The following is a 53153-nucleotide window of genomic DNA, read 5'->3' on the forward strand; positions in this document are numbered from 1 at the left end:
TAACGTAATTCATTCAAAGAAATTAGAATCATTCAGTTCAATAATTTTTATCATGTCTAAATAGGTGCAACCTCTTTTTTTCTTAATCCATAACCTTTCTAATAATAAAAATTTCTTTTCTAAAACATATTTATTACAAACAATACCTTTAACAACCTTGGCATATATTTTTTAGTTACTAGATAACTCACCCAAGAGTTTGTCCTATTTTCACATATACTAATATTAGAAATCTAACCTTTATTGGGAGTGAAATACATGTCAACACCGTTAACAGGACGAGTCATCTTTAAGGGAGATCCTGGCTATCAACAAGCGATTAAGAACTGGAACCCTTATGTTGATGTCTGTCCTCTTGTCTTTGTTTTTGCACAAAATTCTTACGATGTCAGTAATGCTATTAAATGGGCTCAGGAAAATAAAGTACCTTTACGTGTCAGAAGCGGACGCCATGCTTTAGATAAGAACCTTTCAGTAGTAAATGGCGGAATTGTTATTGATGTAAGTAACATGAATAGAGTTTGCCTTGATAAAAAAAGTGAGATTGCAACGGTTCAAACAGGAATTCACGTGGGTCCACTTGTAAAGATGCTAGCTCGAGAAGGCTTTATGGCTCCGTTTGGAGATAGCCCCACTGTTGGAATTGGAGGAATTACGATGGGAGGAGGATTTGGAGTAGTCTCACGATCAATTGGCCTTATAAGCGATAACCTTCTTGCCCTGGAAACAGTAGATGCCAAAGGCCATATTCTTCAAGCAGACCAATCTTGCAATAAGGACTTATTTTGGGCTTCTAGAGGTGGTGGCGGTGGGAACTTTGGATATAATACCGAATACACGTTTAAAGTTCACCGTGCCCCTAAAACTGCAACCGTCTTCAATATTATTTGGCCATGGGATCAATTAGAAACAGTATTTAAAACTTGGCAAGAATGGGCACCATTTGTAGACGAACGATTAGGGTGCATACTTGAGATTTACAGCAAAGTAAATGGTTTGTGTCATGCAGAAGGGATTTTCTTAGGTTCAAAAAAAGAACTGACTAAATTGTTAAAGCCTTTACTAAATGCTGGAACCCCAACACAAACAGTTATAGAAACATTGTCCTATCCAGATGCTATAGATTTCTTAGACCCTGACGAACCAATCCCTGGCAGATCCGATCAGAGTGTTAAATTTTCATCGGCTTGGGGACTTGATCTGTGGTCCGAAGAGCCTATTTCATTTATGAAAAAGTTTTTAGAAGAAGCTACTGGTACAGAAGCCAATTTCTTTTTTATAAATTGGGGTGGTGCTCTAAGCAGAGTACCAAGTAATGAAACAGCCTTCTTTTGGCGCCGTCCATTGTTTTATACAGAATGGACATCTAGTTGGGAAAATAAATCTCAAGAAGCTTCCAATCTTGCATCAGTTGAAAAAGTACGTCAGCTAATGAAACCATATGTAAAAGGGTCCTATGTTAATGTTCCAGACCAAAATATTGAAAAGTTCGGAAAAGCATATTATGGGTCAAACTTCGCAAGACTTCGAGAAATAAAGGCTAAATATGATCCTGAAAATTTATTTCATTTCCCTCAAAGCATCCCACCATCTTGTTAATTACTCAAAATTCAATCAAGCCTCAACCTATACAACTGAATATTTAATATAGAAAGAACTATTGACGGAAAAAAGCAGCAATAGTTCTTTCTATATTTAAACCCTATATAGTATAGAAATCTCTTCAATACAATGGCCTGTATATCACACATAAAAATCTTTCACCTTAAAAAATTTATCCAAATCTATGAAAAAGAGCTTTACTATTACATATAACCCCTAAACCCCCTTGGCTTTTATAACAGGCTGTTTTAGAAGTCGTAGTTTCCTTAGGAAGGAAATGTTCGTCCAATTAGATTTTTTAACAATAAAAACACCCCTTGTACATTTAAATGTACTTACTCTCGTATCACAACAGCCACTAGACCTAATATGAAAGGCTCTTTTTACCAAATATAGGCTTTTTCATATTGCAGCTTGTCTACCTATGAATACACTATTAATGAGTAAAAGTGAATTTACTCACGTCTTCTCCCTAACTTATCAGAAAAGAGGTGATCGAAATAGAAAGGAATAATTCTCATCATAATAAAAAATCTAATTGCAGCTCAAAAAACAAAAAGAAAAAAAGAGAAAAAAACTGCACCTATATTAGCATTTATATTTATAACCATGCAGAAACTGGAGGACAGATTAGTGGTAACCACAGTCAAAATGCTAATCAGGGCGGTCAGGTTGCTAAACATGGGGGACAAAATGCGAACCAAGACGGTGTAATTGTTAAAGAATGTGGAAGAAGAAATAAAAATGCTAAAGTAAAAAAAGTTCAGTTTTGAAGAGAAGTGAAGAAAAAACCATTCTAATAATATCTCGCAAAATCCCTCTAAAATATAAGGGGTATAGAAAAGGTGATTAAAATACAAACATATTATATGAAGTATAATTTTAAAAATGGTATGTATTATGTAGACAAGTCCTTCCCACAAAAAAAGAAGAAAAGAAGTGTAAGTATTAATCCCCCAGCAGAAACAGCCAGTAAGAACCCTAATTCTAAAATAGCTACTCATGCTTATAACGTAGGAATGGGATTTACAAACACTGAGATAATTTCTTCAAGGATAATTGTAATAGATGGCGGTATGAAGTTTTAGCTAGTGCGGAAATTCCATTATATGTAAGGACTTGAAAGAGATTTCATATAACAATTCCCTCTTAAAGTCCTTATTTTCAATCACAAAAAAAGATTAAATGAAAATGATTAAATAGTACAAGCCTTTGCTTAAAACTTACATATAATAAATTAAATATAGATTCATATGATCTGTATTTAATTTGGTATAGCAAGGGGGGACACCGCGTATGATTCCAGAGGTTTTGAGAATTCTTGATCCTGGCACACCGATTGCAAGTGTACTTTTAAGCGGTACTCAAATTAATAACGTTATTTTTTCAAGCTTCGATGAGGCAAGATCTTTAGCTTATTTCGCTACTTCAGCAGGAGTGATTGTTTTAGACGCTGAAGAAATCCAAGGTCTGCAAACAGCTTAATTATTTAAATTAGGACAAGCATTTAGTAGGGAAGCTTGAAAGTATGCTTCCCTACTGTCTAAATATATATTAGATACAACTTTAAGAGATATAACTATTCATTTAGAACAAAAACGAAGATTGTAGGCCTAAAGGTTCTAACACAAACTTAATTACATAATATGTAAGTTTCTATACACCTTATATTTACCAATGCCTTTCCAAAGCCCATAATAAAGAATTTGCTTTGTATAGGTAGTAAAACCACTTAAATGTTTGTCCAAAATTTGCTGAAGAATATCTTGATTAATGGCTTGATAATCGTGAACAGCAATATTTTTGAAACCTACCATAGCTTTCATTCTATAAACAATCTCGCTTGTAATAATAGATTGAGACTCCTACATGTCAAAAGCTTCTCAGCTCGTTTTTGGAAGACCCAAACGTTCTTCAGCTACAATGTGCATCGCTAAATCAATAAAAGCTTGGCAAGCGCGTTGTATATTTAAAATAATAGAGTCCTGTTTCGTATAATCCAGTAAGTTTTGGGAATTTTGCTGGTATACGTGTAGGACATATTGCATGTTTCAATCACATTTATTTTATTTAAAATGATATCATTTTAAATAAATACTCCCAGTCTCATCTACTTTCTGCAGTACACCTTTGCACACACCTTTAAAGCCTTCATTTGCTCATTCATACGCAGCGTGTCATCATCTGAATAACTAACAATGCCTGTCGTATAATTTTGGCTAATGGCTTTTCTCATACACAAGATGACGTAGAACAACCTGTAAATCAGGGCATTAAAGAAGGCAAAATTGCAGATTTAGAACACGTTTCTGGACCTTTAGATGACGATGATCTCGAAGAATTTAGCGATTTTTAAAGACTAAGCCACTAGATATACTAGTGGCTTTCTTTCTAATTACAAATTTGGTGCTTTAAAGCGAGACATAACACTCATTATCTAAAGATAAATTAGTAATATGACAGATAGGATAACTTTTCACTTTTAATAACTCTCTTAAAATACACAATTATTTGTTTAAATAAAGACTCTGTCCAAACCCTTTTAATAAATCGTGAATACTCTATAAAGAGTGCGATTTCCAGGAGGGAACAAATGCTTCATTTATTAGCTACTACTTTATCAGTTTCTGTTGTTATCCTGTTGTTTTATGCAGTGAAATATATTATTAAGATTTTAAAACAACAATCAGTCAAAAACCTAAAAACCATTCCAATAAAAAAGGCATCACCACTATTTAAGCGCCGTATCAACGCTAGTACTAAGGAATTTACAGCTGATGATTTTCAGAACTCAAGCCAAATCATTGTAAAGTTCAAAAAGAATGTGTGCTTTGAAAACCAAGTAAATATTCATCGTAAGAATAAATGTACACTGATATATCACAACAAAGATCTTGATTTCCAGGTCTTACATTCTAAAAAAAATATTAATGACTTAATTAAACGCTATAGTGAATTAACTGAAGTAGAATACGCAGAACCAGATTATACATTTAAAGCTTCATATACCCCGAATGACCCCTTTTTTCCTTATCAATATGGTCCTCAGAAGGTACAAGCCCCAGATGCTTGGGATGTTACTACTAGTAATGGAAATATAAAAATTGCTATTGTAGACACGGGAATTCAGTTAAATCACCCTGAACTATCTATTAAGCTTTGGCCTGGCTATAATTTTGTAGATGGAAATCTAGTTCCTAACGACGGTAATGGACACGGAACTCACGTAGCAGGCATAGCTGCAGCCCTTACAGAGAATGGTTTAGGCATTGCAGGAATGGCTCCGTCAGCATCAATAATACCCGTTCGTGCTCTTGACAACAGTGGAAATGGTCTATTGAGTAATATTGCAAATGCAATTACCTATTCAACAAATGCAGGAGCAAAAGTTATTAATTTGAGCCTAGGTTCAACTCAAAGTTCAATCACTTTAGAGAATGCCGTGAATTACGCTTGGAGCCAAGGAGTAGTAGTTATAGCTGCAGCCGGAAACGAAGCTTCTAGTACCCCAACATACCCAGCTGCTTATCAAAATGTAATCGCTGTGGCCTCTACAGATAGCAATGATCAAAAATCTGATTTTTCCAATTTTGGCACTTGGGTAGATGTTGCTGCTCCAGGTTCAACAATTTTGTCTACTTATATAGGCAGCTATTACGCATATCTAAGCGGTACTTCTATGGCTGCCCCTCATGTTTCAGGACTTGCAGCCTTGCTAGCAGCTCAGGGAAAAACCAATCTCCAAATTAGAAATACTATTCAATCCACGTGCGATGTAGTACCAGGTACAGAATTATACTGGACTTATGGAAGAATTAATGCAAATCGAGCAGTTCGCTAGCATTAAACTTTAAAGAATTCATCTATTGCGGGTGTTAACAATTTTATTTAACACAGGTCTATAAAGGGTATAAAAAGCGCTGAAACCCCGATTATCAGTGCTTTTTATATTATAAGAGCAACTTACTGAATAACTATGTACATGTATGTCTTCTAAGTAAATCTACCAATCAAATATGTGTATATAAAAATTTAAATAATAGGAGAATTAATGTGAATTTACAGGATGTTAAAGGGCAATATGATTTAATCATTAGCTTAGGTAGTGCTTGTAATCCTGCACTACAACTGAATCGATTAAATTTGAGAAGTTTTACCTCAAGTCCACTTGACTGGAGCTATTCTCCGTATCTTTCAGATGTAAATAGACTACTTCAGAATAAGTTTAATGGATTTATGCAGATTGAGAATATGAGTTTAGTAGATGACAGCGGAGATTATGTATATTTTAATGATAAAATGCTTAGATTTCCTCATCAAAATCTATATAAATCAACTAAATCTTATATTATACAGGACACTTATTACAATATCTTCTCAGCTCATGATTTTGCTATAGTGCCTAATAAAGATTGGACCGATATGTATCCAAAATTCAAAAAAAACCTTGATTACAGAGTTAACAGGTTTATGAAAAAGATGATGAGCAGTAAATCAATTTTGTTTATAAGGTGGGGAGCTAAATATGAGGAAGCAACTGAATTACAAAAAATCTTATCCTCTCTTACAAAAGCGCAGATTAGAATACTTATCCTTAATCCCGTAGACGGTATACAGACTCCTACCGAAGTTGACTGGGAAATTAATAATGTATGTATGGTCAATGTACCACACGATCCAAATAATGTTTCGACTTGGGACTATGTTCTAGATGGAATATTACTACGTCACTAAATGGACGTTATGTAAAAATCTCTCCCGTTTAGCCTCAGTGTCTTTTTAACTAACACTTTCTTATAAAGATATAGTTACTTTGTCCAATCAAATGTACAAGGTTTAGCATTTACTATAATAGAATTGCTAAATACAAAGGGATGATTATATTGAATTTACAGGATATTAAAGGATCTTATGACTTAATGCTAGGGCTAGGTAGTTGGTGTGGTCCTTCCCTTAATTTAAGAAGGCATAATTGGAGAAGGTTTTCATTCCCTTTAGACTGGATGATATCTAATTCAATTGCTGATGTCACTAGGTTGTTAAGAAATAGATTTAGTGGATTTATGGACCTCCAAAATCTGCAGCGAACTGATGGGTATGCTCATTTTCTTGATGACGGAGTCGCAATTTTCCCTGAAGAAGGTGGAACAGAACCAGTTAATGCTCATTTTATTCACGACATGCATTATAACATTATTTCTGTTCATGATTTCCCTATCATTCCAAATGTAGACTGGACTGTAATGTATCCTTCTTATAAAGAAAAGCTTAATCAACGTATCACGAGATTTTTTGAAAAAATTGAGAATAGCCCCTCTGTTTTATTTATTAGATGGGGAGCAGCTACTCCAGAAGAAGCGATAGAATTAAAGACCACATTATCAGAATTAGTAAACGGTTCATTTAATATACTACTACTTCAGCCTCTAGATGAATTAAAAGGCGTAATAGATATGAACTGGACAATTGATGGAATTTGTTCAGTTCAAGTACCTCTAGACAACCCAAATGATGAAGCTGTTTGGGACTATGTACTGAGTGGATTAAGTATAACTAATTTTTGGACGTAATTCCCACAACTATTTTCATACAATTTTATGTAATAAGAATAAAATTAAGCACCAAAGACCTTGTTTCTTTTTAAAAAGGAAGCAAGGTCTTTTCTGATTTTTAACCCCCTGTATTTACTCTTTAAATATTCGTACTTGACGGCCTAAAATATAAGATTTTAGTCCCTAGAAGAGAACTTACAGAGAAAGATTTAAACATTGAACCACAAAAAAGCAGCCATCATTCTTATTAATTTAAAGAGGAGGGCTTATTATTTTAGACTTATCACTTTTTATTGGGAAGATTAATAGATTAGCCTATAGCAAGAAAAAAGGAAAAGCATATTTTAATAAATAAGGGGCCGAATGCGAATTAGGAGAGGGTAATTATGCTTATAAATAAGGTGAATAGGGTGTGTAAAGAATGAAAGTTATGACTATTTTGGGTACAAGGCCCGAAATTATACGTTTAAGCCTCATTATTAAAAAGTTAGATGAGTATGCTTCACAGCACGTTTTAGTGCATACAGGACAAAATTTCACTCCTTCATTAAGTGAGGTATTTTTTCAAGAGTTAAACATACGCAAACCAGACTATATATTGGCTAATCAGCAGCTCTCATTAGGTGAACAGTTATCGAAGATGTATAAAGAGCTCGAACAGCTATTTTTAAAAGAAAAGCCGGACAAAGTTTTAATATTAGGCGATACTAATAGTGGTTTAAGCGCAATTCTAGCAGAAAGAATGAGTATATCAGTCATTCATATGGAGGCTGGAAACCGTTGTTTTGATTTAGAAGTGCCAGAAGAAAAAAACCGCCGGATTATCGATGCAATCTCAAGCTTCAATCTACCCTATACTCCTCAAAGTAAAGAAAATTTAATTAAAGAAGGTATCCCCTCAAATCGTATTATTACTTCTGGAAATCCAATTAACGAAGTTTTAAAACATTATGAACCTGCTATAAAAAAAAGCAGCATTCTTGAGAAACTGTCCTTAAAAGAAAATGACTACTTTCTGGTTACAGCCCATCGTGCAGAAAATGTAGATCATGAAGATCGACTGTTGGAAATCATGAAAGGCATCAATATGGTAGCTGAGTTTTACCAAAAGAGAATAATATGTAGTATTCATCCTCGTACTAAATCTCGAATAGAAAATATTTCACTGCTAGAAGTCCATCCGTTAGTAGAATTTCATGAGCCTTTTGGTTTTTTCGATTTCGTAAATCTAGAAAAAAATGCTTTTTGTGTCTTAACAGACAGCGGAACAGTTCAAGAAGAATGCTGTTTGTTTTATGTTCCTACGGTAACTATTCGTAAAACAACTGAAAGACCAGAAACCATTCAATGTGGAAGTAACATGCTGTCAGGAATAGATGCTAACCAAATCTTGACTTGTGTTCATGTAATGGTGAACCAATTAAAAAATTGGTATTACCCTGAAGGATATGGTGATGTAAATGTTTCAGACAAGGTAATTAAAGTTGTACTAGGAGGAATGAAAGGTGTTTAATAATAAGACAATTTTAGTAACAGGTGGCACAGGTTCTTGGGGATATGAACTTGTTAAGCAACTACTAACACATAACCCTAAAGAAATACGTATTTTTTCGAGGAATGAATCAAATCAATTTACCATGAAACAAGAATTTGATAACCATCCTAAATTGAATTTTATTATTGGAGACATTAAAGAAAGAGAAGCGCTAATTGAAGCATGCCAAGGCGTCAATTATATTTTTCACTTAGCTGCTTTAAAACATGTTCCGGTATGTGAAGATCAACCAATTGAAGCCTTAAAAACCAACGTACATGGTACTCAAAATGTAATAGACGCTGCAATAAGCTGTGATGTAGATAGAGTCGTTTATATCTCCACTGATAAAGCGTCAAATCCAGCTAATTTTTATGGTTTATCTAAAGCAATGGGAGAAAGATTAATCATTCACGCTAACACATTAAATACTAAAACTAAATTTGTTTGTATACGTGGCGGAAATGTGTTAGGAACTAACGGAAGCGTTATTCATGTATTCAAGAAACAGATTCAAGAAAAAGGAAAAATCGGTATTACTGATCCTGGGATGACTCGTTTCTTCTTGACATTAGAGGATGCAATAAAGCTAGTTTTCAAAGCCACATTTGAAAGTCTAGGTGGAGAAATTTTTGTCATGAAAATGCCCACTTGTCGGATTATTGACTTAGCAAATGTGTTAATAGAAGCTTCTGGAAAAGAAAAGGTTGAAGTTGAGATATTAGGTGTAAGACCTGGAGAGAAAATTCACGAGCTTCTGTTATCTGAATACGAAAGTGCAACAACTGTTACTTACGACGACGAGTATTATGTTATCCTACCTCCAATTCATATTGAAGGTTTAAAAGAACATTATTTAAATTATGCTCAAGTAAATCTAGAAAAATATGATTCAAGTAAACAAGTAATTAGTAAAGAAGAAATTAGAGAGATGTTGCTGAAAGGCGGGTTTATTTAAATGAAAGTACTAATTCTTGGTGGAAAAGGAATGGCAGGTCATGTAATCACTAGATATTTCATACAGCATACAAACCATGATGTTTTCTGTACATCAAGAGACCCTAAGGATAAAAATGCTATTTACTTGGACGTAACTAACTTTAAACATGTTGAGGAGACCATAGAATCTATTAAGCCAGACGTCCTTATTAACTGTATTGGAATTTTAAATGAACACGCTAGCCATAATCCAATGCATGCTTTTCAAGTAAATAGCCTACTTCCACATCAGTTAGCTAAATTTGTTGAACGGCATCAAGGAAAATTAATTCATATTAGTACAGATTGTGTGTTTTCAGGAAAAAAAGGAGATTATACAGAAAACGATGTTCCAGACGGTACCTCTGTATATGCTCAGTCTAAACAGCTAGGTGAAATTATTGACGAAAAACATTTAACAATCCGCACTTCTATAATAGGACCCGAGTTAAAGAAGGATGGCATTGGTTTATTCCTATGGTTTATGACACAAAAGGGCTCAATTAAAGGGTATAAAAAGGCACTGTGGAATGGAGTAACAACGTTAGAATTAGCTAAAGCAATTAATTTCTTCTTAGAAAATAATACTTCCGGACTCTATCATTTGCACTCACCGAAAAAAATATCAAAGTTTGCATTACTAGAATTGATTAAAGATATCTTTAAAAAAGATGATGTCAAAATTATTCCTAATGAGGATGTAATATTAGATCGTACTATTATTAGTACTCGGACAGATCTTTGTTATCCAACTCCTAGTTACCAGCAGATGTTAATGGAGCTGAAAGAGTGGATGTCAAAATAACTAGTACTCACCATATGTAAGAAAAACATGATAAGATGGGAAACACTAAAAATGATTTCTCTCATACTAGCTTATGATAAACAGATAATAAAATTCATTGTATACTTCTACAAGAATAAGAATAGACAGCTAGACTATTTCTATAAAAATAGTTTAGCTGTCTATTCTTATTCTAATTTATAGTAAAATGAAAATAAAGTTACGTTAGAGATTAGACTCAGCTTTTTCAACGTGCTCAGGTATCACGTATACAGTAAGACCGTAGCGTTCTTTTATTTCCTTTGCAACTTGTTCTGCTATAATCTTATCAATAAATGCTCCTGTTATAATTCGATAACGTTGCTTTCCAGTTATATCGTATCCTTGTTGCAACTCTATTTGCTTATGATCCATACCCTTTCCCCCTTATCCGGTTAACAAATTAATTTTTTTAACATTGACTTTTATATAGGCACCTCGAAAAGCACCTTAACATTAGCAAGGAAAAGTTTTTTGCACTGCATCTATTTCAATTAATACAACTTGTCCATTAGTATTGTATAGAGGTTATATGTATAGAAAATATTAAATAAGCTTCAAGAGGCAAGTGAGTACATACACCAAGTAAGTATGATGGAGATTTTCTTCCCATTCAAACCTCCTAAGGATATCATTTGAAAAACATAACCTTTTATAAATACATTAAAGGGAGAGCTAACGTACTTATAAAAGGGAAACACCATCAAGTATCCTTTTCCAATAATGATTATTAGCGTTCCATTTATCTTGATTGGGTAATTCAATAGCACAAACTTTATTTAGCGACCATTCTTTTTCAACTAAATCATTCACATCCGTATGATTAATAATCAGAATGCTAAAGTCACTTTCAATCATAGTAGATAAAATGCTCTCAAGCTCTGCAGCTTCTTCACGATTAGCTTCCGTTCTAATAAACAGAATACGCTGGCCAGTAGATAAATTCTCTAAAAACCGTTGAATTCTTCTATCGTACTTCTCTTTAACCTCCCCGTATCCTCCTAAGTGAGAAAGTGTATTTTTATCAGTCTTAAAATCGTGGTTAAACCCTATATTATAAATTTCATCCCACACTAATAAATCCCAATCAGATACGTACTGGATTATCCTTAAATTATCCGGGTTTAAAAAGTCAGCAAACTGATTTTTCAAAAGCATGTTTACCTTTTTCAGATCCGGTGAGGATACCCAATCCAAAATCCCCGCAAAGTTTCTTAAGTTATTGTCTCTCAGTTGAAGAGATGTCAAACATAAATCGCCTAAACTAAAAATGGCGCTATATGCCCCTTTTAAATCTTCTAGTTTCATATGGGTTGCTCCTTAAAGGGTCTTATTGTACAAGGCTATACAATATTAAATGCAGGACTATCCTAAAATGTTAGGGCTAATGAGCATATAGTTAATAAAATAGACAACTAGTTAAGAAATGTAGAAAAGCTTAAATACTAAGCTTTTTTTCTAGAGAAAGTATATGTTTCCTTTAATCCCTCTAAAACAGATACTCTTGAAGACCATTCTAATAGCTTTTGTGCTTTCTCACTGTCGAGACAACTATGTTTGATATCCCCAGGTCTCCCTTCCGTATAAACAACATCAATATTAGAACCATGAATATACTCAAGGTTTTTTAATAAATCGTTCACTGAAGTTTTCTTTGTAGTACTGGCGTGAACAACCTCTTGGTTCCCTTTTTTAATTGCTGCAATATTAGCTTGAACAATATCTTTTACATATATAAAATCACGTGTCTGTTCCCCATCACCATGAATATTAAAGGAAAGCCCTTTGCTCAACCTTTCTAAAAACACTGCTACTACTCCGCCTTCTCCTTTTGGCGTTTGCCGTGGCCCATATACATTTCCGTATCGAAGAATTGTATATGGTAAATTATACAAATAATGAAATAGACGTATATACGATTCAGCAGCTAGCTTCGACAGACCGTAATAAGAAGCTGGCACAGTTGCATCTTGTTCAGTAATTAATTCTTTTTGTAGATTTCCATATACAGCTGAAGTAGAGGCAAATATAAACTTACCTACCGAAGCATCTCTACAGGCTTCCAGCAAATTTATAGTTCCTTTTATGTTCACATCTGCGTCATATTGAGGCGATTGGATAGATCGTGAAACATCTGCCTGAGCAGCTAAGTGAAAGACTATGTCAGGCTTTTCATCTAGAATGATTTGTTTGGCTTTATCACTACATATATCTTCTATATGAAAAGTAGCAAGAGGGTGTATATTATCATACTTTCCAGAAATTAAGTTATCAATTATGTGGACATTAAAGCCTTGTCTAATGAGCTCTTCTACAAGATGGGAACCAATAAATCCCGCCCCACCAGTTACTACAGCCTTCATATACTATTCTCTCCTCTTTAAAGTTTTAATAGTATATGTCACCTATAGGGCTCCTGTATAAGCTACCTACCCAATCATTTCCAAAAAAGACATTTAGCTTCCTTTTCGATATATTTACATTTCACTCTTATGTGAAAGCACCTCTTTATAAACATCTAGAACTTTTTGAACTGCATCTTTCTGATCCCAATGTTTTAAAGCCCATTCTTGTGCATTGGCTCCTAACATGCCTCTATATGCTGGATCTATTAGCAAATTATAAAGGTTTTCACATAACGATGTGGCATCACCTGCCGGGAAAATTAAACCTGTAGATCCATGCTGAACCATTTCGGGTAATCCCCCTGCGTCACTTACTATTACTGGTTTTTTAGCAATCTGAGCTTCAATAACTGATAAAGGTTGATTCTCTATAAGACTTGGCAAAACAAAAATGTTAGCAAGAGAGAGTAAAGAAGGCACATCGTTTCTATTACCTAAAAATAAAACCCTCTTACCTAAACCGAGCGCTCTACTCTGAGCCTTCAACTCAGCTTTTTGATCTCCATCTCCAACGATCCAGCAGACCCAGCCTTTCTTAATTTTTTTGAGTTCACTGAGAGCCTCTAATAGATGATGAATACCTTTAATTTCAGCTAATCTCCCTGTATAAATAATTACTTGTTGACCAACTGGTGGATGAACATTAGATGGTATTTGCATTCGCTTTAAAAAAGAATCTATATCATATCCGTAATGAAACACTTTAAGTTGATGCTCATTAACCCTAAATTCCTGAATTAAAATTTCCTTTAACCAATGATTTGCAACTATAGTACAATCAGCAGCCATAGCACCTGTATGTTCAAGTTCATTAAAATATTTAGTAGCTATATCAGCTGTAGGAGCCTTCAGAATGTCTTTGATGTAGCGATTTAACTCGTGAGCAACACAACCATGTATAGTTGCTACCACCGGCGTTTTTACACTCTTTAAGGAACGAATACACGCAGTTGCTACAACGTCTTGTGTGTGAATTAAATCATATTGGTTGATATTTAAACGAGAAACACCTCTTGTATAACCAATACGTTCTTTTTCATAAAATTTCACTACTGGATCTTTATATAGAATAGGAGTATTTTTCTCATGTTGTTCCAATTCTTCTACTAATAATAGTTCATCTTTAATTACCTCTATATTTTTATTAACAATATGAACTGATTTATTTCCAAGTCCATGTCCAAGTAAATCTACTTCATGACCCAACCCTTCAAGCTCTTGCTTTAATTGCTGCATATAATTCCAAACTCCACCTACATGGGGAACTTCCCAGAATGTAGCAAGCAGTATTTTCATTATGTTCTCTCCTCTTCCCGTAGCATTCACGTTCTAAAAGTCTCTCTATATAGGTATTCATGGAATTTGTTAATGCTATAGACCTCTGCCTGTATTTTCACTCTATGTTTTAGGATCGTGTCTTGTTGAGCATTAGATGAAATATTTAGCTTTTTAAGCATACATCTATAATAAGTTTTATTTATTAGATTATTATTCAGAGTGGGGTGTCGTGATTGGATAAGAAACCTACGTTACTAATTACCGGTGCTAGTGGATTTACTGGACTTCACGCATGTGATTATTTTTCAAGATTAGAGTTTGACGTCATAGCTATCACAAACATGAATTCATTTTCTAATAAGCAAATTAAACGCAGAACATGCAATCTATCTAATAATGAGTCGGTAAAGGAGTTAATTTCAATAACCAAGCCGGACTACCTCCTTCATTTGGCAGGTCAAAACGCTGTGGGATTATCCTGGGATAATCCCATTCAATCTCTAGAAGTAAATGCAATGGCTACAGCATACTTACTTGATGCTCTTAGAAAAGAGATGCCTTCTTGTAAAGCTGTTATTGTAGGTTCTGCTCTTCAGTTTGATCCAACGGTTCCAGCCACGTTTAATCACCCCTATGGTCTGAGTAAGACCATTCAAACCCTCATTTCGCAATTTTGGTCAAATCAATACAATATGAATGTTGTTGTCGCTAAACCATCAAATCTTATAGGTCCTGGCTTCTCTAAAGGAGTTTGTTCCATTTTCGCTAAAAAAATTATAGCTATGGAGAAAGAAGAGGGGGAAAAGTATCTGAGGGTGAGTAACTTAAATAATCGTTTTGACTTCTTAGACGTACGAGATGCTGTTAGAGCTTATGATTTTCTGCTCAGAAAAGGAGAAAATGGACGTTCATACAATGTCTCTTCTGGAAAAAGTAATTCTTTACAAGATATTATAAATATTTTCAAAAAGATAACTCCTATTAAATTTCAAGTGAAAGTGGATGATAAAAGTCCTTTAAATAATTTTGTTACTTCAAACCCTACAGCACTAACTGACTTGGGTTGGCAACCAACTACGACATTAGAATCTTCTATCCGGGACATTATTGACTTTTATCGTTAGAGATTCTTTCTGTCATTATAATTACCTATTCACCTTTATGGAAAATCAGAGTTTAGGTGCGTAGAAATAGCAATTCTCTTATAAAATCAGGTTTTTTATATGAATGAAGTTTCTGCGAAAGCATGTCACTTAAGAAGGTTTATGCATATTCTAATCAAGAGTGTGATTTCATTAATGAACTTAGAACTATCATCTCCACCTTTTATCCACCTACAAAAGTCATAATTTAGACTACGTTTCACTTATGCTATGAAAATTTTTTTCGGAGGGGAAACAATGGGTCCAAAAGTATCAATAATTATTCCTTTTTACAACTGTGCCTTTGTCGATCAAGCAATCAAAAGTGCCTTAAACCAAACTTATGAAAATGTTGAAGTAATTGTGGTAGACGATGGTTCTACATCCCACACTGCGAAGATAGAGTCCTTTAAAGATAAAATTGTTTATATAAGAAAAGAAAATGGCGGGACGGCTACTGCAATAAATACTGGTTTATTCACTGCTACAGGAGAGTATATAGCCTGGCTAAGCTCGGATGATTATTTTGTTCCTGAAAAGATTTCTAAACAACTAAACTTTATGAAGCAAAGGAACATAGATGCCAGCTTCACTAACTTTGACTATATTAATAAAGATAACCAAGTTTTAATACCTTGGTGCTGTAAACGTTTTTCTAATTTAGAAGAAGTGTATAATGCCTACTTAACGTATAATGCTATAAATGGATGTACCATTCTTATAAAAAAGAAGATCTTTGATGAAATTGGGATTTTCTCTCCGGATTTTCGTTATACTCATGATTATGAGATGTGGTTTCGTATGCTTGTCAATGGCTATGAAATCCATTATTATGATGAAGCACTCACAAAATTTCGTTCTCATGAAAAATCAGGCACCAGTAGATACCAAAATGAGATGAGAGAAGAAATGAAAACTATCGAGTTTCATTACCGCCCTCTGCTGCAAAAATATATAAGTAAATCACAATCAAATCCTTCACAAGATTAGGTGAGTTTATCCTTCTATGATTACTCCTTACACCCTCCTATTTAGTCTTTATTACAAGTATTTCCACTCGTTACTTTCATTTAATAAATGAAACGTATTATTAGGACACAAGTTTATCTTTCACTCTAAAAACTTTACATGGAAATGTGTAAAGTTTATTACATACAAATCTGTATGGAAACTTTAATAAACAAACTTTGTAAAAAAGAATTTGCAAAAATTGTTATTATATTTATCTACTATCAGCGTGCACTCGTCCGTGCCAATTAAAAATTTTGGACATATTATATAGATAGGAATTTGCAAAATAATAAAAATTTAAGCATATATCAATTTTGAGAAAAGAAGGGACATACATGAAGAATAATAAGGATTCGTTATTTGATGAAAATCTAATTGAGTTTTTAAATGAAGTAAAAACTAATTTACCTACCAATTATAAGATACCTGATCCTGGGGTTGTAAGTATAATTCTTTCTCATACTCAATGAGGTGCTTTAGGCGTTGAAAATTCTTATTCTTCTCCTCTTACTATTGAATAGAGAGAAAATAATTAAAGGATGATTATAAAATGAAGATTTTATTAGTTTCCTATTACCCACTCCCCTATACCGGAGGCGTTTGGACATTTGTATCATCACTCCAACAGTCACTGAAAGAGTCAGGTCATACAGTTCATATCCTTAGCCAGACCCCTGATTTAAATAAATATCGAATCATTGGACAAAAACCAGAAATAGATATTGCTGTTCTTTCTCCCTATATTGAAGAAAAATTGCTTACTGAGCTTCCTTCACTTCCAATGAAGAGTTGGATATACAACACTGAATTATTTCGTTATAGCTTAGAGCTTTCCGCAGCATATTACAACCTTCAGCAATATGACCTTATACATGCGCTAGATGTCACAGCAGCAAACGCTATAAATCGAGTTAAACCTTCTCATATTCCACTTGTTACTAGTGCTCTTGGAAATTTATCACGTGATATCTTTTTCACACTCAAAACCATGCACCCTCATAAAACAGACGAACAAATAGAAGCTACATTTGAATATCAATATCACCAGGTGATTGAGAAGTTAGGATATCAAGCCAGTGATTTCATTCATAGTCCAACCGAATGGATGTCTCGTAATATTGCAGATAATTTTTCTATTCCTTCAGACAAAATTGTTACCTTTCCATATGGAATTAGTAATCAACAGTTCCTTGGGGATGCCATGGAGAAGCCACTTATCGGACCCAAGCAGAGTAAAAAAATTATCCTTTATATGGGAAGGCTTGTCTATTTAAAAGGCATTCATCACCTCCTAGATGCCCTTGCTCTCTTAAAAGAAGGTAGACAGGATTGGGAATGCTGGATACTGGGGGAAGGCGAAATTAAAGGGGAATTAGAAAAACAATGCACAAACTTAGATCTAAAAGATAAAGTTAGATTTTTAGGTGCCTCGAATAATGTTCTTCATTTCCTTAGAGAAGCCGATATCTTTGTTCACCCTAGTATTCACGATACTCAGCCTTATTCTGTTATGGAAGCCCAGCTTGCAGGCCTTCCTGTTCTTATTAGCAATACAGCTGGATTACCTGAAATGATTGAAGTGGGAAGGAGCGGGCTAGTCTCTTCTGTAGGAAATATTTATGAACTGTATGAGCAATTAAAGTATTTGCTTGCAAATGATTTACTTCGAAACCAGCTAGCTTCTTGTACAAAAGAGTGGGCTCAAGATAAATGGGACCTTAACAAAATGGTTACTAATTTTTTGTCGCTTTACGAACAAGCAGAAAAACTTAACACAGAAAATCAAGAAAAATAAAATACCAGATACTAGAAAATATCTGGTATTTTATTTACTTACTGAGGTTTAGTCCAAGTGATTGAATCATTGAAATAAAATTCACACAGTATAAATCTGGGTTGAAATTTACTTTTACGTGCTCAAAAGCATCTTTACGTATCTTTTCTCTTAACTGAGAATCCGTCATTAACTCCTTTGCCTCTTTAACAGCTTCGGTAACGTCACCTAATGTATAGTATTTCCCCGTTTTATTATGAATAATTGAGCTTCTTACGCCATCGGAGTCAGTGGTTAAAACCGGACATTTACAACTCATCGCTTCAAGAAGAGAATATGGGGCTCCTTCTACCTTTGAAGTAGAGCATAAAAACCCGCCTGATTCCCCTATCATGGAAAAATAAACGGCCATTTGATCATTCGGAACGTTTGCATGAAGAAAAAGATGTTTTTCTAAATCTAACTGTTTAATTAATTTTTCAAATTGACCTCTTTCCTTAGCTTCGCTTAGAGTAGGGTCTTCAAACATATGTAATCGTATGTTTGAATTGTGATTATGGATTAATTCGCTACCGATTTTTAAGAACTCTCTCCAATTTTTGTTATCTTCGATTCGCCCAATCCATGCGACGTTAGGCTGATGACTAGTAGGTACAGCTTTATAGGAGAACCGATTAGTATCAAAACAATTGTTGAAACTAAACTTTGGAAATGAGGGGTAGAGTTCATCTAGTAATTGCACGATATGAGGAGTCTTGGGATTAAGAAATCCTGAAGCATAGTTAGTGACAAGAGGTATAGCATCTGTAAGAGCAGATTTTGCTGTACTTTTTGGGCCGTACCCTTGTATTTCAATAATCATTTTCCCTTGATATCCAAGCGATCTAAACCGAGGAAGAGCTTGAAAATCTGAGACAATGACAATGAGACTATAATCTCCTTCATCAAGTATTTTTTTAATTTCATGGTCTTCATTCGTTACAAACGTTTGGGTCCCATGGTCATTTATGCTTTTCTTTCTATTTTCATAATAAAGGCAATGAGCATTAATGTTGTACTTTTTAAGGGCTTTACACCTTTGACGATTTAACGTTTCTACTCCTCCACTTGGAACATAAAACACGAATAATACATTCATTTTCCCTCTCCACCTTTACGTGTAGAATTAATAAACTTCTATTTCATATGTAAACCGTGTTACATATGTTAATAAATGCGATGTAAATTTAAAAATTGTTATTTTCCCTAAAAACATAATCACAGATTTTTAATTCTTGAAAGGAGAAGTGAATATGTCAAAAGTATCTATTGTTGTGCCATTCTTTAATTGCTCTTATATCGATCATGCACTAGATAGTTTAACTAAACAGACCTACACCAATATTGAAATTATAGTAGTAAATGATGGATCTACTAAGCATACGGATAAAATCCTTCCCTATTTAGATAAAATCATCTATATTACAAAAGAAAATGGTGGCACAGCGAGTGCTTTAAATGTAGGAATTCAGCAAGCAACAGGTGATTATATATGTTGGCTTAGTTCTGATGATATTTATGATCATCATAAAATCGCCATACAACTAGAATCGATGAAAACTCATAATGCCTTTTTTAGTCACACAAATTACTACGCCATCAATTATAGAGGACGAATTATTAGTCCGCCTTTAGGTATTCAGACGTTAAATAAATTAGATCTTATCACTAGAATAAGCAAAGGAAATATTATTAACGGCTGCTCAATTATGATTCACAAAAGTGTGTTTGACCATGTGGGTCTTTTTGACGAGACACTTCTTTATACTCATGACTATGACTTATGGTTACGAATCATTCAAATATTCGATTTACAATACATCCCTCAGCCCCTTTTGTTATCAAGGATACATGAAAATATGGGGAGCAAAAAATATGCTTCTTTTATAAAAGAAGAAAACAAAATTGTAATTAATCGTCATAAACACGTAATGGAACAGCTAGCGTTAAAATATAAAGAACACTCTTAATTACTATTTAGTTCTTGCTACTGTATAAGAAAGGCGGATTTTTAAGTAAATTAGGTAAACCGCCGAGCACCTTAAAATCGGATAAGCATATTATAAAACATAGATAATAATGCAAAAACTTTGCTTTAAGAAAGGATGAATTCTATTGGCACTATCAAGTGAAGCAAGAGCAGCGTTGTTAAAAAACCTGCTTTCATTACCTCAAACAGTCAACACAACTACTACTTCTGCTACAGACCTTTTAAATGCTGTCAACCCTGCTACTACTGTAACTAACGCCTTAAATACTATTAATCCTACTACTGTCGTAACAGATCTTTTAAATACTGTTAATACAACTACAACTGGCCTTTTAAATACCGTTAATACGACTACAACTGATATCTTAAACACTACTACGGGTCTTGTAAGTACTACTACTACTTCTGCTAGTGATCTTTTAAGAAATCTTCTCTCCATATTAGCAGGACTACCAATTTCATCTGGTTCAGCCCCGATTAGAAACGACTTAAAAAATCGTGTTAATCAAACAGTTCAACTATCTACACCAAATGAAACCATTACAGGTGTTTTACTTGCTGTTTTATCAGACTACGTGGCAGTTGCTGAAAGTGACGGATCGTTAAACTATATCCCACTTTCTAAAGTTGAAACAGTATCATCACTTTAAGGAAGGAGTCATACTATGTTTGAAAGTACTTTAGTAGCTGAATTAACAAAGCGTATTGGTACACCAGTCGAAATCGCACTAGCAGATGGCTTTGTTGAAGGAATTATCACTGCTGTAACAAATGGCCTTATTACAATCCTTCAAACTGTGGGATATGGATATGGCGGAACTACTCTTCCTTTAACTATTGCTCTTCCATCAATTACTTCAATTAAAATTTCACCGGTTGCGTAAACTAGTCAAGGTATTTTAAGAAATCACTCCAACTGGAGTGATTTTTTTTCGTGATACTTAACGGATGTTCCCTTACGTTATAAACTGTCATATCCTTATATAACAATCGATGTGTTTTTATTAGATCATTTAATACACTTACATCCTCATACATTCGTCCTCCTTCAAAATCAATTAAAGGAAACCCGTTATTTTGTTTTAAAGTCGACGTACGATAGATGCGAGGTCCTAAGGGAAATACATAAGAAAGAAGGTCGTTTCTATTGAGAATCGCTCGTCCTTTCCTTAACCCTTTATACCTTATATTTTCTTCTCCATTCTGCTTCCATGCTCTTAAATTACCGTAGAGAACAGCTACATCTTCCTTTAAATTTTCTAAACATCTTCTTATAGTGTAAAATGCATCTGGGTCTAGCCAGTCATCGGCATCTAACTCCATGACAAATTCTGTTTCAACATATGATAGAGCCGCATTAAGAGCCCTTGCTTTCCCACCATTATCTTTACTAAGAAACCTAAAACCTGGTGTGTTTTTAAAACTTTTTATAATCTCTAGGGAATGATCGTTTGATCCATCATCAACTACTATTATTTGTTCTGGAAGACTACTTTGCAGAATACACGAGTTAATAGCTATCCCTACATAATTAGCCATATTATAATTAGCTATAATAACAGCAATTGAAGGAGCTAAGTTCTGTTTCTCTAACTTTTGCTGATACTTCTCTATAAAATTTAACTTTTGAAGATTACTACTGGTTTTATCTATGAATGTTTGATTAACCAATTTATTCGGTGAAGAAGCGATAGATAGTTCATCTACTGTTAAAAGCCAAGATGGAAGAACAGATTCTTTAAATGGAACGTGGCATCTCAAAGAGAAGGGATGTTGTTGGAGAAAAGAAGCCTTTGACAAAAACGGTCGCTGTATAACTTTATTATTAATTGTGATATCGTAAGTCATTACAACTTTCTCATCATCTAATGCTAATTGATGCTTCGTAATACTATTATCTAAATAATCATAACTATACAAGAACATGACATATTCACAAGACAGTGATTGAATGTGATGATTTAATGTTAACCCTAAATCATTATCAAGTAAGTTTATACATTTTGTCTTTGCACCTTCAAAAGTCAATCCTAATTGGTTTAAAGTCTCCGGTATGTCCAAGATAATAATTTCATCTATACGATTATTAATAAGATGCACCGAATCTATAGCTTTTTTTATCGAACTTGAGTTTACATATCCAATTAAAAACAAATGAATATCCTTCATATATACTCCTCCGCCTTTAAAAATTCTAGCCATCATGAGGCCTCATTAAGCTGTTTTCCTGACACCTAATTTATTGCTTTACATATGATCATTCTATGTGTATCTCTCAGTATGTATGGTTTAAATTCGAACACTTTTTCATTAAAAGAATCCTTAATCAGATGTTAATCTAATTAATAACAGTTTAAATAACACTATAAGGTAATTAGTTTGTCCAATCACTACAGGTCACCATTTCATATAGTAATAGTACATAGAAAGGAGGTTAAAAATACCATGACGATATTATTAGATTCTAGAACATCTCAAAATGCTAGTATAGCTAACTCTATTTCTATCCCTATTACACTTCTCTCTAATCCAGGTCTATTCGGTCAAATTGGCCTCAACGTTACAAGTGCTACAGGTGCTATTCGTACTCAATTAAGTGGTACTGTAGCTTGCCAATTACCACTCCTCCCTGTCGCAACTACTGTTACAATTACTATTGTAAGAGGTACTGCCTTTAACGACCCAGTTGTCTACTCTTCATCGGAGGCGTTGAATATTAACCTTTTAGGACCACAGCTTTTTACGTTTACTGCTTCAGATTTTAATGTACCAAAGCCAGCTTCTAATCTTTTAATTTACACAGCTTTCATCACTTGTAACATCCTAGGAACTGTGAGAGTTGGACCAGAAAGTTTTAATGGAGTTGCTTATTCGGATTAAGAATATTATTCAATTTTATTTAATAAAAAAGTCTTCGCTTTTATAAACGCGAAGGCTTTTTTACTTTCTTTTATTTACTAAAACACGCACGAATAAATTTAGCTAAATGCATTCACAGAATAAAATTCCCTGTTTATTCTGTTTTCCTATATAGGATTACAATAATTTCCCTTCCTTGTTTTTACGCTCAGAAGGTTAGTTACATATTAAAGGATGTCTAATGTAACTAAGATAGCGATTAATACTTGTAATAGTACTTGAAGATTTACAGCGATATCTGTGTCAGTAGCTGTAACATTTACATTTGTAGAGTTTTCAATAATTGTTTTTTGAGAATTTTTTTGTTTAATGCTAGCGAATTGTTTTAGTTCTTCAACGACGCTGTTTCCTTGCACATTATCACCGATTGTAATACGAACTACTACTGCAATAGCTATCTGTAAAGCTACTTGAATAGTCGCTGCAATTTGAGTATCTGTCGTTTGTACTCTAACACCTTCTGAATCTTTAACAATAATTTTCTCAAAAGATTTTTGTTCAGTAGCAGCTATTTGATCAGCTTCTTGCCATACGTCTCTACCACTGAACCGTTTATTTTCACAATGGTCTAGTGCTCTCCATTTTCTTTCACCCATTTTTCTCACCTCGTTTAATTTTTAATTAAAGAACATCGACAAGTACAATAATAGCTACTAATACTTGTAACAATACTTGAACGTTAAGAGCCACGTCTGTATCAGTCGTTGTAATTTCTACGTCTTTAGAATTCTCAATATAAATTTTTTGTTTATTTGTTTGCTCTATTTCAGATAGCTGTAATAAGTCTTGAAGCACACCATCTTTTTGAACAGTATCGCCGATGGCAATACGGATTACAATAGCGATGGCTACTTGGATAGCCACTTGAATACCGATAGCTGCTTGAGTATCTGTTGTAGTGACATTAACATCACAAGAATCTTTGATCCAAATTAATTCATCTGATTCTTGGTCAATTAAAGAAAGTTGATCTGCCTCTTGAACTACTTCTGCATTAAAACTTTCAAAACTCTCCCTACTTTCGAAACTCTCACGACTATTATAGTAATCATATTCCGTAGATTCACTTTCATAGTGATCTACTTTACAGCCATCTTTACAATGCTTCTTAGGATCATCTTTTTTATGTTTGCTTTTGCATTTTTTCTTTACATCGTAAGAATAATACTTTTTAGATGACATAACTAACACTCCTTTTTCATGGTATGTATTAATATATGAACATACCAATCAATAGGATTGGGCCAATTGACCATTGAGTGCAACCATTTTAAAAAACAACAAAAACGCCTATTTAACGGCGTTTATAAATAATATAATTTATTTTTTTTTGTTGGTAGCATTTGTTTGTTTTACAAACTCATCCACTCGTTTTGACAAATCTTCAACCATTTCTTTAAGCATTTGTTTCTTCTCTTCAGATAGGTTTCCTTTAATTTTTTCTTTATCTATGCCATGTTTAGAAAAAACATCGTTTACTAATAAGTCCATTAACTTATTTGGAACAATCTCCGGTTTTTTAGGTGAATCACTCATATTAATCGCTCCTTCTATATAAGGTCGTTATTCATAACAACATATGCAGGAATGGCCTAAAAGGAAACAATTCCCCCTTGTTTTCACATGTTGTTGAAGCGATTTTTTACTCACCAATATTTTCATTTAAATAAAAACAGTAGCATTTCTATCTTAGGTTAACTGTACTAGCCATCTCTGTCGCCTAAAAATTTAAGATAATAAAATAAATTTAACATCATATATTTGTACATAAGGTAAGTGCCTTATGTTTTCAACAATTTTCTTAACAGTATTTATGAAAAGAGTTGAGTTAAATGGGAAAAAAAGCAAAGGTTGTGCATGTTGCAGGTGATTTTTTATCTCCAAAAGGAAAATCATCTACTAATCAAATTTATACAATAAATGAGGATAACAATACGGTTTCTGTGATGGATGGATTAACTGATGATTTAATTGCCACTATAAATGTAGGACGTCAGCCAGCAAACGTAAATGGCAATCCATCTACTAATCGTATTTATGTGACTAATAAAGGTGATAATACAGTTTCCGTCATTGATGCAGGTACAAATACAGTTATTGGAATTATTCCAGTTGGGAGTCAGCCTTCAGGTGTAGGGGTTAATCCCTACACGGATAGAGTTTATATCACAAATGCTGGGGATGATACTGTTTCCGTCATTAATGGTGCAACCAATATTGTTGTTGCCACAATACCTGTAGAAACCCACCCAATTAATTTAGATGTCCATCCCTATATTAACCGTATTTATGTAGCTAATAAATTTAAAAATACAGTCTCTGTCATTGATGGATTGACGAATGCTGTAATGGCTACAGTGCAAGTCGGTGATCAGCCTACTGACCTAGGGGCTAACCTATCTAACAATCGTATTTATGTAGCTAATAAAAATGGTGATACCGTTTCCGTCATTGATGCAGGTACAAATGCTGTAATTGGAATAGTACCTGTCATAGAACAACCTTCTATGGTTGATGTTAACGCAGCCAATAATCAAATTCACGTAACGAATGAAGAAAATAGTGTAGTCTCTGTCATTGATGGTGCCACTAATATTGTCATTGCTACCCTCCCTGTCGGTGATCAGTCAACTTATACAATAACCGATACCTAATATAAGAACATAACGTGGATACTTATGTTCTATAAGAGGTGGCATAACCATGATTTTATTTTATAACCTGTAGCAACAATAATCTTATAGAAACACAATTATTGTTGCTACAATTAATGATTTCAAATATTTCTTAAGGAGTTCACTCTTTATCAAAATTTCTCCATTTTTGATAAAGAGAAGGTTGAATATCTTTAACATGAGATAAAAATTCTTTTGATAAGTTTAATCCCTTCAAATCTTTTAGTAATTTAATAGGAGTAGGTCGCTTAGAACTAAAAGCTCTTTTAAGATCAATTATTTTTAAATTTCCCTGTTCAGTTATTAGAACATGCCGTAATTCCGTATCTTGTCTACGAAAACTTAATTTCTTTAATTCATTAAAGAGGCTTATCAATTGTACAACCAAAGCCTTTTCTATATATTGATTTTTTTTCAGATGTTTTGCCAAGGAAATTCCTTTTATATATTCCATGACTATGTAATTTGGTCCATAATCGTAGAGATGAGGAATAATAAAAGACGACTGCCCCACTTTTATTGCTTCTAACTCTTTTTTATATACCTCTTCCTTAAAAAATACTTTTACACATCGATTATCAGTCAATTGATAAATAACACCATCTTTGCCTTGTCCAACTACCTTATACCTTTTAAAATTCATAAGTTCATTTTCTTTTTCTCCTATTAATTTCTGAGAAGAGTGCCCAAATGCTTTATCATTCAACAAGTCTAATTTTTTAACGCTGTTAGACGGAACAAGCTGGACATTATTATTACTCAGCAGCTGATACTTTTTCTTATTGTGCCATTTAAAGAGAGTTTCTTTCGGAAGCCTATCCCACCTATCATAATCACTACGATAATGAAAATATGATTTTCCCATTCTGTTCCTCCTTCCCCATTTGTTATTCTATTCGTTTATAAATAAATTGCTTGTATACTTATCCATCTACATATAAGTTCGCGAAAAATTTTTGTTCAAATCCAAGACAAGCACCCTCTCCTGTTACCAACGGTTACATACTATAGTAATGAAAGAGGTGAATATTGATATGAAGTATAAAGAAGATTGGACTTTGGAAGAGAAAGATCATAAAAATCCTTGTAAAAAGTGTGAGAAACATAAAAAACATGATTCTTGTAAGGATACTTGTAAAGAAATGAGAGTTATAAATTTATGGAAATTAAACTCTAAGTATTAATTTTACCTAAAAAAGAAATAAGACCTATTGGCATTTAGCAATAGGTCTTATTTCTTTTATGGCTCTACTTTTTCTTACTACTAAAATTACATAATGAAAGAAGCAACAAATATGCCTTCTATATTAATTAGTATAGCTCTAATTTTTAATTCTCCGCCAATGACGGTTTCTAATATCTGGATAAGCTCATATATTGTTTATAGTACAAGTATAGAAGAAAAAGCTACAGGAGGCACAGATATGAGCAATTGTATATTAGTAATCGGGGCTCATCCTGATGATGAACTATTAGGAACCGCAGGAACCTTAAAAAAATTTGTAGATGAAGGGTATAAAGTAATTTCGGTAATTACTGCTTTGGGCAGAAAGGAAGAAGCTCATCATATTCAGAAATTTGGTCGACTTGCTAATAAAGAAATTGGTATTGAAGAAGTAGTATTTCTTGAGCATGTCAATTTGGAACTAGAAATGATTCCTCTTCACGAATTAACGAAAGAAATCGAGCAGCTTATCAAAAAATACAAACCGGTCAAGATTTTTACACATCACTATGGAGATCTAAATAGAGATCATCAGATCACTTTTCAGGCGGTATTAACTGCAACTAGACCACTCCCATATACTTCCCCCATAGAATTAATTACATTTGAAACCGTTTCGTCGAGTGAATGGGGTGCTTTCTCTTGTGAAAAGACATTTAAACCAAATTTTTTTGTAGATGTTACGGCCACCATGGAAAGTAAACTTAATGCCCTTAAACATTATGATCTCGAAATGAGATCGTTCCCTCATCCTCGTTCTTATGAAGGTGTTAAGTACTTAGGAAGGCTAAGAGGCATGAGCATTGGCGTACCTTATGCTGAAGCTTTTGAAATTATAAGGAGGGTTTGGAAATGAACCATGAAATTGCCTTTCCCTACCCCTATCTAATCGACACGTTAGACCAATATTATGGACTTAAGTCGCGCTCTTCTAGAAAAACCATTTCAAAAGAAAATTCGAAAAGAAGAAGCTCTTCAAGAAAAAATTCGAAAAAGAAATTTTCTATTTTAATTGCTACCTTTTGGAGCTTCCCTCACGTGGGTGGACTGTCGAATTATATCTCTACTTTAAGTAAAGGTTTAAAAAGTCAAGGACATAAAGTAGACATTATTTCTCCTAATCAATTTTCAATGTCAAAAGTAAAGCAATTCCGAGAAGTTGCTACCCAAAATTTAAAACATTTTTTTACCAAACGTTATGGAAGTTACAATGACAGAATTTTAAATCATCAAAGACTTATATATGTATATGAAAAAATGCTCGAAACAATAAATTTAGAAAAATATGATATTCTTCATGCACAAGATTTGTTTACAGCAAATATCTTGGGAAGATTTAATGAATTCTATAATAAACCCTTATTTTACACGCCACATGGAATGTTCACATCTAATAGACTCAAATTTAACATCATTAAAAAGTCGTCTGTAGAAGAAGCATATTTTACGGAGCTTGAAAGTAAAGCAATAGAATATGCAAGTCATATTATTGTTTTAAGCGATTCGTTTCGTGAACCATTAATAAAGCTAGGAGCAAAAAATAGAAACATCACTACAGTTATTACGGGAATTGATTATCCAGTGAACCAAAGGGAAGGAAAAGAAAAGGATTCACAAAATCTAGTTATTACATGCGTAGCTAGGCTTGGTCCTCGAAAAGGACATAATTATCTGTTTGACGCACTGGCACGTCTAAAAAAATATACTTCCAATGTAGAGGTATTAATCGTCGGTGATGGACAAATGAGAGAGAAATTAGAAAAACAGAAAAAGGCTCTGGGTTTATCAATGGTAAACTTTTTAGGTTCTAGAGACGATGTACCTTCACTCTTAAATAAAACTGACATTTTTGTACTTCCAACAATCAATGATAGCTTACCCATTTCAATAATTGAAGCTATGCATAGTGGTACTGCTGTAATTTCCACAAATTGCGGAGGAATTCCTGAGCTGATAAAGCATAATAAAACAGGTATTATTGTCGAACCTGGGGACCCTGAACAGCTAGCACATGCATTAAAATTTCTCATTACAAATAAAGAAGTGCGAAATAAAATGAGCACAACTGCGAAAAACCATGCTAAAAACCACTTAACTGTAGACAGCATGGTAGGAAAAATAAAACATTTGTACACTGATTTTTGGGAGATGAATTAAAGTATGAACCATGAACACTCTGCAGTTATTCTTGATTTGAGCGCTAACGGGATTGGCATTATTAGAAGCTTAACAGCAAAAGGTATTAATGTTTACGCTTTTGACACAGAAAAACCATATAAAATAGGAAAATCACGCCTAGCTACTTGCAGTATATGCCCTAGTCCTGTAACTGAGGAAAAGAAACTATTAAACTTCTTAATTAACCTCTCTAAAAAAATTGGTTCAAAACCTGTCTTGTATACAGGAGCAGATGACTACGTACAATTCATTTCCAAAAACCGAGACGAATTGCTAAATTACTTCTTGTTTTTATTACCTGATGATAATTTAGTTGAGCAAGTGCTTGATAAAAACAAAACTTACGAGCTCGCCGTCAAGCATAATATTCCATGTCCAAAAACATATGTAATAGATAGTAAAGAGGAACTTGAAGAGGCTATCTTAAATGTTGAATTCCCATGTATTTTAAAACCTGTTCTCGGCCACGAGTTCAGAAAGAAAATCAACAAAAAAGCAATTGTATTTGATACTCCTGAGCAGTTAAGGAATGATTATTGTTTTTATAGAGAATGCGGACAATTAGTTATTCAAGAACTGATTCCTGGAGACAATCAATGCTTTTATAAAGTAGCTACTCTCTATAATGAAAATATGGAACTACTTGCATTATTCTCCTTACAAAAAAACCATCAGTTTCCTGCCGAATTTGGAACAGGTGCTCATATCGTCAGCAAAAGAGTTCCTGAACTTATCGATATATGTCTCCCATTTTTTGAAGAAATAAAGCTCAAAGGCATAGGCATGGCTGAATTCAAAAAGGATCCAAGAGATGGAATTTATAAATTCATTGAAATAAACCCTCGCTTTTGGCTTACCCATAGTCTCACAGGCCCCTCAGGTATTGACTTTGCCTACACCTATTATTTATACCTCACTAACCAAAATCCAGAGCCTAGATTGAATCAAATAGACGGTATTAAATGGATTTACCTTATAAGGTATTACCTTACTTTCCTTCAAAAGAAAAAAACTTCCGAAATGACATTCAAAGATTTTTATCTGGGGCTGCAAGGTCAAAAAGAGTTTGCTCTATTTGCATGGAATGATCCAATGCCATTTTTCAGAAGCGCATGGTCTCATTTAGTTAATACGTGGAAACGTAAGCGAAAGGAATGATTACTATGTATGATCTTAAGGCGCTCTATTATCAGATTAAAGATTTAAAAATAGCAGAAAAACTTTCTTATTCGATGGGTGAGAAAATTACAGTTATCCCTTCAGAAATTAAGTGTTTAAAATCAACAAAACGAAGTAGTATATATAAATTACTGCTTCAAAGAAAAAATGGTTATTATCCAATTATCTTTAAGGTCTACAATTCGACAGCCTACAAAAATGAAGTAGAGATTACTATTTACAAAAAATCTTACCCCATTTTAAAAGAGTTTTTGCCTCGCATTTATCTTGTAGAAACAGTCAAAAATGAAACCTGGGTCTTTATGGAATTTGTTAATCAAATACGTGGACAATTGACCTTCTCTCCGTCTCACTTTCAATATATTATTCCCAGTATAGCTAAACTTCATGGTCAAACTTTTGAAAATAGGTTTAAAAAGAATGAAAACGTTTGGAGAGATTGGCTACCTGTTTATACTGCTACAAAAAAGAATAGGGCCAAATCTATGAATCAAACAGTTGACCTATTGCATGCAGCAATGAAAGATGATCGTATTGGCCATATTATAAAACCTTATTATTCATCATTAATTAAGCTATACAATAAAGGACCGGATTTCTTTCCTGAATTAACTAAAAATGGATTAGCTATTACGCATGGCGATCTACACATGCAAAATATATGTAGCAAAAATGTTACTGGACATACACCATGGCCTATTCAATTCATTGATTGGGAGTCAGCCAAATACGCTCCAGTATGGTTTGACATGGTTGTATTAGTGGAACTATTGTTAGGCTTCAGAAAAGACTGGCAACCAAATGCAGAGAAAATACGTACTCAGTGTGTGGGTCTATACGTGGCTGAAATGAAAAAACACGGAATTACCTTTAAAACAAACCCTATGATTCTTTATAAAATGGCCTATCTCCAGCGAACCTTGGAAAGAGGCCTTCACACTCAACTGAGAAGGATTGCTGATAACCGTGAAGGTGAACTTTTAAGTTACCATCTTGAAAAAATTTCAACATGGGGTAAAGAGTTAGGAATATATCAATAAATGCTTTTTTTATGCTGCTTTTAGACTATTAACTTAAAAATAGTCTAAAAGCCATTTTTACCTCAATGTACAAGCAATTTTTCTGTTTGAAAATAGAATATATAGAAACACCAATTTTAAACAAAGGTAGGGAATTCATTTGACTAAATTTTATTATGATCAAAATGATGAAAGTAAGCACTGCTTAAAAGCGATGTATGACCTTCGTAAGAACAAAGATGAAAAAGATAAATGCAAAGACAAGCATGAAAAAGATCATGGCAAAGATAAATGCAAAGACAAGCACGAAAAAGATCATGGCAAAGATAAATGCAAAGACAAGCACGAAAAAGATTATGGCAAAGATAAATGCAAAGACAAGCACGAAAAAGATCATGGCAAAGGTAAATGCAAAGACAAACATGAAAAAGATTATGGCAAAGATAAATGCAAAGACAAACATGAAAAAGATTATGGCAAAGATAAATGCAAAGACAAACATGAAAAAGATTATGGCAAAGATAAAGTTGTCTTTTACGAAAAAGACTATGCTAAAAATAAATGTAAGTGCAGTAAAAGTTATTACAATTAAGTTATTTAATTCTAACCCTAATTACTTGTAACTAAATAATGAGTAAGGACTATTAGCTCTCGGGTTAATAGCCCTTTTCTTTTTTTACAGAATGTCTAAAATATAGATGCAGTAAACTACTTGAGATTTTCTAGTAATAAAAAGCCACCTTGCACAATTTGCTTTGTGCAAGGTGGCTTTTTATTACTGTTCTAGAAGCAACAACCTTTGTTCGGTTTTTTATTTTGATTACTGCAACCAATACAAAATGTTTTTTGGATAAAGACATTTAAAGTTCCAGCCGTAGTAGCAGAAGGATTCGAAACAGTTAATTTTTCAAAGTTTTCAACTTGAAAAGCTCTTGTAGAACCTGCAGGTATAGTCGCTGAGATCGGTAGTCTAGATCCTCTAACAAAAATTGATACCGTAAGACCAGTAGCTACACCAACGCCAGTAGCTGCAGCTGATAACTGAAGAAGCGTTTTGTTATGGTTTCTAGTAAAGTCTTCAAAAACAGTTACATCTATAGCATTGGCAGGAACTGCAATAGTTAACGGGATATTTCCTGTTAAATTGGTTCCAGAACCCTCAATTGTATGATTTTCAATAAAGAATTTTTCATTTTCTTTTTTCTTATTATATGAACCCTTAGATGGGTAAGCAGCTTCTACATAATATAATTCATCGTTTTTATTATGGTGACGATAGCTTTTTATAATAATCACTCCTTTTTTATTTATATACTATTTTATTCATTTGTTTATAAAACGTTTGTGTGCTTGTCCAATAATAGTCATTTTCATAAAAAAAGTGATTATTCGACTATCTAATTTCAGGTTAACAACACGTTAAAGGAATTATTTGTATGTAGAGATAAGAAAATTAGAGTAGAAATTTCGCAGAGGTTGGTTGTTTGATAAGCTAATAGAAACAGTAGTAGTGAAGTTTCAGGCGTAAACAAAGATGTAAAATTCAAGTACAATACAATGCTTTAATTGCAGAATTTCACCCCCTCACCATTTGGTGAATAGAAAATGCATTCATGCAGGATTCAATTAGAACATTCACCTTTTGTTCCCTCTCAGGTGTTTTCCTGGGATCAAAAGGTGAATCTCTACACCTATACAAATTCATATAAATTGTTTACAGAGTTAGTTTACGTTCATTAATCATTTCGTAAACTATATCTTCATTGTTTTCTAAAAGCTCTTTAGTAGTGGTACTATGGTTTTTGGCATGGCGAGAAAAATTCGCTTTGCTATACCATTGATGACATAAAGGACAAGGTAATTCGTTTTCAACTTCATAATTAATTGACGTCCACCTCGTAGAAAAAAAAGGAGATTTAGCTGTATTTTCTTTTGTATACAAAGTGTTTTCACTATGCATACGATTTTGTATTCGCTGTGTAGTTGCAGCAACTTCATTTGTACTGGCGTTGTATAGAACATCTTCTAATTCTTCTTTAATGAGCAAATATCCAGCTTCAGACATAGATAACCCTAACTCTTCACAACGTTGTCGAAATTGCTCATATATGCTTTCCGGTAACCGAATGGGCAAAACCTTACTTGGTTCTTTTGCTTTTGATTGCCGAGCGTACTTATCCAATTTCCCCAACCTTATCACCTCATTTATACAATTTGTATATACATTCAATACAAATCTTTATTGTTCCTGCTAGCGCCTTAACTACATCCTGTATACGCTATGTAGTTAAGGCGTTTTAGAGTGAAACCTATTTACTTAATAAACTTGGTGGATGAAGAGGTAAAAATTGTATCGATAATGCTCCTAAACAGTGAGCCCGGATGATGCTAGTTATCAGTAGGATTCACTCTTAGGTTATAGATTCTATAGCACTTATACTATCATTAGGCGCTCATTTACCAAGTAAATGAATACCATAAGTATTGGAAGTTCTATTTGAAGAAACAACTGAAAAACTTACAGTTATTTTAATATTTGTTAACAAACCTATATATAATCATTTCAGATAAAGAAGACACGTGTGAATGTATATGTTGGACAAAAGTCGCTAGAGTAATATTTCTTCATCTTTTCCTTATAACAGCTATAAAAGGTCAAGTTATAATTAACTACTCTAATGTATAAAGAACCTCAAGGTTACCTTTCTTCTTTTATCCTTCTTGTATGTCTACTCTCCCCTTCACTGATTTAAGGTAGATGAAATTGCAATAAAAGGAGGTATTGACACTTGATACGTAGATACGTTCTCTGTAAAAAGATCTCTTACAAAAAAAAGAAACGAAAAGCTCATTGTTACAGATCACCCCATTCTGTATATGTTTCCAATTCACAATCTATATTGGTATTTTGTTCCATCCATAACCTCTGTAATCAAAAGTACAGAGGACCTCAAGGACCTCAAGGACCTCAAGGACCTCAGGGGCCTCAGGGACCTCAGGGGCCTCAGGGACCTCAGGGGCCTCAGGGACCTCAGGGACCTCAGGGGCCTCAGGGGCCTCAGGGGCCTCAGGGGCCTCCACTCTCAGATTTAATTCCCTCCACTAATTTATTATATTTTACTTTTTCAGATGGTCAAAAACGCCTATATACCAATAATGATGGGATAGCTCAATATGGAACCACTGAAATATTGGCACCTGAAGAAGCTTCTTATATCAATTTATTTATTAATGGTATTCTACAGCCTCATATTAATTATCAAATTCAAAAAGGAAGCTTAACTTTACTCACAGAAGAAGTACCTTCAAAAGGGGTTCCTATTATTATCCAATTTGTGTTAATTAATAAGGAAGTATAAAAAAGTTTATAAATTCTAAGATAGTCATAAAAAAAAGAACTGACTTCCCCAGTTGGGAAATCAGCTAAAAAATAGAATACATTAGTTAGTTTACAACAAACTCAACCACAATAGGGGTAGCAGATGAAAGGGTGTCTCCATCAGGAATGGTAATAGAACTAGTAGTAACTGTTGAAGTATCACCTGTTTGGATTTGCCCGTTAATATAAAGATTATAATAAGCAGGAGCAGTTGGAAAAACTGTAGCAGCTGTTCCTCCATCAGTAGTAAAAGCTGTAGCAAGAATACTATAGGTAGCGCCAGTACCTGTTCCTGCTCCTGCAGTGCTACTAAACCTTAAAGAATTCATAAAGGGCTTAACGATTGGCATTTATGATCCTCCCTTCTTAATTATTGAATTATTTATCGCTCTTCTTTTTCTAGAATTTTAAAGTGCTTCTTTACGAATACACTTTGAAATCATTAAAGGAAGTATAAAACAACGCTAATTCTCTATTTATTATTCTTCTACTTTAATTTAGAAACGGCAAAAGACCTAAATGGTAAAAAGATTCTTCACCATTTAAAAATTTGGACTACCTCTATAGACTATTGACCGTGGCAAATAATAGAAATCTGACTATTAATAGATAGAGGGGATATTAACATTCTTTCTACATCCTATGCTTCGAAAGGAGAATAAGACATATGCCTATTATTAAACCTGTTTTTACAGCCACTAGTACAATTGCTGGAGATATTACAGTAGCAACAGCAACGAGTGTGGCTCCTACCCCAGCAAGATTTACAACATTTGTAACGGCCCCAATGGTTGCAGGAGGAGTCACATCGATACCTGCTGGAAGCTTTATTGATGATGTAGGAGCAACAATCACAGCTTTGCCGGATGTAACAGCTAATTCTTACGCTAATATATATATCAATGGAGTCATGCAACCTACTAATGTCTACACTTTATCTACTACAGCATTAAACATTGATGATGCTGTAACGATTGGAGCACCTGTAATTGTAGAATTTGTTACTCACTCTGCAACTTCTACCTCAACTCCAACTAGTACGTTATCTGTCACTACCGTAATTAATACGTAAACCCATATCCAATAAGAAAACATGACAAATCTATAATGTTGTCATGTTCTTTTACATATAAGACGTTAAGAATTTGAATTTCAATATAAATTATAAATAACTTTTTCGACATATAATTCTCTCAAAAAGGTGATTTTCATAAATATACTTTTTATTGTCCAAGCAATTTAAAATCCCTTTATATATATTAATAATGTAAGAAAATAAAGGAGTGATTAATATAAACTTACAAGATATCAAGGGCTCTTATCATTTGATAGCTGGTTTAGGAAGCTGGTGTGGGCCAGCACTTTATTCGGAACGTCGCAACTTGAGAAAGCATTCGTTTCCCCTCGATTGGATGCAATCTCCTTATCTCCCTGATGTAAATACATTATTAAGAAATAAGTTTCAAGGTTTTATGGAAGTAGAAAACATAGTTGAAAAAGACATACTCGCTAATTATATGGATGATAACGGATATCCTATTTTTAAACCAGGAACTTCTGAATCAATAAGAGCTCATTATGTTACAGATATTAAATATAACATTGACTCTGTCCACGACTTTCCCATGATTCCTAATCAAGACTGGTCTGCCCAATATCCACCTTATAAAATAAGATTAGATCATCGTATTCAAACATTTCTTAATCAAATCGCGCAAAGTCAACGTACGTTATTTATAAGATATGAATGGATGCCCACAAGCTACGAAGACGTAATTAACTTAAAATCAATTTTAACAGACATGACTAACGGTAACTTTAACCTTCTGTTAGTTGAGACTGTTGACGAAGAATTACATGGAGTAAAAGACATGAATTTTGGAACACCTGAAGACAAAATTTGTTGGGTTCAAGTTTCGCGAGATAATTGCACCAATACTTCTGTTTGGAATGATTTATTAAGCGGAATAACACTATTAAATTAAACGTTACTCTTTTTTCCTATAATATATAAAAGAAAAGGGACAAGTATACAAGCAAACCTCCTTAATTTTCATATTAATATAATAGAAACATATAAAGGAGGTTACACTTTGAGTTGTTCTAAAAAAAGAAAGTGCTACTGTAGTTGTCTAAATTCCAAACCTTCAAGAAAAAAAGAAAAAAATTGTAAAAAAACAAGATGTGCAGAGAAAAATTATTTTTGTTCCAATAGATATAACAATGCACTTATTGAAACTGATACAAGACAAGAGATCCTCAGTGATCAAGTTTCTGATTCAATCATTCTTGTAAAAAACTCCTGTGATGTTACTATTACTGCAACAGATACACAGACAACCATATTTCTTCAAAGCTTCATACAAATATTAACCATTTTCTTACTTTCAATAGGTCTCGATGCCAATTCAATGAGGCTGTTTTTACAAGAAGTTTCTCAGACCGCAAGGTCACTTCAATTAAATAGACAAAGAGTTATCGTTAAAAACAGTAAAGGTGTCAATGTAACAACATCCAATAACGATACAGCTGTTTTTATACAAAATTTTTTACAAGCGTTGACCTTATTACTAACTCCTTAGAAAACCATTGACCGTTTAATAACCTGTTAATAGAATTGTTGAAAATACTATGCGAACAGAGTTATGACAAGTAGTATCTTCAATATATCCTCATAAACTAACTAACAGTGTACAAGCTATTGAAAATTCTTTGCTACTACAGCCTGTACACTATTTTATTACAGAGAAAGTTATCTAAAGCCACTACATTTATAGAATGCCTATATTACAACAAAAAGCAAAACACTTTTTATAACCTCTATGTAAACGATTTTCCATAACTATAAAAGAGTTTTTCATTCATCATAAATACATATGTACGTAAAAAAGAAGCGTGTTAGCACACATTCCATATCTAGGGACAAATAAGTAACGCTTGAAAAAAGAAATGGAGTAATTCAGTAACTTATAAATTACCTATAGGTAAACGTTTTTTCTATCCGTATTTCCCATTTCTTAATGTAGCAAGTAATTGTTCTAAATTATATTTTCTCGCAATGTGAAATAAGCTTTTCCCTGGTTCTCCTTCATACTTCTGAAAAAGATCCAATATAATAGGTCGATTTTCTTGATGAAATTTATCTATTTTATAAAAACTTTGTTTAGTCAATTTTTCAGTTATTTTTATATACATTTGTTTATTCTGTTCTCTTATTAAAAATCGTTCTTTTGATTCTTGAGGAAAAACATCTAAAAAAATAATAATATCGGCTTTACTAAAACGTACATCATATGTATCAAGATATCCCCATCCCTCAATAACCCAACTTGCTGTATTTAACACCTTTTCCAACCTTTTTTTAAAATATCTCTTTCTTTGCCGAATTTGCGTTATTTTTCTCATTTTAGGTTCTCTAAACCACAAATCTAAATGATGGATAGGTATATGTAATTTTTCACTTAACTGTGTAGCTAGTGTAGTTTTACCAGAACAATAATTTCCTAATATAACAATTTTATACACAAATATCACCTCAATTCATGTATAAAATTAAATCAAGCTATTTATTACCATTTCTATACATTCAATTATGCTCGTTACGTACAAAACATCGTGAATCTTAATTCAAAAAGCTATCCAACAAATGACTTGCTGGATAGCTTTTTAACTGTTACTTATTTTCTTATAACAAATTTAATAGTAACTTGAACCGATTCTCCTTCTATACTAACTATCTGCACAACAGCTGAATCCTCTCCTATAAAGTTTACGTTAGGGATGTAAATAAACTCGCCTGTCTCCGTATTAAGTTTAAATTTACCATTCTTCGTCCCTTTGACGATTTGATATTTAAGAGGTAGGTTTTTGACTGTACAAGCATCGATTTCACCACATATTTTCTTGTTAATGGTTCCTTTTATACATTGATCAGATACCTTTATAGGACATTTACCTTTTGATTTAGTTTTGCGTGGATCTCGCAACGATTTCTTTTTAGTATTAGATTTACCAGGAACTGGTGTGGGTGCCGGCGACACTCTTCTTTCCACGATGAAAGTAAGTGCTGCTTCACTTGAAGCTCCATCCGAATTAGTAACTCTTATAATCACCGTATCGGTCCCCACAAAATTAACATTAGGGACATAAATGAACTGGCCTGTATTCTGATTAATTCTAAACTGGCCGTTTTGAGGACCTGTTATAGCTTGATAAGTTAGTGGTAAAGAATTTGGATCAATAGCAATGAGCTGACCAGTAGTAAGGGTATTAACAAATAACTTAATTACTTGCCCTACCACATTAGGAGGCTGAGGGTCTCTGCCTACTACAACTGTTACCACTACGAGTAATTCTGTTCCTAAATCATCTCGTACTAATACAGTAAAAGTGTCTGTTCCTACAAAATTAGGTGCAGGCTGGTAGACAAACCTTCCATTGGAATCAACGGTTACGCTACCACTTAAAGGAGCTGTTGCTAGTGTGTAATTTAATGGACGTTCTAGCAAATTAGTTACCTGAATATTACCAACCACTTGAACACCCTGCAAAGTAGCAAAGGTATTATTTCCTGGAGTAATTATATTATTGCTTGCAGTAGAATTAATGGTAACAATTGAAAACGCTTGTTGTCCGTCACTGTTTCTTACAGATACCACAAATTGATCCTGACCAATAAATCCTAAATTTGGTGTATAACTAAACGTTCCATCTGATCGTAGTACAAGTACTCCATTTGTTGGTGGGGTAGCCACAGCAAAGGTAAGAGGTCTTCCAAGTGCATCTGTTGCGATGATTTGGCTTTCAATAATTTGACCAGTTGGTGTGGTTAAAAGCTGATTTTCAACTGTAATTGGATCATTAACTCCCTGAATCAAAACAGTAACACTAGTTGTTGCTGACTGACCAAGATTATTTGTAACAATTACTGTGAAAGAATCTATACCAGTAAATCCTGGATTCGACGTATAGCTAAATGAACCGTCCGGATTAAAATTCACTGTTCCGTTTGCTGGTAGACTCTGAACTTGGTAGGTTAATGGATTACCCAATGCATCCACTGCCGTAACCTGACCGGTAACAGGTTGATTCGTTACTCCTTGAAGCGTAAGAGGGTTAACAACAATGCTATCTTGTTGTTCTTGAACAACTATCCGCACAATACCAATTGCAGAGTCGCCTCTGTCATTTTGAATTAATACAGTAAAACTATCTACTCCAAAAAATGCTGGACTTGGTGTATAGCTAAACGTTCCATCTGCATTTACCACAGCTGCTCCATTGGATGGAGATGCATTTAAAGAAAATCTAATTGGTCTCCCAAGATTATCAGTAGCCGATATCGTCCCTGAGACAGTTACACCTTGCTGAGTCTGTACTGTGATGTCTTGTGGTGTAATAGTACTTTGAACCGGATCAATTATAATTGAAACTGAAGCAATTGCTTGATCTCCTTGATCATTTTGAACCAGAACGTCAAATTGATCTGTTCCACTCACACCAGGAGTCGGTGTATAAACAAACGTTCCATCTGGATTTAAAATAACCGTTCCATAAGCAGGGAGATTGTTAAGGGTGTAGGTTAGTGGCCTATTTAGCTGATCTCGAACTGAAAGTTCACCATTTACACTCTGCCCTTCTACTGTTCGAACAATGGTATTACTGGCTACAATTTGATTAGCCAATTGTGTAACAGTTATTTGAACCGTAGTAGCTGCATTTAAACCCGTTTCGTTTTGAACAGACACTGTAAAAGAATCCGTTCCGACGAATCCTGGATTTGGGGTATACGTAAAAGTGCCGTCTGGGTTTAGTATTAAAATTCCATTCACTGGTCCGCCAAGTAAGGTATAAGTTAATGCTTCTCCTTGTGGGTCAATAGCTACAATACTTCCTGTTACAGGCTGCTGTTCGGTTGTTGATAGTGCTTGATTAGCTACAATTGGCGCCTGTTCTATCGGTCCCTGAGTGACAACAGAAATAGTTGCAACAGCTGTATTGCCAAGAACATCGCTTACAAGTACTTGAAATTGATCTGTTCCAAAGAATCCAGTATTTGGCGTATAGATAAATGTCCCATCTGGGTTAACTATGACAGATCCACTATTTGGATTAGACGTAAGCGTATAAAACAATTGGTTTCCACTCAAATTTGTAGCACTTACTTGCCCAGAAACTGGCGTATTGAATAAAGTCGTTATTTCACTATTTACCACTGAAATTCTGTCTCCTACTACTACTGTCACAACAGCATTAGCAATACTTTGATTTCCAGCTGAATCTATAACAACGATATCAAAGATATCTTCTCCTGTGAATCCAGGATTGGGCGTATAAACTAAAGTTCCATCTTGATTTAATACAACAGTTCCATTTGATGGCGGAATGGCTACAGCATAACTTAATGGAGAGCCTGCTGGATTCACAGTAGCAATAGACCCACTTACAGGTTGATTTGCTAAAGTAGTTAAAGTTAGCCCTTCAGCGCTAATCGGTAAATCTTGAGACTGAACTTCTACAGTAATAGTTCCAAACCCCTGGTTTCCAAGAGGATCTCTGGCAAAAACAGAGAATGAATCTGTTCCTACAAAACTTGGGTTCGGCGTGTACGTAAATGTTCCATCTGAATTAATAATGGCAGTACCATTAAGTGGTGCTAAATTTAGACCATATACTAGTGGATCTCCTTCAGGGTCAAAGGCAGGAACTTGCCCTGTTACAAACTGACCCTGTACAGTTGATAGTGATAAATCTACGACAATCGGTGGTTGGTTCACTCGAATTACACTGATAGTTACAAGAGATTGTGCACTAGCTCCACGACTATCCCTTACCTCCACTGTGAAAGAATCCAAACCAATAAAATTAGGATTTGGGGTATATAAAAAGGTACCATCTGGATTTACCACAGCTGTTCCATTAAAAGGAGTACCCGATAAACTAAAAATGAGTAAATTATCGTCTGGATCTGTGGCAAAAACTTGCCCACTAATTGCTACATTTTCTATAGTCTGAAGGATAACATCACTTGTAATTGGCGAACTGTTCACGTCGATAACTGTAACATTTACAATAGACACTGCTGTGAGACCTGTTGAATCTTCTACAATAACCGTAAATAAATCTGGACCTACATAATTAGAATTAGGTGAATATATAAAACTGCCATCTATATTTACTACGGCGCTTCCATTGACTGGAGAAGTGCCTAAACGATAAGTGAGCAAATCCCCATTCGGATCGCTTCCTACTACCTGGCCAGTTACAGATTGATTTTCAGGAGTAGTAATCGAATAATTTGGGACAGTAGGTAGTTGTTCAACTGGAATAACAACAACAAATATGTTTGTGATGATAAATTCTCCTGCTGCATTGGCTATACGCACAGTAAACGTGTCGTTTCCAGTGTAATTTTCATTTGGCGTGTACGTAAACGTTCCATCACCATTGACCACTGCCACTCCATTGGTCGGTGGATCCTGTAACGCATACGTGAGCACTCCTCCATCTGGGTCAGTTGCTACAATTTGGCTAGTAACAGGTGTTTCTTCAAGGGTAACAATCGTAATCTCGTTTGGACCTACTGGTGGATCATTTACTGGTAGAATCGTAATTGTAATTGTGGAAATGGCCGTGCCTCCCTGGCCATCACTTACCACCACACTAAAGCTATCTACTCCATTATAATTCTCATTTGGCGTATAGCTATAGCTGCCGTCTGGATTTACTACCACCGTCCCATTTGCTGGACCTGCCAGTAACCCGTACGTCAGTGGGTTTCCGTCTACATCCGTTGCTACCACTTGGCTATTCAAACTCGTATCTTCATTAATCACAAACGCGTAGTCTGGCACCACTGGTGCATCGTTCACTGGCGTGACTATTACTAGTACGTTCGTCACTATGAACGCACCCGACGGATCGCTTATTAGGACTGTGAACGTATCATTTCCAGTGTAATTTTCATTTGGTGTGTACGTGAACGTTCCATCACCATTGACCACTGCCACTCCATTTGTTGGTGGGTCCTGTAACGTGTACGTCAGTACTTCTCCATCTGGATCAGTGGCTACGATTTGGTTAGTAACAGGTGTTTCTTCAGGGGTAACAATCGTAATTTCGTTTGGACCTACTGGCGGATCATTTACTGGTAGAATTGTAACTGTAATTGTGGAAATGGCCGTGCCTCCCTGGCCATCACTTACCACCACACTAAAACTATCCACTCCGTTGTAATTTTCATTTGGCGTATAGCTATAGCTGCCGTCTGGATTTACTACCACCGTCCCATTTGCTGGACCTACTAGTAACCCGTACGTCAGTGGATTTCCGTCTACATCCGTTGCCACCACTTGGCTATTCAAACTCGTGTCTTCGTTGATCACAAACGCGTAGTCTGGCACCACTGGTGCATCGTTCACTGGCGTGACTATTACTAGTACGTTCGTCACTATAAACGCACCCGACGGGTCGCTTATTAGGACTGTGAACGTATCATTTCCAGTGTAATTTTCATTTGGCGTGTACGTGAACGTTCCATCACCATTGACCACTGCCACTCCATTTGTCGGTGGGTCCTGCAACGCATACGTCAGTACTTCTCCATCTGGGTCAAACGCTGTAATTTGATTAGATATGGATGTATCTTCATTAGTGACCAACGTCACTACCACTGGGCCTACTGGTGGATCATTTACGGGCTGAATCGTAATTGTGATGGTAGAAATGGCTGTTCCTCCTTGGCCATCGCTTACCACGACACTAAAGCTATCCACTCCATTGTAATTTTCATTTGGCGTATAGCTATAGCTGCCGTCTGGATTTACTACCACCGTCCCATTTGCTGGACCTGTCAGTAACCCGTACGTTAGTGGGTTTCCGTCCACATCCGTTGCCACCACTCGGCTATTCAAACTCGTGTCTTCGTTGATCACAAACGCGTAGTCTGGCACCACTGGTGCATCGTTCACTGGGATGACTGTTACTAATACATTCGTCACTATAAACGCACCCGACGGGTCGCTTATTAGGACTGTGAACGTATCATTTCCAGTGTAATTTTCATTTGGCGTGTACGTGAACGTTCCATCACCATTGACCACTGCCACTCCATTTGTCGGTGGGTCCTGCAACGCATACGTCAGTACTTCTCCATCTGGGTCAAACGCTGTAATTTGATTAGATATGGATGTATCTTCATTAGTGACCAACGTCACTACCACTGGGCCTACTGGTGGATCATTTACGGGCTGAATCGTAATTGTGATGGTAGAAATGGCTGTTCCTCCTTGGCCATCGCTTACCACGACACTAAAGCTATCCACTCCATTGTAATTTTCATTTGGCGTATAGCTATAGCTGCCGTCTGGATTTACTACCACCGTCCCATTTGCTGGACCTGTCAGTAACCCGTACGTTAGTGGGTTTCCGTCCACATCCGTTGCCACCACTCGGCTATTCAAACTCGTGTCTTCGTTGATCACAAACGCGTAGTCTGGCACCACTGGTGCATCGTTCACTGGGATGACTGTTACTAATACATTCGTCACTATAAACGCACCCGACGGGTCGCTTATTAGGACTGTGAACGTATCATTTCCAGTGTAATTTTCATTTGGCGTGTACGTGAACGTTCCATCACCATTGACCACTGCCACTCCATTTGTCGGTGGGTCCTGCAACGCATACGTCAGTACTTCTCCATCTGGGTCAAACGCTGTAATTTGATTAGATATGGATGTATCTTCATTAGTGACCAACGTCACTACCACTGGGCCTACTGGTGGATCATTTACGGGCTGAATCGTAATTGTGATGGTAGAAATGGCTGTTCCTCCTTGGCCATCGCTTACCACGACACTAAAGCTATCCACTCCATTGTAATTTTCATTTGGCGTATAGCTGTAGCTGCCGTCTGGATTTACTACCACCGTCCCATTTGCTGGACCTGTCAGTAACCCGTACGTTAGTGGGTTTCCGTCCACATCCGTTGCCACCACTCGGCTATTCAAACTCGTGTCTTCGTTGATCACAAACGCGTAGTCTGGCACCACTGGTGCATCGTTCACTGGCGTGACTATTACTAGTACGTTTGTCACTATGAACGCACCCGACGGGTCGCTTATTAGGACTGTGAACGTATCATTTCCAATGTAATTTTCATTTGGTGTGTACGTGAACGTTCCATCACCATTGACCACTGCCACTCCATTTGTCGGTGGATCCTGTAACGTGTACGTCAGTACTTCTCCATCTGGGTCAGTCGCTACGATTTGGCTAGTAACAGGTGTTTCTTCAGGTGTAACAATCGTAATTTCGTTTGGACCTACTGGCGGATCATTTACGGGCAGAATTGTAATTGTAATCGTAGAAATGGCCGTGCCTCCTTGGCCGTCTGACACCAATGCCGTAAACTGATCTATCCCATTAAAATCAGCATTTGGGGTATACGTGTACATCCCATCTAAGCTTACGTTTACTATTCCATTTACTGGAGCATTTTGTAGCGAATAAGTCAGTGGATTGCCATCAATATCAGTGGCAATTACCATAGAAGTTACTGATGTGTCTTCATTCGTTGTCAACTGATAATTAGGAACAATCGGAGGATCATTTATTGGAATAACTGTAACGATAACTGAAGAAGTAGCATTTCCTCCTAAATTATCAGTTATATATACTACGAACGCATCTGAACCGGTAAAGTTTGCATTCGGTGTATACGTAAATATTCCTGTATCAGAATCAATTGTTACTACTCCATTAATAGGTTGATTTTCAATAGTATAAACAAGTGGATTTCCATTTACATTAGTAGCAATTATTTGATTTATTACTGGTGTGTCTTCATCAGTAGAGATTTGCAAATCTTGTGAAGCCGTAGTTCCATTTGTTTCAAGTACGCTTACAAAAATAGTTGATAGTGCAGTGGCTCCTTCTGGGTCTGTTATTAGTATGGTAAATTGATCATTACCTATAAAATCGTTATTAGGTGTATAAATGAATGTACCATCTTGACTTATAACAGCATTACCGTTATTTGGAACTAATTGCAGAGTATAGGTTAGAGTAACGTTGTCGGGATCTGAAGCAGGTATGCTGCTTGTAACAGGAAGGTTAATGGTCGTTGTAACAGATCTATCTCCTCCTACTGGCGGATCGTTTACTGGGACAATCGTTAAGGTTACAGTAGAAAGAGAAGTTCCTCCTTTCCCGTCTGACACCAGCACACCAAAAGTATCCATTCCGGTGTAATTTAAATTTGGTGTATAAGTAAATACTCCGTTTGCCCCTAATACAACACTTCCATTTGACGGAGGCGGATTTAGTAGAGTAAATGTCAAAGGATCCCCATCAGGATCAAAAGCTGGAATTTGATTTGTAAGGGGTGTATCTTCATTAATTGTAAATGCTAAATCAGCGGTGATTGGAGGGTCATTCACTGGAATTACGTTTATTGTAACGGTCGAAACTGCCGTTCCCCCCTGACCATCTGACACCAATACCGTAAATTGATCTGTCCCATTGAAATTTAGGTTTGGTTGATAACTAAACGTTCCATCTGCGTTCACGGCAGCTATTCCATTTGTTGGACCATTTTGCAGCTGGTAACTAAGAGGATTTCCATCCACATCCGTTCCTACCACTGCTCCTACCACAGGGCTGTCTTCTTGCGTACTAAACGTGTAATTTGGCACCGTTGGTGCATCATTCACTGGCGTGACTATTACCGTCACCGTTGAAACCGCCGCGCCTCCTTGGCCATCTGACACCAACACAGTAAACTGATCCGTCCCATTAAAGTTCAGGTTCGGCTGGTAGCTAAACGTTCCATCTGCATTCACCACGGCTACTCCGTTGCCGGGTGCCGTTTGCAAACTAAACGTTAACGGGTTGCCATCAGGATCCATCGCCACTATTTGATTGATTAACGTGCTATCTTCTGCAATCGTAAAGCTCACATTAGACGTAATCGGGGGATCATTGACAGGAATGACATTGATGGTCACTGTTGAAACCGCCGTGCCTCCCTGGCCATCGGACACCAATACCGTAAATTGATCCGTCCCATTGAAATTTAGGTTTGGTTGATAACTAAACGTTCCATCTGCATTCACGGCAGCTATTCCATTTGTTGGACCATTTTGCAGCTGGTAACTAAGAGGATTTCCATCCACATCCGTTCCTACCACTGCTCCTACCACAGGGCTGTCTTCTTGCGTACTAAACGTGTAATTTGGCACCGTTGGTGCATCATTCACTGGCGTGACTATTACCGTCACCGTTGAAACCGCCGTGCCTCCTTGGCCATCTGACACCAACACGGTAAACTGATCCGTCCCATTAAAGTTCAGGTTCGGCTGGTAGCTAAACGTTCCATCTGCATTCACCACGGCTACTCCGTTGCCCGGTGCTGTTTGAAGGCTAAACGTTAACGGATTTCCATCAGGATCCACCGCCACTATTTGATTGATTAACGTGCTATCTTCTGCAATCGTAAAGCTCACATTAGACGTAATCGGGGGATCATTGACAGGAATGACATTGATGGTCACTGTTGAAACCGCCGTGCCTCCCTGGCCATCGGACACCAATACCGTAAATTGATCCGTCCCATTGAAATTTAGGTTTGGTTGATAACTAAACGTTCCATCTGCATTCACCACGGCTACTCCGTTTGTTGGACCATTTTGCAGCTGGTAACTAAGAGGATTTCTATCCACATCCGTTCCTACCACTGCTCCTACCACAGGGCTGTCTTCTTGCGTACTAAACGTGTAATTTGGCACCGTTGGTGCATCATTCACTGGCGTGACTATTACCGTCACCGTTGAAACCGCCGTGCCTCCTTGGCCATCTGACACCAACACGGTAAACTGATCCGTCCCATTAAAGTTCAGGTTCGGCTGGTAGCTAAACGTTCCATCTGCATTCACCACGGCTACTCCGTTGCCCGGTGCTGTTTGAAGGCTAAACGTTAACGGATTTCCATCAGGATCCACCGCCACTATTTGATTGATTAACGTGCTATCTTCTGCAATCGTAAAGCTCACATTAGACGTAATCGGGGGATCATTGACAGGAATGACATTGATGGTCACTGTTGAAACCGCCGTGCCTCCCTGGCCATCGGACACCAATACCGTAAATTGATCCGTCCCATTGAAATTTAGGTTTGGTTGATAACTAAACGTTCCATCTGCATTCACCACGGCTACTCCGTTTGTTGGACCATTTTGCAGCTGGTAACTAAGAGGATTTCCATCCACGTCCGTTCCTACCACTGCTCCTACTACAGGGCTATCCTCCTGCGTACTGAACGTGTAGTTTGGCACCGTCGGTGCATCATTCACTGGCGTGACTGTTACCGTCACCGTTGAAACCGCCGTGCCTCCTTGGCCATCTGACACCAATACCGTGAATTGATCCGTCCCATTAAAGTTCAGGTTCGGCTGATAACTAAACGTTCCATCTGCATTCACTACGGCTACTCCGTTTCCGGGTGCCGTTTGTAAGCTAAACGTTAACGAGTTGCCATCAGGATCCACCGCCACTATTTGATTGATTAACGTGCTATCTTCTGCAATCGTAAAGCTCACATTAGACGTAATCGGGGGATCATTGACAGGAATGACATTGATGGTCACTGTTGAAACCGCCGTGCCTCCCTGGCCATCGGACACCAATACCGTAAATTGATCCGTCCCATTGAAATTTAGGTTTGGTTGATAACTAAACGTTCCATCTGCATTCACCACGGCTACTCCGTTTGTTGGACCATTTTGCAGCTGGTAACTAAGAGGATTTCCATCCACGTCCGTTCCTACCACTGCTCCTACTACAGGGCTATCCTCCTGCGTACTGAACGTGTAGTTTGGCACCGTCGGTGCATCATTCACTGGCGTGACTGTTACCGTTACCGTTGAAACCGCCGTGCCTCCCTGGCCATCGGACACCAGTACTGTAAACTGATCTGTCCCATTAAAGTTCAGGTTCGGCTGGTAGCTAAACGTTCCATCTGCATTCACCACGGCTACTCCGTTTCCGGGTGCCGTTTGTAAGCTAAACGTTAACGGGTTGCCATCAGGATCCACCGCCACTATTTGATTGATTAACGTGCTATCTTCTGCAATCGTAAAGCTCACATTAGACGTAATCGGGGGATCATTGACAGGAATGACATTGATGGTTACCGTTGAAACCGCCGTGCCTCCTTGGCCGTCTGACACCAATACCGTAAACTGATCCGTCCCATTAAAGTTCAGGTTCGGCTGGTAGCTAAACGTTCCATCTGCATTCACGGCAGCTATTCCATTTGTTGGACCATTTTGCAGCTGATAACTAAGAGGGTTTCCATCCACGTCTGTTCCTACCACTGCTCCTACCACAGGACTGTCTTCTTGCGTACTAAATGTGTAATTTGGCACCGTCGGTGCATCGTTCACCGGCGTTACTGTCACTGTTACTGTCGAAACCGCCGTGCCTCCTTGACCATCTGAGACCAACACGGTAAACTGATCGCTTCCGTTGAAGTTTAAATTTGGGGTATACGTGTAAGCTCCACTATTAGTTACGATAACTGTTCCGTTTGTTGGTGGAGATTGTAATTGGAAGGTAAGTAAGTTACCATCTACATCTGTAGCTTGTATCTGACCAACTAAAGGGGTATCTTCATTAGTGATAACTGCATAGTTTTGAGTAACAGGATTATCGTTTACAGGCGTATTGATTATGGTAACTACAGAGGTAGCTGTTCCTCCTTGCCCATCGTCTACAATAACTGTAAATTGATCCGTTCCGTTAAAGTTTAAATTTGGGGTATAGACAAATTGGCCATTAGGATTAACAGTTACTATTCCATTAGTCGGCCTCGTACCAACACGATAAGTTAGAGGATTCCCATCAATATCACTGCCAATGACTGTTCCAATTGCTACAGTATCCTCAGGATTTGTAACAGTATAATTGGGAACTGTAGGAGGAGTGTTGATAGCTGTTACGCTATTTACAGGAGAAGCACCTGATCCTGTTAATACATTTCCTGGTGTACTTTCAAATTGATAATTAACAAAAACTTGATTACCTAGAGAAGAAATTGATGTCAGAGGGCCAACTACTCTAACCTGATATGTCAAAATCCGAGTTTGATTAATATTTAATGTACCAAGCGACAAACCATTTCGGATATCTGCATTTGTCTGAATAACCCCATCTACTTGCAAACTATTAGGGATAAAGGTTGTTGCTGAAGACAATGGATCCGTAGCTATTAGAACATTGGCAGAAGCCGTTCCAGTATTACTTACTTGAACCGTATAAGTAATAATATCTCCTGTTCGAGCAGACGTAACATTAGCAGACTTTGATACATTTAAAACAGGTGCGTTAATATCTACTTGAAGAGCTAAAGCACTAATAACATAAGTATCTCCACTGGTTGTTCCACGTACGACGGCACTGGTTTGGTTGTTTGATAAACGAGCTGAGACGTCAATATTAGTAATGTCCCACCCCTGCCTCGCACCGGATAAGTTGCTTCCCGGTGTACTATTTAAACTGCCAAATTGTCCACTTGTATCTAATACACCACTGTCATTATTAACCTGAGAAGCAAAAAAGTTATTTATAGGATTATTCGGTCCCGAAACTGGTTGCAAATTTGCAGTAGTAGGACCAAATTGCAGCTGATCACCCACTATAGCTGAATCGCCTTCAATAGCACTTACTAATAATCTACCACTGACTGTTCCTGAAGTAGGCGTACCAAACCCAGTTACAGCTGCAGTAGAGCTTCCTGTAGATGAACTGGTCAATTCTGCTCCAACAAAAATAGACAAGTTTCGAGATTTCTGTAATGGATCAGCATATACTACGGCCAATGTCCACCCAGCTGCATTTGCATTGTTTTCTGTTGTACTTTGTGTTCCAGGAACACCCTGTACTGAATACGTACCTGCCTGAGAAATCAAATTTGTCACATTTGCACTACGGACATAGTAAAAGCTTGAAGTTGTTAAGGTAAAACGCGTAGCTGTGTCTGGCTGTACACTAACTGTTCTAGTAGGAGTAATAAAAGTCACAGCATTATTTAAAGCTGCGCTAACATCTTCTCCACCATAAAGATAGCTTCCACCCCATATTAATTCTGCATAAAGAATTTGAGTAGTGGTAGATGGGAGCCTTAGCACTGCACTAGAAGAGTTTTGCAAATAGTTTGCAGTAGTCCCCGTAGGAAATGATCCATCTACGGAACTTGGGTTTACACTGAAAAATGTTCCTATTGACCCTGCTGTTCCAGGAGCGTTAGCATTAGCTTGCTTATTTAAGCCAAAAGTGTTGCCTGTAAATGTAACAGCCCCATTAGCATTTGTTAAAAACCGATTAACATATGGCATTTACTCACCTCTTATAACAAAATAAATCGTAACAGTATATGTAAAGTACCAATAGAAATGTGTATATAGACCCGTCTTGTTTTAGGTACAAGAGATAAAATTTTTCGGATTTTTAAATCTTAACAACACTCATTCTGACTTAAAATATGTATAAATAATATTATTTGTTTTCTAATCTAGGAGTCTAAAAAGTTATAAAATAGCTTACTATCCCCGTTTCGCTGAACTTCTTTTCTACGCTCAATAACAAATATTCCTCGAACTGTTCCAAAAAAGTAAGCTGCAAAATTAGTTTTTATACGATTTCTTTTATAAGCAAAAACCGTCTCTTTAAATGCTTGAACAGGAAGAAAACTTACATCTTCCAAAGGCTTTTCTAAAGGGCTCGCTTTGTAAGCTAGTCGAACTTTCCCCCATAAATCATAAATATCATCTGCACAAGGAAAAAAAGGTCTCACAGTATCTTTAAAAGCTTTTGGAATAAAAGACGGTACATAATCTGACAAGAGCTTAAAATTAACATCATTACGTATATATTTATTTAAATCTTTTAAAGATAAATTATAGGTAGACTGTTTTTTTGTCTCTTTACTCTTACTCTCCCAAGCGATTTCAGCATTTTCTGTTTTAACATCTGCTTCAACATCAGCTTCTAAATCAAGCTGTAAATATTTAACCCAATGATTAAAATAAGGGTGATTTGCAAATAAGTGTACTGGATTCCCTTTTCCATTGTTACGAGGGCAGCGACGATATACAGTAATAATTTGTCCTTGTTTTCGTAGTTCTTTTAAATGACGATCGATTGTTCCTTTTGACTTTTCGTAGGTTTTACCTAAATATGTACTACCAGGAAAGCAAAATCCTTTTTCCGCAGCAAACCAACAAAGCCGGTCTAAAGCTTTTCTAGTTCCTTCGTGGAGACGATAAAATTTTTCTCCGTACAGATTGATAATTTCTTTAAGTAATTTTCGTTTCATTGATTGATGTTGAGAACGGTTTTCTATGAAACTCTGATAATTTTTCATATAATCAAATTCTTCTGTTGTAAGTATACGTGTAGTAGACATTAGTCTATCCTCTCCTTTTCAGGAACAAAAAAAGACATCGCATCCCAGAAAATAGGAAAACGATGTCGGATTTTTTAATAGACTACGCCCTTGAAATAAATCTAATTATCCGATAAAATAAAGGCGTAACTAAATTTATGTATTAGGACTTCGACAGGTGTTTCCCCTAGGTGTTTTAGGGTTAACGGTGTAAGGGTGTTGGCGCACCACTTGCACACGTTGGAGTCTTTTTATATTCCGCACTGTTTTGGTGACTCTATTATACCGTCTATTAATCTTATAATTCAATAAGAATTCATGAACTTCTCATAAAACCTCTGTATTTTAACTATGATTAAAAGTTACTTCGTTTGGATATACTCCTAATATTCTAAAAAACTCCCTACAAATGTATCCTTTTACTTAATTATTAATCTGGAAAATTATAAAATAAAACAACTACTACTCTCTTATGTTGTTTTACTGTTTTATATATTGTTTTATATATTTGTTTTATTGTTTTATTGTTTTAGAGGGCCCATAAACACTGATATTACAACGTTTATAAGCCTAAACTATCACTAATTTTGCGCGAACTATCACTAATTTTGCGCGAACTATCACTAATTTTGCGTGAAACTATCACTAATTTTGCGTGAAACTATCACTAATTTTGCGCGAACTATCACTAATTTTGCGTTAAAAATGCAAATATGGCTTAAGTATCACTAATTTTGCGTGGACAATCTAGATGTGCTTTAAGTATCACTAATTTTGCGTGAAAAATGCAGACATGCCTCAACTATCACCAATTTTGCGTATTAAAATGAAGATTGAGTTTAATAAATCAAGAATGAGTAAGGTTTCTAAAGTTAACAAACTTCATGAAGTATCACTAATTTTGCGTGATATTTAATTTCTAGGGACAGGTTGCTCTTTAACATGCAATTTACACAGTATCACTTTTATGATATTTTAGTGATAGTTTAGAAAAATATGGAGGATTTT

Annotated in this window: 44 protein-coding genes and 1 pseudogene; 28 read left to right on the plus strand and 17 right to left on the minus strand. The window is 35.7% G+C overall.

Going from position 1 to position 53153, the window contains the following annotated elements; genetic code table 11:
* Positions 1–258 precede the first annotated feature (258 nt).
* The 4 genes from U9R83_RS27365 to U9R83_RS27380 all read left to right on the plus strand — a co-directional run bounded on the left by U9R83_RS27365 (position 259) and on the right by U9R83_RS27380 (position 3087).
* Positions 259–1599, plus strand: a complete 1341-nt coding sequence (locus tag U9R83_RS27365) for an FAD-binding oxidoreductase (RefSeq protein ID WP_014462144.1) — start codon at positions 259–261, stop codon at positions 1597–1599.
* A gap of 494 nt (positions 1600–2093) precedes the next feature.
* Positions 2094–2375, plus strand: coding sequence for a hypothetical protein (locus U9R83_RS27370; protein ID WP_014462143.1), 282 nt, complete (start codon positions 2094–2096; stop codon positions 2373–2375).
* Between the two features lie 72 nt (positions 2376–2447).
* Entirely contained in the window at positions 2448–2690 is a 243-nt protein-coding gene (locus U9R83_RS27375) for a hypothetical protein (RefSeq protein WP_014462142.1), read from the plus strand.
* A 208-nt stretch (positions 2691–2898) separates the two neighbouring features.
* Positions 2899–3087, plus strand: coding sequence for a hypothetical protein (locus U9R83_RS27380; RefSeq protein WP_014462141.1), 189 nt, complete (start codon positions 2899–2901; stop codon positions 3085–3087).
* A 152-nt stretch (positions 3088–3239) separates the two neighbouring features.
* Here the strand turns inward: U9R83_RS27380 and hepT are convergent.
* Positions 3240–3643, minus strand: a pseudogene (gene hepT, locus U9R83_RS27385) (type VII toxin-antitoxin system HepT family RNase toxin).
* 552 nt (positions 3644–4195) lie between these two features.
* Between hepT and U9R83_RS27390 the strand changes: the two are divergent.
* From U9R83_RS27390 to U9R83_RS27415, 6 genes are all read left to right on the plus strand, one after another.
* Positions 4196–5443 carry a S8 family peptidase gene (locus tag U9R83_RS27390; protein ID WP_014462137.1) on the plus strand — a complete coding sequence of 416 codons (1248 nt, stop codon included), beginning with the start codon at positions 4196–4198 and terminating at the stop codon, positions 5441–5443.
* A 212-nt stretch (positions 5444–5655) separates the two neighbouring features.
* Positions 5656–6336 (plus strand): DUF1796 family putative cysteine peptidase, encoded by a 681-nt coding sequence (locus tag U9R83_RS27395; RefSeq protein WP_042992647.1) that lies wholly within the window; start codon positions 5656–5658, stop codon positions 6334–6336.
* A gap of 185 nt (positions 6337–6521) precedes the next feature.
* A complete protein-coding gene (locus U9R83_RS27400) occupies positions 6522–7172 on the plus strand; it encodes a DUF1796 family putative cysteine peptidase (protein WP_309545601.1) in 651 nt (216 codons plus the stop codon).
* Positions 7173–7575: 403 nt separating this feature from the next.
* Positions 7576–8667: a non-hydrolyzing UDP-N-acetylglucosamine 2-epimerase gene (gene wecB, locus U9R83_RS27405; protein ID WP_014462134.1), complete on the plus strand. Its 1092-nt coding sequence runs from the start codon at positions 7576–7578 to the stop codon at positions 8665–8667.
* Positions 8660–9646 (plus strand): polysaccharide biosynthesis protein, encoded by a 987-nt coding sequence (locus U9R83_RS27410; RefSeq protein WP_014462133.1) that lies wholly within the window; start codon positions 8660–8662, stop codon positions 9644–9646. Before wecB ends, U9R83_RS27410 begins: the two co-directional genes overlap by 8 nt.
* Positions 9647–10471 carry a dTDP-4-dehydrorhamnose reductase family protein gene (locus U9R83_RS27415; protein ID WP_014462132.1) on the plus strand — a complete coding sequence of 275 codons (825 nt, stop codon included), beginning with the start codon at positions 9647–9649 and terminating at the stop codon, positions 10469–10471. It begins immediately after the preceding gene.
* Between the two features lie 204 nt (positions 10472–10675).
* On the opposite strand, the gene U9R83_RS27420 is transcribed toward U9R83_RS27415, so the two are convergent.
* The 4 genes from U9R83_RS27420 to U9R83_RS27435 all read right to left on the minus strand — a co-directional run bounded on the left by U9R83_RS27420 (position 10676) and on the right by U9R83_RS27435 (position 14190).
* A complete protein-coding gene (locus tag U9R83_RS27420) occupies positions 10676–10864 on the minus strand; it encodes an SPOR domain-containing protein (protein ID WP_014462131.1) in 189 nt (62 codons plus the stop codon).
* Between the two features lie 309 nt (positions 10865–11173).
* Positions 11174–11797, minus strand: coding sequence for a DUF1796 family putative cysteine peptidase (locus U9R83_RS27425; RefSeq protein ID WP_115652733.1), 624 nt, complete (start codon positions 11795–11797; stop codon positions 11174–11176).
* 137 nt (positions 11798–11934) lie between these two features.
* Positions 11935–12852: an NAD-dependent epimerase/dehydratase family protein gene (locus U9R83_RS27430; protein ID WP_014462129.1), complete on the minus strand. Its 918-nt coding sequence runs from the start codon at positions 12850–12852 to the stop codon at positions 11935–11937.
* A gap of 114 nt (positions 12853–12966) precedes the next feature.
* Complete coding sequence (locus U9R83_RS27435; RefSeq protein ID WP_014462128.1) at positions 12967–14190, minus strand: glycosyltransferase family 4 protein; 1224 nt, start codon at positions 14188–14190, stop codon at positions 12967–12969.
* A 215-nt stretch (positions 14191–14405) separates the two neighbouring features.
* Between U9R83_RS27435 and U9R83_RS27440 the strand changes: the two genes are divergently transcribed.
* From U9R83_RS27440 to U9R83_RS27450, 3 genes are all read left to right on the plus strand, one after another.
* The gene (locus U9R83_RS27440) at positions 14406–15296 is read left to right on the plus strand and encodes an NAD-dependent epimerase/dehydratase family protein (protein ID WP_014462127.1); all 891 of its coding nucleotides are present in this window, start codon (positions 14406–14408) and stop codon (positions 15294–15296) included.
* A gap of 276 nt (positions 15297–15572) precedes the next feature.
* Positions 15573–16304 (plus strand): glycosyltransferase, encoded by a 732-nt coding sequence (locus tag U9R83_RS27445; protein WP_014462126.1) that lies wholly within the window; start codon positions 15573–15575, stop codon positions 16302–16304.
* Positions 16305–16875: 571 nt separating this feature from the next.
* Positions 16876–18120 carry a glycosyltransferase family 4 protein gene (locus U9R83_RS27450; RefSeq protein WP_115652735.1) on the plus strand — a complete coding sequence of 415 codons (1245 nt, stop codon included), beginning with the start codon at positions 16876–16878 and terminating at the stop codon, positions 18118–18120.
* Positions 18121–18154: 34 nt separating this feature from the next.
* Here U9R83_RS27450 and U9R83_RS27455 read toward each other — a convergent pair whose 3' ends face one another.
* Positions 18155–19237, minus strand: a complete 1083-nt coding sequence (locus U9R83_RS27455) for a glycosyltransferase family 4 protein (protein WP_328575566.1) — start codon at positions 19235–19237, stop codon at positions 18155–18157.
* Positions 19238–19391: 154 nt separating this feature from the next.
* Between U9R83_RS27455 and U9R83_RS27460 the strand changes: the two genes are divergently transcribed.
* From U9R83_RS27460 to U9R83_RS27470, 3 genes are all read left to right on the plus strand, one after another.
* Complete coding sequence (locus tag U9R83_RS27460; RefSeq protein WP_034327523.1) at positions 19392–20108, plus strand: glycosyltransferase family 2 protein; 717 nt, start codon at positions 19392–19394, stop codon at positions 20106–20108.
* Positions 20109–20253: 145 nt separating this feature from the next.
* The gene (locus tag U9R83_RS27465; RefSeq protein ID WP_014462121.1) at positions 20254–20778 is read left to right on the plus strand and encodes a hypothetical protein; all 525 of its coding nucleotides are present in this window, start codon (positions 20254–20256) and stop codon (positions 20776–20778) included.
* Positions 20779–20793: 15 nt separating this feature from the next.
* A complete protein-coding gene (locus U9R83_RS27470; protein WP_014462120.1) occupies positions 20794–21012 on the plus strand; it encodes a hypothetical protein in 219 nt (72 codons plus the stop codon).
* A gap of 1 nt (position 21013) precedes the next feature.
* On the opposite strand, the gene U9R83_RS27475 is transcribed toward U9R83_RS27470, so the two are convergent.
* Entirely contained in the window at positions 21014–22333 is a 1320-nt protein-coding gene (locus tag U9R83_RS27475; protein WP_224906727.1) for a glycosyltransferase family 2 protein, read from the minus strand.
* Between the two features lie 240 nt (positions 22334–22573).
* On the opposite strand from U9R83_RS27475, the gene U9R83_RS27480 reads away from it, so the two are divergent.
* A complete protein-coding gene (locus tag U9R83_RS27480) occupies positions 22574–23008 on the plus strand; it encodes a hypothetical protein (RefSeq protein WP_014462118.1) in 435 nt (144 codons plus the stop codon).
* Between the two features lie 206 nt (positions 23009–23214).
* Here the strand turns inward: U9R83_RS27480 and U9R83_RS27485 are convergent, their stop codons facing one another.
* From U9R83_RS27485 to U9R83_RS27495, 3 genes are all read right to left on the minus strand, one after another.
* Positions 23215–23643 (minus strand): spore coat protein, encoded by a 429-nt coding sequence (locus U9R83_RS27485; RefSeq protein ID WP_014462117.1) that lies wholly within the window; start codon positions 23641–23643, stop codon positions 23215–23217.
* A 25-nt stretch (positions 23644–23668) separates the two neighbouring features.
* On the minus strand, positions 23669–24229 hold the full coding sequence (locus U9R83_RS27490) for a spore coat protein (RefSeq protein ID WP_014462116.1): 561 nt from the start codon (positions 24227–24229) through the stop codon (positions 23669–23671).
* A gap of 138 nt (positions 24230–24367) precedes the next feature.
* Positions 24368–24583, minus strand: a complete 216-nt coding sequence (locus tag U9R83_RS27495) for a spore coat protein (RefSeq protein WP_014462115.1) — start codon at positions 24581–24583, stop codon at positions 24368–24370.
* Positions 24584–24879: 296 nt separating this feature from the next.
* Here U9R83_RS27495 and U9R83_RS27500 point away from each other — a divergent pair, with 296 nt between their 5' ends.
* Positions 24880–25701: a YncE family protein gene (locus U9R83_RS27500; RefSeq protein ID WP_014462114.1), complete on the plus strand. Its 822-nt coding sequence runs from the start codon at positions 24880–24882 to the stop codon at positions 25699–25701.
* Between the two features lie 142 nt (positions 25702–25843).
* Here U9R83_RS27500 and U9R83_RS27505 read toward each other — a convergent pair whose 3' ends face one another.
* Positions 25844–26587 carry a hypothetical protein gene (locus U9R83_RS27505; RefSeq protein ID WP_014462113.1) on the minus strand — a complete coding sequence of 248 codons (744 nt, stop codon included), beginning with the start codon at positions 26585–26587 and terminating at the stop codon, positions 25844–25846.
* 169 nt (positions 26588–26756) lie between these two features.
* On the opposite strand from U9R83_RS27505, the gene U9R83_RS27510 reads away from it, so the two are divergent.
* From U9R83_RS27510 to U9R83_RS27535, 6 genes are all read left to right on the plus strand, one after another.
* Entirely contained in the window at positions 26757–26906 is a 150-nt protein-coding gene (locus U9R83_RS27510) for a hypothetical protein (protein ID WP_014462112.1), read from the plus strand.
* A 240-nt stretch (positions 26907–27146) separates the two neighbouring features.
* Entirely contained in the window at positions 27147–27803 is a 657-nt protein-coding gene (locus U9R83_RS27515; RefSeq protein ID WP_033580846.1) for a PIG-L deacetylase family protein, read from the plus strand.
* Complete coding sequence (locus U9R83_RS27520; protein ID WP_014462110.1) at positions 27800–29104, plus strand: glycosyltransferase family 4 protein; 1305 nt, start codon at positions 27800–27802, stop codon at positions 29102–29104. Before U9R83_RS27515 ends, U9R83_RS27520 begins: the two co-directional genes overlap by 4 nt.
* 3 nt (positions 29105–29107) lie before the next feature.
* A complete protein-coding gene (locus tag U9R83_RS27525) occupies positions 29108–30283 on the plus strand; it encodes a carboxylate--amine ligase (RefSeq protein ID WP_014462109.1) in 1176 nt (391 codons plus the stop codon).
* A 5-nt stretch (positions 30284–30288) separates the two neighbouring features.
* The gene (locus U9R83_RS27530) at positions 30289–31344 is read left to right on the plus strand and encodes an ecdysteroid 22-kinase family protein (protein ID WP_243550565.1); all 1056 of its coding nucleotides are present in this window, start codon (positions 30289–30291) and stop codon (positions 31342–31344) included.
* Between the two features lie 139 nt (positions 31345–31483).
* Entirely contained in the window at positions 31484–31915 is a 432-nt protein-coding gene (locus U9R83_RS27535; RefSeq protein ID WP_328575567.1) for a hypothetical protein, read from the plus strand.
* A gap of 191 nt (positions 31916–32106) precedes the next feature.
* Here the strand turns inward: U9R83_RS27535 and U9R83_RS27540 are convergent, their stop codons facing one another.
* Entirely contained in the window at positions 32107–32619 is a 513-nt protein-coding gene (locus U9R83_RS27540) for a hypothetical protein (protein ID WP_014462106.1), read from the minus strand.
* Between the two features lie 418 nt (positions 32620–33037).
* Positions 33038–33514 carry a hypothetical protein gene (locus tag U9R83_RS27545; RefSeq protein ID WP_014462105.1) on the minus strand — a complete coding sequence of 159 codons (477 nt, stop codon included), beginning with the start codon at positions 33512–33514 and terminating at the stop codon, positions 33038–33040.
* Positions 33515–34223: 709 nt separating this feature from the next.
* Here U9R83_RS27545 and U9R83_RS27550 point away from each other — a divergent pair.
* On the plus strand, positions 34224–34682 hold the full coding sequence (locus U9R83_RS27550) for a DUF4183 domain-containing protein (protein WP_328575568.1): 459 nt from the start codon (positions 34224–34226) through the stop codon (positions 34680–34682).
* A gap of 85 nt (positions 34683–34767) precedes the next feature.
* Here U9R83_RS27550 and U9R83_RS27555 read toward each other — a convergent pair whose 3' ends face one another.
* Complete coding sequence (locus U9R83_RS27555) at positions 34768–35052, minus strand: DUF4183 domain-containing protein (RefSeq protein WP_014462103.1); 285 nt, start codon at positions 35050–35052, stop codon at positions 34768–34770.
* 317 nt (positions 35053–35369) lie between these two features.
* Between U9R83_RS27555 and U9R83_RS27560 the strand changes: the two genes are divergently transcribed.
* The 3 genes from U9R83_RS27560 to U9R83_RS27570 all read left to right on the plus strand — a co-directional run bounded on the left by U9R83_RS27560 (position 35370) and on the right by U9R83_RS27570 (position 37284).
* Complete coding sequence (locus U9R83_RS27560; RefSeq protein ID WP_014462102.1) at positions 35370–35774, plus strand: DUF4183 domain-containing protein; 405 nt, start codon at positions 35370–35372, stop codon at positions 35772–35774.
* Between the two features lie 211 nt (positions 35775–35985).
* Positions 35986–36687 (plus strand): DUF1796 family putative cysteine peptidase, encoded by a 702-nt coding sequence (locus U9R83_RS27565; RefSeq protein WP_014462100.1) that lies wholly within the window; start codon positions 35986–35988, stop codon positions 36685–36687.
* Between the two features lie 108 nt (positions 36688–36795).
* Positions 36796–37284, plus strand: a complete 489-nt coding sequence (locus U9R83_RS27570; RefSeq protein WP_014462099.1) for a spore coat protein — start codon at positions 36796–36798, stop codon at positions 37282–37284.
* A 415-nt stretch (positions 37285–37699) separates the two neighbouring features.
* Here the strand turns inward: U9R83_RS27570 and U9R83_RS27575 are convergent, their stop codons facing one another.
* The 3 genes from U9R83_RS27575 to U9R83_RS27585 all read right to left on the minus strand — a co-directional run bounded on the left by U9R83_RS27575 (position 37700) and on the right by U9R83_RS27585 (position 52124).
* Entirely contained in the window at positions 37700–38227 is a 528-nt protein-coding gene (locus U9R83_RS27575) for an adenylate kinase DNA topology modulator (protein WP_209369621.1), read from the minus strand.
* A gap of 152 nt (positions 38228–38379) precedes the next feature.
* Complete coding sequence (locus U9R83_RS27580; RefSeq protein ID WP_243550559.1) at positions 38380–51096, minus strand: tandem-95 repeat protein; 12717 nt, start codon at positions 51094–51096, stop codon at positions 38380–38382.
* 176 nt (positions 51097–51272) lie between these two features.
* Complete coding sequence (locus U9R83_RS27585; protein WP_243550557.1) at positions 51273–52124, minus strand: helix-turn-helix domain-containing protein; 852 nt, start codon at positions 52122–52124, stop codon at positions 51273–51275.
* Positions 52125–53153: the final 1029 nt, after the last annotated feature.

It is taken from the genome of Priestia sp. LL-8 (assembly GCF_036227845.1).
Lineage (GTDB): Bacteria > Bacillota > Bacilli > Bacillales > Bacillaceae_H > Priestia > Priestia zanthoxyli.

Excerpts from the sequence above, each read along its gene's own strand:
- U9R83_RS27365 (WP_014462144.1), top strand. The coding sequence starts at position 259 with ATGTCAACACCGTTAACAGGACGAGTCATCTTTAAGGGAGATCCTGGC.
- U9R83_RS27380 (WP_014462141.1), top strand. The coding sequence starts at position 2,899 with ATGATTCCAGAGGTTTTGAGAATTCTTGATCCTGGCACACCGATTGCA.
- U9R83_RS27390 (WP_014462137.1), top strand. The coding sequence starts at position 4,196 with ATGCTTCATTTATTAGCTACTACTTTATCAGTTTCTGTTGTTATCCTG.
- U9R83_RS27400 (WP_309545601.1), top strand. The coding sequence starts at position 6,522 with ATGCTAGGGCTAGGTAGTTGGTGTGGTCCTTCCCTTAATTTAAGAAGG.
- wecB (WP_014462134.1), top strand. The coding sequence starts at position 7,576 with ATGAAAGTTATGACTATTTTGGGTACAAGGCCCGAAATTATACGTTTA.
- U9R83_RS27415 (WP_014462132.1), top strand. The coding sequence starts at position 9,647 with ATGAAAGTACTAATTCTTGGTGGAAAAGGAATGGCAGGTCATGTAATC.
- U9R83_RS27420 (WP_014462131.1), bottom strand. The coding sequence starts at position 10,864 with ATGGATCATAAGCAAATAGAGTTGCAACAAGGATACGATATAACTGGA.
- U9R83_RS27425 (WP_115652733.1), bottom strand. The coding sequence starts at position 11,797 with ATGAAACTAGAAGATTTAAAAGGGGCATATAGCGCCATTTTTAGTTTA.
- U9R83_RS27430 (WP_014462129.1), bottom strand. The coding sequence starts at position 12,852 with ATGAAGGCTGTAGTAACTGGTGGGGCGGGATTTATTGGTTCCCATCTT.
- U9R83_RS27435 (WP_014462128.1), bottom strand. The coding sequence starts at position 14,190 with ATGAAAATACTGCTTGCTACATTCTGGGAAGTTCCCCATGTAGGTGGA.
- U9R83_RS27445 (WP_014462126.1), top strand. The coding sequence starts at position 15,573 with ATGGGTCCAAAAGTATCAATAATTATTCCTTTTTACAACTGTGCCTTT.
- U9R83_RS27450 (WP_115652735.1), top strand. The coding sequence starts at position 16,876 with ATGAAGATTTTATTAGTTTCCTATTACCCACTCCCCTATACCGGAGGC.
- U9R83_RS27455 (WP_328575566.1), bottom strand. The coding sequence starts at position 19,237 with ATGAATGTATTATTCGTGTTTTATGTTCCAAGTGGAGGAGTAGAAACG.
- U9R83_RS27460 (WP_034327523.1), top strand. The coding sequence starts at position 19,392 with ATGTCAAAAGTATCTATTGTTGTGCCATTCTTTAATTGCTCTTATATC.
- U9R83_RS27470 (WP_014462120.1), top strand. The coding sequence starts at position 20,794 with ATGTTTGAAAGTACTTTAGTAGCTGAATTAACAAAGCGTATTGGTACA.
- U9R83_RS27475 (WP_224906727.1), bottom strand. The coding sequence starts at position 22,333 with ATGATGGCTAGAATTTTTAAAGGCGGAGGAGTATATATGAAGGATATT.
- U9R83_RS27480 (WP_014462118.1), top strand. The coding sequence starts at position 22,574 with ATGACGATATTATTAGATTCTAGAACATCTCAAAATGCTAGTATAGCT.
- U9R83_RS27485 (WP_014462117.1), bottom strand. The coding sequence starts at position 23,643 with ATGGGTGAAAGAAAATGGAGAGCACTAGACCATTGTGAAAATAAACGG.
- U9R83_RS27490 (WP_014462116.1), bottom strand. The coding sequence starts at position 24,229 with ATGTCATCTAAAAAGTATTATTCTTACGATGTAAAGAAAAAATGCAAA.
- U9R83_RS27495 (WP_014462115.1), bottom strand. The coding sequence starts at position 24,583 with ATGAGTGATTCACCTAAAAAACCGGAGATTGTTCCAAATAAGTTAATG.
- U9R83_RS27500 (WP_014462114.1), top strand. The coding sequence starts at position 24,880 with ATGGGAAAAAAAGCAAAGGTTGTGCATGTTGCAGGTGATTTTTTATCT.
- U9R83_RS27505 (WP_014462113.1), bottom strand. The coding sequence starts at position 26,587 with ATGGGAAAATCATATTTTCATTATCGTAGTGATTATGATAGGTGGGAT.
- U9R83_RS27510 (WP_014462112.1), top strand. The coding sequence starts at position 26,757 with ATGAAGTATAAAGAAGATTGGACTTTGGAAGAGAAAGATCATAAAAAT.
- U9R83_RS27515 (WP_033580846.1), top strand. The coding sequence starts at position 27,147 with ATGAGCAATTGTATATTAGTAATCGGGGCTCATCCTGATGATGAACTA.
- U9R83_RS27520 (WP_014462110.1), top strand. The coding sequence starts at position 27,800 with ATGAACCATGAAATTGCCTTTCCCTACCCCTATCTAATCGACACGTTA.
- U9R83_RS27525 (WP_014462109.1), top strand. The coding sequence starts at position 29,108 with ATGAACCATGAACACTCTGCAGTTATTCTTGATTTGAGCGCTAACGGG.
- U9R83_RS27530 (WP_243550565.1), top strand. The coding sequence starts at position 30,289 with ATGTATGATCTTAAGGCGCTCTATTATCAGATTAAAGATTTAAAAATA.
- U9R83_RS27555 (WP_014462103.1), bottom strand. The coding sequence starts at position 35,052 with ATGCCAATCGTTAAGCCCTTTATGAATTCTTTAAGGTTTAGTAGCACT.
- U9R83_RS27560 (WP_014462102.1), top strand. The coding sequence starts at position 35,370 with ATGCCTATTATTAAACCTGTTTTTACAGCCACTAGTACAATTGCTGGA.
- U9R83_RS27580 (WP_243550559.1), bottom strand. The coding sequence starts at position 51,096 with ATGCCATATGTTAATCGGTTTTTAACAAATGCTAATGGGGCTGTTACA.
- U9R83_RS27585 (WP_243550557.1), bottom strand. The coding sequence starts at position 52,124 with ATGAAAAATTATCAGAGTTTCATAGAAAACCGTTCTCAACATCAATCA.